We start from the raw sequence: 50,392 nt of genomic DNA on the forward strand, positions 1-50,392 counted from the left end.
TGTATATTGTCATCATCGCAAGACGCATCGATCGACCCGCGCGGAGACATCCGCCGCGGGTTTTTTCATTTTGACATCCGAGACCGGACGGCGGCCGCGCACGCGGCCTCGACCTCGTTGATACGCGTTCACTGAGCGCCGATCAGCGCGCCGTCGTCCGAACCAGTATTGGCAAAATGCGCCGGCCTGCGGCGCGGCCTCGAGCCGCGCTGTTCACGCCGGCGCCGGAGGGTTCCGACATGACGAAATTCAAGAGACGAACGGCCCTGTCAGTCCCCGTCGCAGAGCGCGTCAACGAGGGTTGCGCGCCCGCGACGGCTGCAGACATTCAGAGCCTGGCAAGAAGCAAGACCGAAACGCGGAGCTCGGACGCTGGCACGAGCCCGACAAGCTCATGGGTTATTGCGTGGCGATCTATTTCTCAAAACTCCTCGTCTTCGACAAGGTTCTTGGCCTTGGCTCGACGGATCCGCTGACGGGATTCGCGTCCGTCACCGCCAATCTCGTCGTGTCCTTCTACTTCGCAAAGCGCGGCTTCGAGAATGTTGCAAGGATCATCAGGCGGTGAGCATGCGCGAAGATGAGATCCGGGTCATTGTCGCCGAAACGCTGGCCGAGCAGCAACGGCTGGAGCGCGAGAGTGTCGATGCGATCGTCATGAAGGCGGTCGCGTCGGTTCTCAGCTCATTTGGAATCGAAGAAGATGACCGACGTGAGCTGAGGGCGGATTTTCAGCATCTGAGGAGATGGAGACGGAGCGTCGAACAGGCGCAAAGCTACACCTTCAAGGCGGTCATCACCGTGATCGTCACCGGATTGCTCGGTGCGGCCTGGCTCGGCTTCAAGTTGATGCTCGGCAGGTAGAGCGATGCGTCCATGCTCCGACAACTCTTGGTAACGTCTGATGTACAAATGCCGCATTGTCGATCCGGATGACGAGGACATCGCGGAGACGCTTGCCGATCTCCATCGTGCGACCTTCCTTGGCGGCGCGGCCGTTCCGCGGTTCTCCAGCGGAGCATGGTGGCTAGCATACCGTGGGTCGGAAGCCGTGGCCTTCGCAGGCGTCGTGCCGTCGACACATGTTCGCAGCGCCGGCTACTTCTGCCGGGTCGGGGTCATTAGTCGTCATCGTGGACGGGCGTTGCAGTTGAGGCTGATGAGGGCCATTGAGACGCACGCGCGTCGGATTGGCTGGCGCAACATCGTCTCCGACACCACGGACAACATCGCGTCAGCTAACAACTTCATCAGGGCCGGCTATGAGCTCTATGCGCCCGACGTGCCATGGGCCTGGCCAAGCTCGCTCTACTGGCGGAAATGCTTGCTGAGGACGTAGCCGCCTGGTCGTTTTCCATCAAGCGGAATGGCTGGTCTGTCCTGGAGGAGGTGGTCTGAGCCGGGCGCTGCTCTTGCGGATCGGGCGCGGCCGCGCGTAAAAGTTCCAGGATGCAAGAAAATCGGCGAAGGGAAGCCGATGCCAGGGAGTGCCCGCCGATGCCTATCGTCCCTCAATTGCCGGAGCGTCAACCCGGCGCCAGGAAGCAGGGTGCCGCCCTGGATGGGCTGCTGGTGGTCGACTTCACGCGCGTGGTGGCGGGACCGGCATGCACCCAGACGCTTGGTGATTTCGGTGCCGAGATCATCAAGATCGAGAACCCTGACGGTGGTGACGATACGCGCGCCTACGAGCACGCCGAGATCGGCGGGGAGAGTGCGGCCTATATCAGCCTGAACCGCAACAAGCGGGGCATCGCGCTGGATCTCACCTTGCCGGAGGCGCGCGAGGTGGCGCGAGAGTTGATCCAGAAGGCAGACGTGGTCGTCGAGAACTTTTCAAGCGGCGTCATGAAGAAGTTTGGACTCGACTACGAGTCGGTAGCACCATCGAACCCGCGGCTGGTGTACTGCTCGATCTCGGCCTATGGCCGCAGCGGGCCGTTTGCGTCCCGGCCCGGCTTTGATCCGATCACCCAGGCCGAAAGTGGCTTCATGTCGTTGAACGGCTTTCCCGACGGTCCGCCGGTACGGACTGGACCTCCGATCGTCGATATGGCGACGGGAATGTCAGCCTGTAACGCGATTCTCCTTGCGTTGCTCGCGCGCGACCGGCTTGGCCATGGGCAGCACGTAGAGGTCGCGTTGTTCGACGTCGCCATGGGTATGACGGGCTTTTATGGCATGGCCTATCTGATCAACGGCCAGAACCCAGGGCGGTTCGGCAATTCGCCGAGTGGCTCTCCCACCGTCGGTGTCTACGAGGCATCGGACGGGCCGCTCTACATGGCATGCGCCAACGATCGGCTTTATCGCCGCCTGGTGGTGGAAGTGCTGAACCGGCCGGACCTCATCACCGATCCGCAGTTTGCGAGCCGTAAGGCGCGGTCCGAGAACAAGGAGAAGCTGCGTGCCGCAATTGCGGAGGTCTTCGCAAGCGATAGTCTCGAGAACTGGATGGCCAAGATGAAGCTTGCCAACATTCCAGTTGGCTATCTCCGCACGGTTGAAGAGGGGTTTAGTGCACCGGAGGCGACGGAACGAGGAAGGCTCAATCGCATTCCGCATCCAACGGCGGGCTGGGTCCCGAATATCGAACCACCTGTGACGATGAGCCAGACCCCGGCGATCGACCCCGTAGCCGCACCGCTGCTGGGAGAGCATACCAAGGATGTGTTGAGGCAGGCACTAGGGTATAGTGACAGCAAGCTCGCTGAACTTGCCGGCAAGGGGGTCTTCGGCAGGCAGGCTGACCAGAGCTGAGGGAGCGGGCGCAGAGAACCCCACTGGTTGCAACAGAGACAGGCGATGGGCATACAACTCTACGGGTTCTGGCGGTCGCTTGCATCTTTTCGCGTGCGGGTTGCTTTGAAACTCAAGGGACTGTCGTTCGAAGAGATTGCGGTCGACATCCTGTCCGGCGAGCAGTTCAAGCCGGACTACGATGCCGTCAACACCGAGCGCGTCGTTCCGACCCTGGTTCATGACGACCGCCGGATTTTCCAGTCGCTGGCGATCCTCGAATATCTCGATGATATCGCGCCGGAGCCGCGGCTGCTGCCGATCGATCCTGCCGAGCGTGCCTACGCGCGGGCGCTTGCCTTGATGACGGTTGCCGACTCCCACCCGCTGGTCACGCCACGTGTCCGCAACCATCTCATAGGCCAGTTCGGGGCCGACGACGCGGCGATCCGGACATGGGCCACGCATTGGGCGACGGAAGGACTGGCGACTTACGAGCGCCTGCTGGCCAAGCGTCAACCCGCTCCCTTCACGCTGGGGGCAGGGCCTGGAATCGCGGATATCTGCATCGCGGGTCAGGTCGTCGGCGCGCATTTCCTCAAATTGGATCTGGCACCTTTTCCGACCGTCGCGCAGCTCGCGGATCGCTGTTTTACGCTTCCGGCCTTCGCGACATCGCATCCTTTCGAACAGCCGGGATACCGGTTGACAGCGCGTTAAGCGTTAGGACCTGCCTCGCTTGATTTGCGAGAGTTCCAGTCGCATAACATTGAGAGCGCGAGGGAATGAAATGGTGGCCGGCGGTCAAAAACCAAGCACGGGTCGGAGCTCGGCTGAGCAGGCCTATGTGGCGACGGTCGCAAGAACCAGAGCGCTCGTGCCGCAACTGCGGGAGCGTGCTGCCCGGACCGAAGAGTTGAGGCGTCTGCCTCCCGAAACCGAGCGCGACCTGCACGAATCAGGGCTGTTCAGAATCCTCCAACCCAAGCGGTTCGGCGGAGCGGAGTTCGACTATGTTGCGTTGATCGACTGTGCCGACCTCCTCGGGCAGGCCGATGCCTCGGTCGCCTGGAATTTTGCCAATCTGGCGAGCCATCACTGGATGCTCGGCATGTTCGGGCAGACGGCGCAAGAGCTGGTCTGGAGCAAGGATCCCAACACCCTGATTGCTTCATCCTTCATCTTCCCGGCCGGTCGCGCGAGGAAAGTCGAGGGCGGCTATCGGCTCCATGGAAGTTGGCCGTTCTCGTCGGGAGTAGCGTCCTGTGAATGGAACATGCTGGCCAGCGTCGTTGCATCGGACGACGAGGCCGATGGCATCGAGTATCGCATCTTCCTGCTTCCCAAGAGCGACTACAAGATCCTGGATACGTGGAACGTCGCGGGTCTGCGCGGCACCGGCTCAGGCGATGTCGAGGTCAGGGACGCCTTCGTCGCCGACCACATGAGCGTGTCCGTGAGCGATCTCGCCGGCGGTCCAACGCCGGGAAGCGCGACGAATCCCAATCCCCTTTACACGCTGCCGGTGTTCTCCCTATTTCCCTTCGTGCTGTCCGGAGTGGCGCTGGGGAATGCGCAAGCCTGTCTCGACGACTATGTCGAGGTCGTCCGCCACCGCATCTCGACCTATAACCGCGCCAAGCTCAGCGACTTCCAGAGCACGCAGATCAAGATCGCCGAGGCGTCCGCCAAGATCGACGCGGCGCGACTGATCATGCGTTCGGCCTGCATCGAGGCCATGGACGATGCGCGCCGCGGTCACATTCCTACAATGATGACCAAGACGAAGTACCGGCGCGACGGTGCATTCTCCGTCAACCTTTGCACCGAGGCGGTGTCAATGCTGTTCTCGGCGAGCGGCGCGCGTGGTCTGTTCACGACGGGCGTGCTGCAGCGACAATTCCGCGACGCGCACGCGATCAACTCGCATCTTGCGTTCAGCTTCGATGCCGCGGGAACTAACTACGGCCGGGTGGCGCTTGGCTTGCCGTCCGAGAACCTGACGCTGTGAGACCGGCTGATGAATGACCTTCCCAAGCAGCCGCCTGCTCCCGACCCGGCAAACGAGTTTGCGAGCGATAGCTCGTCGATCGATCCCCGTGACTTCCGCAACGCGCTCGGCACCTTTGCGACGGGGGTGACGATCATCACGGCCGCGGGTCCCGATGGCAAGGCTTACGGCCTGACGTGCAATTCGTTTGCCTCGGTGTCGCTCAACCCTCCACTCGTTCTCTGGAGCCTCGGGGTCTATTCGTCGAGCCTCCCCGTGTTTCAGAATGCCAGCCATTTCGTGGTGAACGTGCTCGGCACGTCCCAGCAGGAGCTCGCCAACAAGTTCGCAAGATCATCCGATGACAAGTTCGCCGGGGTCGACTGGAAGCCGGGACTCGGCAATGCGCCGATCCTTGAGGATTGCGTGGCGAATTTTCAGTGCCGATCTGTCAATCGGTATTATGGCGGCGATCACGTGATCTTTCTCGGCGCAGTCGAGGCCTACTCCTATAACCGGCAGGAGCCGTTGCTGTTTGCGCGCGGCGGCTATGGGCGTTTCACGTCCGACACACCAGCCTCACGTTAATCGGCGGGGAAGGACTCAAGGCGACTTGGCCGACAGCTTGTAGAGCTCCAGAGCGTCCGCATCGGCGCCGCGGGCCGCTTTCGCCAATCTGAAGATCTGACCGGCAAGCGAAGCCATTGGGACCGGTGTAGATGTGGTCTGCGCCACGTCGGCAACCGCATCGAGATCCTTGAGCATCGTTGCGATCGTACCGAGCGGCGGTGAGTGAATGCCCCGTGCCATGCGCGGGACAAAGAGCTGCAGCGGGATGGAATCGGCAAACCCGCCGGCGAGTGCTTCGGGCAAGCGATTTGCATCAATGCCGGCGTTCTCGGCGAGGCGCGTTGCTTCGGCCAGAACGGCCATTGCGCAGCCGACGATCACCTGGTTGCAGAGTTTTGTAGTCTGGCCTGCACCGGTCGGGCCCATGTGGGTGAATCTGCGCGCCATGGCGAGGACATAAGGCCTCACCCGTTCGACATCTGCCGCGTCTCCCCCCGCCATGACCGCAAGCGTGCCTTCCTCCGCACCCTTCGTGCCGCCGGACACAGGCGCATCAATCCAGTTCATGCCATTTGCAGCCTTCAGCCGCGCAGCAATGTCGCGCGCAGCCTCGGGGTGGATCGAGGAGAAATCGACGACGATCTTTCCGGTCCCGGGTTCAGCCGTGAAACCATTCGCACCGAAGACGACTTCCTCCACCGCCGCAGCATCGGTCACGCACATGAAGATGATCGTGGCACGGGCTACGACATCACGCGGCGTCGTTGCGCCCTTCGCGCCTGCCTCGACCAGTGCTGCCGTCTTCCCGCCTGAGCGGTTCCAGACGGTCACGTCGTGACCGGCCCTCAGCAGTCGTCGGCTCATGGGCGCCCCCATAAGCCCGAGGCCGAGATAGCCGAGCTTCTCGGCGGGCTGCGGGTGAGCTCCGGCGGATTCAGCCATAGGTCGTCTCCTTCTGTCGCAGCGCAACGCCAAGCGATGGTCGCCTTAGCACAAAGTCGAGCCCGATCGAGAAATTTGGGGCATTTTGCCCGTCTTGCCTCGTTGTTTGAACCATGAAACATTCGACCCAGGTCGGGTTGGGTGGCGCCTTGAGGCGCCGAGACAGCGGAGCGGCATGATGCGGATGGTTTCGAAGTGGATTCTGGCGTTCGGGGCATTGACGGCGGCCATCGCGAGCAATGGCCAGTCACAGGCGCAGCAAACCATCCGCGTTGGCTGGACCATTCCGGCCGAAGAATCCAAGTACTGGATGATGAAGCGGCCGGCTGAATTCCCCAACCTCGGCAAGACCTACAATATCGAGTGGACGCAGTTTCAGGGCACAGCGCCGATGACGCAGGCGCTTGCCGCAGGCGCGCTGGACTGCGCGACGCAGGCGCCGCTCTCGCTGTCCAACGGCGTCGTGGGCGGCAATCTCAAAGCCTACATCGTGGCCCAGCACGTATTCGAGAAGCCCGGCGGCTTCTCGGTTTACTGGGCCGTGATGGAGGACTCGCCGATCAAGACGATCGCCGATCTCAAGGGCAAGACCGTGGGCATTTCCGTGATCGGGGGCGGCACGCAAGGGCCGTTCAATATGTTGCTCAAGCAGAATGGTATCGATCCGGCAAAGGACATCAAGCTCGTGGAAGTCGGCTTTGCGGTGTCCGAGGACGCGCTGCGGCAGGGGCGGGTCGACGCGGTCAACATGAACCAGCCATTTGCTGCGCGCGCGGAAGCCAAGGGCGGTACGCGCAAGCTGTTCTCGCTGTCGCAGGCCATGCCAAACATCGTGCACATCCTGGAAGCCTGTCGTGCCGACTTCGTCGACAAGAACCCGGAATTGGTGAAGGCCTATGTCCGCGACATCACCTCGGGGATGAAGAAGGCGCTCGCCAACCGCGAAGAGACACTCAAGGTGGTCAACGAGGTGCTGAAGGCGCCGATTCCGGTGCTTGAGACCTATCTGCTCAAGGACAACGACTTTGGCCGCGATCCGGGCGCGGCGCCGAATTTCCCGGCGATCCAGAAGATGCTCGACATCTACGCGGAGACGGGGATGCTGCCGAAGCTGGATGTCGCGCAGTTCAAGCACCCGACCATCGTCGCGCCGATACAATAGGTCGACGCCTGGGCCCTGACGGATCAAGAAGCAGCGGCGCCCCGATCTGCGGGCGTCGGATGAAGTTGATGCACGCATGAAGAAGCTGCGATCACGGGTCACGACCGACGGCCTCGACCGGGCCCCTCATCGCGCGTTCATGCGTGCGATGGGACTCGACGACGCCGCAATCGCGAAGCCGATGGTTGGCGTCGTCAGCATGAAGGGCGAGCAGACGCCCTGCAACATGACGCACGACTTCCAGGTCGACGCCGCCAAGGCAGGGATTGAGGAAGCCGGCGGAACGCCGCGTGAGTTTGCGACGATCTCGGTTTCCGACGGCATCAGCATGAATCACGAGGGAATGAAGTTCTCTTTGTTCTCGCGCGAGCTGATCGCCGACTCGATCGAGGCCGTCGTCCATGGTCTCGCCTATGACGCGCTGATCGGGTTTGGTGGCTGCGACAAGACGCTGCCGGGCGTAATGATGGGGATGATCCGCTGCAACGTGCCGTCCATCTTCATCTATGGCGGCAGCGCGTTGCCCGGCCGCCTGGGCGGACGAACCCTGACCGTGCTTGATTCCTACGAGGCCGTCGGGAGCTTCATGACCGGGGAGATCGATGCTGTGACGCTCGAACGCATCGAGCGGAGCTGCCTGCCGACCATCGGTGCCTGTGCCGGGCAATTCACCGCCAATACGATGGGGATGGTCTCGGAGGCGATGGGCCTGACCATTCCCAACGTATCCATGATTCCGGGCGTCTATATCGAGCGTGCGCAGGTTTCGCGCCGGGCGGGGCGGCTGGTCATGGAGATGCTTGAGCGCGGCGGTCCGCTGCCACGTGACATCGTGACGCGCAAAGCGCTCGAGAATGGTGCAGCGATTGTGGCGGCGACCGGCGGCTCGACCAATGCCGCGCTGCATCTGCCGGCGATGGCCAACGAAGCTGGAATCGCCTTCACCATCGACGATGTCGGTGAGGTTTTCGCAAGAACTCCGCTGATCGGAAACCTGCGTCCCGGCGGCAAATACACCGCCAAGGACGTCTACGACATCGGCGGCGCTGCGGTCGTCATCCGCGAACTGATCCAGAGCGGGCATATCGACGGGAGCTGTCTGACGGTCACCGGCCGCACACTGGCGGAAGAATATGGCGGCGCGAATGCGCCCGATGGCGAGGTCGTTTACTCCGCAGGCAAGCCAATCATGCCGGATGGTGGTGTCGCGGTGCTCAAGGGCAGCCTCTGCCCCGACGGTGCCGTGATCAAGGTTGCCGGGCTGAAGAGCATGTCCTTCGAGGGACCGGCGCGGGTGTTTGAGGATGAGGAAGCCTGTGTCGCGGCGGTCCGGAGCCGCAACTATCAGGCCGGCGAAGTTTTGGTGATCCGCAACGAAGGCCCGGTCGGCGGTCCCGGCATGCGCGAGATGCTCGGCGTCACGGCTCTGATCTACGGCCAGGGTATGGGCGAGAAGGTCGCGCTAATCACCGACGGGCGCTTCTCGGGCGCAACGCGCGGCATGTGCATCGGCTATGTATCGCCTGAAGCGTTCGTCGGCGGCCCACTTGCGCTGGTACGCGACGGCGACAGGATCCGGATTGACGCCGGCAACCGGCGGCTTGATTTGCTGGTCGACGATGAGCAGCTTGCGGCGCGACGACGCGACTGGAAGCCGCGTACGCCACGCCATCACGCCGGCGCGCTTGCAAAATATGCGCGGCTGGTCGGTCAGGCGCCAGGTGGAGCTGTGACACACGAAGGTCCGGCGGAATGGCCGTGGTTCGACTGAACGGCGGTGGTAGCCGCGACAAGACCGCAGCCTAGCAAGCTTCTTGCTATGCTGCCGCCGTTGGTTGAGTGTGTTCAGGGAACCGCGCGGAATGTTGGTGGACGACGCAAAGGATAGAAGGAAGGCCGTGCCTTCGAGATCAAGCGAAACACCAACGGCGACGCGCAAAACGGCGAGCGCGATGATCGAGATCGACCGCGTCTCGCAGATATTTCAGACCTCATCCCGCAAGGATCATCTGGCGCTGTCGGATATCTCGCTGACGATCGAAGATGGCGCCTTCGTATCCATTCTCGGGCCGTCCGGCTGCGGAAAGTCGACACTTCTTTACATCGTCGGTGGCTTCGTCAGCCCCACCAGCGGTTTGGCGAAGATGAAGGGAAAGGCGATCACCGGTCCGGGACCCGATCGCGGACCGGTCTTTCAGGAGTTCGCGCTCTTTCCATGGAAGACCGTGCTCGGCAACGTAATGTATGGACCGCGCCAGCAAGGCGTGCGCGCTGCGGACGCTGAAGCGCAGAGCAAGGCGTTGATCGAGATGGTCGGCCTGAAGGGCTACGAGAACTTCTACCCGAAGGAGCTGTCGGGCGGCATGAAGCAGCGCGTCGCGCTGGCGCGGACGCTCGCCTATCATCCTGAGGTCTTGCTGATGGACGAGCCCTTCGGTGCGCTCGACGCGCATACGAGGACACGCCTGCAAAACGACCTCCTGAACATCTGGGAGCGCGACCGGAAGACCGTGCTGTTCGTGACCCATTCGGTGGAGGAGGCCGTGTTCCTCTCCGACAAGGTCGTGATGATGTCCAAATCGCCGGGACGCATTCGTCAGGTCATCGATATCGATCTGCCGCGACCGCGGCGGCGCACGGAGCTGCTGCTCGATCCGCGATATCAGAAGTACGTCGTCGACATCGAACGCATGTTCGACGACAGCGACGAACCGGCATCAAACCCATGATGTCGGCAGCCACCCTGCTCAAACGCACGGCGCCAGTACTGGCATGTGTCGGCCTGCTCGCCGTGTGGCAGTTTGCTTCGCTTGTACTGAAGAATGACAGCTTTCCGACTGCGATCGAAGCGATCAGGGCCGTCCCTTCGATCCTGACCGACAAGGACGCCCTCATCAACATCCTCGCGTCGCTCCGCCGTATGGCGATCGGCTTTGCTCTCGCCCTCGCCTTTTCCATTCCCCTTGGTCTGATGATGGGCCGTAGCCGGGCGGTAGCGGCCTTCTTCAATCCGCTGCTGATGGTCATCTATCCGGTGCCGAAGGCAGCGTTGATGCCGATCATCATGCTGTGGCTCGGCGTCGGTGACGTCTCGAAGACGCTCGTCATCTTCCTCGGCGTCAGCCTGCCGGTGATTTATCACAGCTTTGAGGGCGCCAAGGCGGTCGAGGAGAAGATGCTCTGGTCCGGTGCTGCCATGGGGCTTTCGGCAGGCCAGCGCCTGGTCCGGATCGTGTTGCCAGCGGCATTACCGGAAATTCTCACCGGTTGTCGCACCGGTCTCGTGCTGGCGCTCATCACCATGATCACCAGCGAGATGATCGCCCGCCAATCGGGCGCGGGCAATATCCTCTTCAATGCCCTGGATATGGGCCAGTACGATACGGTCTTCGCCATGATCATCATCGTCGGCATGATGGGCATTTGTCTCGACGCAGCCTTCGAGCGGATCCGCGCGCGGCTGGTGCGGTGGTCCGAGCCCCAGTTCGACATGCCCCTGAGTTTCTCATGAAGACGAACGCGCTCACCGGAGACGTTCTGCTTGGCCTGGTGCCGATCGCGCTGGTGATCGCGTTGTGGCAAGGTCTCGTGTCGTTCGGGTTTGCGCCGGCGACGCTGTTGCCACCTCCGGGGCTCGTCTTCGCCCGCCTGCTGCAGCAGCTCGTGACCAGCACGTTCCATCATGAGATCGCCGCGACGCTGATCCGGCTGTTCGGCGGGTTCTCGATTGCCGTCATACTGGGCGTGAGCATCGGCATTGCCGCGGCCGCCAATCCAGCCATCAATGCTGTCGTGCGGCCGATCGTTCGGGTGCTTGCACCGCTTCCCAAAGTTGCGCTCTATCCGGCGCTCTTGCTCCTGCTCGGCTTCAAGCATGAATCGAAGATCGTGCTGGTTGCCGCCGACGCACTGTTTCCGATCCTGCTGTCGACGTACTATGGTGCCTCGACGGTCGAGCAAAAGCTGATCTGGTCGGCGATGGCGGCGGGGACGCCGCGGCGCGAGATCCTGTTCAAGGTGGTCCTACCCGCGGCGATGCCATCGATCCTGACGGGCTGCCGGATCGGGCTTGTCATCTCCTGTATCGTGGTGTTCCTGGCCGAGATGATCACATCGACCGACGGACTAGGCCACATGCTGGTCACGGCGGCACGCACATTCCAGGCCGTTGACATGTTCGTGCCGCTGATCACGATTTCGCTGCTGGGACTGATCCTGAACGGTCTGCTGCAAGCGTTGCGCTCATATCTGTTGCGCGGCTTCCCAGAAGCGTAGACTGAACAACAAGAGACCAGGAAACCGGGAGTGAACCATGCTGGCGGATCGCATCGAAGCGAAATGGATCGACGCCTTCTGCGAGATCTTTGAGAAGTGCGCCGTCAAGGCCGGCGATACCGCGGCGATCCTGTCGGAGACCCAGTCGCGCGCGCTGAACGTTCAGCTCGCCGAGCTCGCCCTGCTGCGCATGGGTGCGCGTCCCTTTCATGTCGTGTTGCCGACGCCGCGTAACCGGCACATCGTACCGGTTCGTTCCACCGGCGCCAGTGAGGCGATCCAGGGGCTGGGACCGGTGGTGACGGCGCTTCAGCAGGCGGGCTTTGTGGTCGATTGCACCATCGAGGGCCTGATGCACGCCAAGGAGACGCCCGAAATACTCAAGGCGGGCGCGCGCATCCAGGTGATCTCCAACGAGCATCCGGAGGCGCTCGAGCGCATGCTGCCGGATCCGGCGCTGGAGAAGCGGGTTCGCGCGGCGGCAAAGATGTTACGGGGAACAAAACGCATGCGCGTGACGTCGAAGGCGGGCACAGCGCTGGATGTCGACATGGTCGGCGCCTCCACGGTCGGCGTGTGGGGGTGGACCGACAAGCCGGGGACGCTGGCCCACTGGCCGGGCGGGATTGTCGTGAGTTTTCCCAAAAGTGGGACCATCAATGGCACACTGGTGATGGCGCCCGGTGATATCAACCTGACGTTCAAGCGCTACCTCACCTCGCCCGTGAAGATGACGCTCAAGAACGACTATGTCGTCGAGCTGGAGGGCGAGGGTACGGATGCGGCGATGATGCGGGCCTATCTTGCCGCCTGGGGCGACCGCGAGGCCTATGCGGTGTCCCATGTCGGCTTCGGCATGAACCCGGGTGCACGCTACGAGGCGCTCTCGATGTACGACCAGCGCGACACCAATGGCACCGAGATCCGCGCGGTGTCCGGCAACTTCCTGTTCTCGACCGGCGCCAACGAGTTCGCCGGCCGATACACGGCGGGACATTTCGATCTGCCGATGATGGGAACGACCATCGAGCTCGACGGGGTCGCCGTGGTGCGCGAAGGCGTGCTGCAGGACTTGTTCGGCTAAAGCACCGGCGGCCGCGCCAGGCCAAAGTGCCTGAGCATGTCGACCATCGCCTTGAGGCGCTGCTCGCGATAGGCCTGAACGTCGAGGCCGGAATAATCGAGGAATCCTGCGCCGGTGCGCAGGCCGATCCGGCCCTCATGCATGTTGCGTGCGATTACGTCCGGGGAGCGGTAGCGATCGCTGCCGAGCGCGCCTTCGAGATAGCGGCTGGCATAGTACAGGGTATCTCCGCCACCCCAGTCGATGAATTCGAGCAGGCCCAGCACGGCGTAGCGGAAGCCAAAACCGTAGCGGATCGCCTTGTCGATGTCCTCGGCGCTGGCGACGCCTTCCTCGACCATGCGTGCGGCTTCGTTCATGGCGAGCGCCTGGATGCGCGGCACGATGAAGCCGGGTGTCGCCGCGCACACCACCGGCACCTTGCCAATGCTCTCCAGCAATCCCTTGACCTTCTCGACAACAGCCGGATCTGTCGCAGCCCCCGGCGACACCTCGACCAGCGGGATCAGATAGGCTGGGTTGAGCCAGTGCACGTTGAGAAAGCGCTCGCGATGCTCGATCGCGCTGGAGAGGTCGTCCACCAAAATCGTCGATGTCGTTGACGCGATGATCATGTCCCGGCTGACTTTCCTTGAAGCAGCGCCAAGCACCTCGCGCTTGAGATCGACGATTTCAGGCACACCTTCGAAGACCAGGCCGGCACCTGAAAGAGCCGCGTCATGTGCAGCAGCAGGCACGACTGAGACGCGCGCGAGCACGGTGTCGGCGTTATCAGCGCTCAGCATTCCCAGGCGTGCGAGCGTCGCCAGTGTCGTCCGGACCTCTCCGAGAGCATCCGCTTCGAGCTTGGCAAAATCCTCCGCAGAGCGATCCTTCACGTCGATCATCGTCACGGGATGCCCGGCATAAGCGAACGCGACCGCGATGCCGCGACCCATGCGGCCGGCGCCGAGACATGCAATGTGCGAGCGCATCGTCATTGCCTAAAATCCTTCACGCAGCACCGTCTGAAGCTCGGCCTTCTTCAGGTCTCCCAACCCGAGCGTTGCGAGCGTGCGCCCCCCGCGCAAAAGGTCCTCCCCGCAGATCGCGCCGCCGATGGCGAGAAACGCCTTTGCGAGCGGCGTCGAAACGTCCGCCAGCTCGGCCACCGAGACCAGCAGCGACAGGCCGAGGCGCAAATCCTCCCGCATATAGCGATGTTCCCTCAGCACGAGCTGTTCGCGCCAGTCGCCGGAATCCGTGAGGCGGTCATGCGAGCCGCGGCCATACATCCAGATTTCGCCTTCCTTGGCGTAGTGGTCGGCCAGCGGAAAATGCGGCGCGCCGTAGCCGAGCCGTTCGCGCACTGCAATGCGTTCCGCGTCGAGCGCGTCGGTGACGCGGCGGATCGCGGCCTGCGTGCCTTCCTTGTGGATGTCCCAGCGCTCGAAATGCTCGATCGGGCCGGCGTTCATGACGATCAGGGGCGGATGGATGATACAACCTGCATTCATCAGCGCGCCCGATAGCGCATCTCCGCATGGCTCGATGACGTTCGGAAATGCGCGCCCGATCACCTCCAACGCATGCGGCGCCGTATTAAGCGGAAACACGCCGACCGGCAGCCGCTTGGCGCGGATCGTGATGGCGACCTCGAAGGGTCCATGCTTGCGGGTCAGCCAGGGCAGGGTGCCGGTCTCGGCAAAGCTCGCCTTAGCGAGGTTGCCGGCATCGCGCATCGCCATCGCAAAAATCATCGAACCGAACGTCGCCGGCGGCAGGAACACCACCTGCCCATCCCTGAGATGTGGCGCGAGCGCGCGCGCGATATCGGCCTGTGCAAAGGCCGGGGCAGGGCAGAGGATCAGCTCGGTGCCCGCGACTGCCTCGGCCATATCGGTCGTGACCAGCGCGAGTTTCACGTCGTGCTTTCCGGTGTGATCCTTCACCGAGATGCGCGAACCCGCCGCACGATGGGCCGCGACCTGATCCGCATCCCGCCGCCACAGCCGAACCTCGTGCCCGGCCAGCGCAAAATCCCCCGCGGCCGCAAACGAGCCGTTGCCGCCGCCCAGAACCGCAATCTTCACGAGACTTCTCCTTGCATGCGCGATTGCGCATCGATCTGCTTGACCAGGAAATGCTGCACCTTACCCAGCGCAGTGCGCGGCAGATCGGTGACGAAAACGATGTCGCGCGGCACCTTGAAGCGTGCGAGCTGTGCTTGAAGGTGGCGCTTGAGCTCATCTGCCTCGATCCGGCAGCCCTGTCGCCGGATGACGTAGGCGATGGGTACCTCGTCCCAGCGCGGATCGGCCCGCCCGATCACGGCACATTCGCTGACGTCAGAGTGCTCCAGCAGGACGCGCTCGACCTCGGCTGGATAGATATTCTCCCCACCTGAAATGATCATGTTCTTCTTGCGGTCACGGACCCAGAAGTAACCCTCGCTATCGCACACGCCGATGTCGCCGGTGCGGTACCAGCCGTCCCTCAGCGCGTCACGGGTCGCGCTCTCATTCCCCCAATATTCGAAAAACACGTTTGGACCGCGCACGGCGATTTCGCCCGGTGTGTCGGTTGGAACCTCGACGCCGATATCGTCGATCACCTTGGCCTCGCAGCACAGGCCGGCAAGCCCGGTCGATTCCAGTCGCGACAGGTCCCCACCGAACCTTGTGTAGATTGCGATCGGACAGGTCTCCGTCGAACCGTAGACCTGGAGCACGGGAACGCCGCGGTCGATGAAGCGCTGCATCAGCGGCGGCGGCACGATCGTCGATCCCGTTGCGATCGCCTTCAGCGAGGAAAGGTCGGTCGTCGTCCAGGCGGGGTGATCGCTGATTGCCTGGATCGTTGCAGGCACCAGCACGGTCAGCGTCGGACGGTCGCGTTCGATGCAGGCAAGCGCCGCATCGGGCGTGAAGCGGGCCAGGATCGTGACGGTCGCCCCGACCTGCAGCGCCGGCGTGGTCTGGATGTTGAGGCCGCCGACATGGAAGAACGGCAGCACGGTCAGCACGTGATCTCCCGACGTCAGATCGTGCATGTGCTGGCTCATGACGCCGTTCCAGAACAGCGCCTCCTGCCGCAGCACCGCGCCCTTGGGCCGTCCCGTGGTGCCTGACGTGTAGACGATGAGCAGCGGGCAGGAGAGGTCGATATGCGGATTGCGGCCGCTGCCAGTCCCGCGCGCGAGCAGCGCGTCGAAGGTCTGGCCACGCGGCGGGGTGAAGTCGAACCCCACGACGGCAGCCCCGGGCAGGCTCTGCTCAATCTGCGGAATGATGGTGGCAAAAGCTTGCTCGAGCATGAGCACCTTGATGCTTGCGTCGGATAGAATGAAAATCTGCTCGGCGACCGCGAGCCGCCAATTCAGCGGCACCAGCATGGCGCCCAGGCGCGCGCAGGCATAGAGCAGCACCAGATAATCCGGCCGGTTCAGGCTCAGGATCGCAACGCGATCGCCACGGCCGACGCCAAGTTCCGTCTTCAACGCAGCCGCAGTCTGCTCGATGCGGGCGGCAAGGGCCGCATAGCTCAGGCTCGCGCCTTCAAAGCGGATGGCTGATTTGTCAGGCGCAAACGCCGCGTTGCGATCGATCAGGCTGGAGAGGTCCACGGCTACTCGTCCGTCTCGCCGGGCTCGTACAGCGCCTCGCGGCCGATGCGGTCGAGGCAGAGCTCCGCCGTCCAGGGCAGCATGAGCGATCCGCAACGGCTGTCGCGGTAGATCCGCTCCAGCGGCAGCGATTTCAGCATCGCCTGTCCGCCGCAGGTGCGAATGGCGAGAGCGGCAAGCTCGTTCGCACCCTCCATCACCGAATACTGCGCGGCATAGGCGCGCAGTACCTGCTCCTTGCTTGGATTGGCGCGCGCTTCGGTAATGGCTTGGAACCAGATCGCCTTGATCTGCTCCAGCTTGATCTGCATTTGCGCGACCGCGATCTGCTTGGTCGGGTACATCCGGCGCTTCACCGGTGGCATGCCCGGCACCTCGCCGCGCAGATAGCGCACGGTGAAATCATAAGCCGCCTGCGCCAGGCCCATATAGGTCGGTGACAGCGTCAGAAACATGTGCGGCCAGCGCAGCGCTGCCTGGAAGTAGACGCCGCGCGGCATCAGCGCCGCGTCTTCGCTCACGAACACGTCCTTGAACATGAGCGTGCGCGAGACCGTGCCCCGCATCCCCAGCGGATCCCAATCCCCCACCACAGACACGCCGTCCGACTTGGCTGGAACAGCCAGGTACAGGGTATTTCTGCGTGACGCCTTCTCACCTTCCGCGATCTCCGTGCAGAGCACGCCGTAGTAATCCGCGTGCCCGGACAGCGACGCAAAAATCTTCTTGCCGTTGATGATCCAGCCGCCCTTGACCAGCTTTGCTTCCGTGCCGAAGGCAACGCCGCCCGCCGCCGCAGCTCCGCCCTCCGAGAAGGGCTGGGAGTAGATCGCGCCATCCTCGACGATGCGCTTGTAGTGGATCGCGCGCCGCGCCTCGTGCTCGGCGCGCATGGCCGCGTCCATATCGAGATCGTCGGCCAGCGGTCCCGTCCACAAAGTCGAGCAGACGTGCATGTTCCAGGTCAGCGCGGTCGCGCCGCAATAGCGGCCGATCTCGGCTGCCGCGAGCGCGTAGGTCTGATAGCCCGCACCGAGTCCGCCATGCTTCTTGGGAATCGCGATGCCGAGCAGGCCGACGCGGTGCAGGTCTTGATAATTCTCCGTCGGAAACGTTGCATCGCGGTCATAGGCCGCCGCACGCGCTGCGAACTCGGACTGGCCGATCTCGCGAGCGCGCGCGATGATTGCCGCCTGCTCGTCGCCGAGGCGAAACGCGGACGGATCGAAGATCGGCGCATCCAGCTTAGTCTTGTCGGAAGAATTCATGCCTTTGCTGACCTGCATCGTCATGGGGAAGGGGCCACGACGGAGTTGAGGAAGCCGCCCAAGGCTTCATTGAATGCGTCGGGGCGTTCGAGATTGGCAAGGTGGCCGACACCGGCAAGCTCGACATAGCGGGAACCGGGGACATAGGTCGCTGTCTTCGCCATCATTGGTGCCGGGGCGTTGTTGTCCTTGGACCCGGACAGGAAAAGCGTCGGCACGGAAATGTCCTTCAGCGCGCCGCGCTGGTCGAACCCGATCAGCGCCAACATCATCGCGCGATAGCTTGCCGCGGGAACGTTCGCCATGCAATCGCGCGCGAGCGCCATGCCATCGGCATCGGGATCGTCACCGACCAGCTCCTTAACCAGCGACGGTGCGAGCGAGGCCATCGTCTCGCCGCGAACGAGCGGGCCGAGCCGCGCCGCGATGAAGGACTTTTGCCAGTCGCCATCGGCCTTGCCGAAGGCGGGGCTCGTCTGCGCCAGCACCACTGCATGCGCATCACGCTTGTGCCGGGTCAGCCATTGCTGGACAATCATGCCGCCGATCGAATGTCCCACGAGGATGGGCTTCGTCGCCCCGGTCTGCTGCAGGAATTCCTGCAGCGCATCCGCCAGGGCAGCAATGCTGACGTTGGGAAGCGGCGCCGATCCGCCATAGCCGGGCATGTCCCACGCCATGGCGCGAAAACGGTTGCCGAAAGCGCTGAGCTGGTTGCGCCAGGCCCGCGCCGCCCCACCAATTCCATGCAGGAACAGCAGCGGCTGCGCCTTGGGGTCGCCTGCTGCCTCATAGGCGAACAGTCCTGCTTTCATCGTTGTTGGCGTCGGATCCGGCACGCGGTGTCCTCTTGCTAGGGACGTCGATGCTAACAGCCCTTTCGGGGATGAAAAGGGGGATAATTTTATACTTAAAGCAATTTCCGGGCCGCGCTTTCTGCGTCGCACCCGCAGCGCCGAGCCCGGGCTTCATTGCAAAAATTTGAAGTTTAAAATATATCCGGAGCGGTCGATCCACCTGTTGCCTCCAGGGAGCCCCGGTAATGTCAGGACTGCCGCATTCTGCACATGCGCTGGTGACCGGTGGTGGGCGCGGCATCGGCCGTGCGATAGCTGCGGCGCTTGTGGGCGCAGGTGCGACCGTCACTGTGCTTGGGCGCAATGCCGCCGTGCTCGACGAAGCCGTGAAAGCCGGCGCTGCGCATTTTGCCGAAGTGGCCGACGTCTCCGACGAAGCCGCACTCAAGGCTGCAATCGCGCGGGCGTCTGCACGGCAACCGATCGACATCCTGATCGCGAATGCAGGCAGCGCGGAATCGGCGCCCTTTGCAAAGTCCGATGATGCATTGTTTACGCGCATGATGGACGTGAATTTCATGGGCGTCGTCCACGCGATCCGCGCGGTGCTGCCCGACATGCGCGATCGCCCGCACGGCCGCATCGTCGCTGTCGCGTCGACGGCCGGGTTGAAGGGCTATTCCTATGTCAGCGCCTATAGTGCGGCCAAGCATGCCGTCATCGGGCTCGTGCGCTCGCTGGCGCTGGAACTCGCAACGACTGGGGTCACCGTGAACGCCGTGTGCCCCGGCTTCACCGACACGGACCTCGTCGCCGGTAGCATCGACAACATCATGAAGAAAACCGGGCGCTCCCGCGAGCAGGCGATTGCCGAGCTCGCCAAACACAATCCGCAGGGGCGGTTGGTGTCGCCCCAGGAGGTGGCCAATGCGGTGCTCTGGCTGTGCGGCGAGGGCGCCGGTTCGATCACAGGGCAGGCGATTGTAGTCGCGGGCGGCGAAATCTAGCGCGGCATCAAACGCCGCCAGCAAACGAGACAAGAACAGGGAGATCCCATGAGCAGACCCGCAAATCCGGTCACGTTGCCGCTGGCGGACTATTCGCCAAAGCACTTTTTGCTGGCGGTGGTCGATCATGTCGCAACGGTCACGCTGAACCGGCCCGAGCGCAAGAATCCCCTCACGTTCGAGAGCTATCGCGAGCTGACCGATTTCTTCCGCGCCTGCGCCTTTGATGAAGAGGTGAAGGCGATCGTCGTCACCGGTGCCGGCGGCAATTTCTCGTCCGGCGGCGATGTGTTCGAGATCATCGGCCCGCTCGTGAAGATGGACACCAAGGGGCTGACGGCGTTCACGCGGATGACCGGCGACCTCGTCAAGGCCATGCGCGCCTGTCCGCAGCCGATCATCGCCGCGGTCGAGGGCATCTGCGCCGGTGCCGGCGCCATCGTCGCGATGGCATCCGACATGCGCCTTGCGACTGGCGGTGCCAAGGTCGCGTTCCTGTTCAACAAGGTGGGTCTTGCCGGCTGCGACATGGGCGCCTGCGCCATCCTGCCGCGCATCATCGGCCAGTCGCGCGCCTCCGAGCTGCTCTACACCGGCCGCTTCATGACGGCGGAGGAGGGCGAGCGCTGGGGCTTCTTCAGCCGCATCGTCACCCCGGACCAGGTGCAGCCGCAGGCGCAACTTCTGGCAAAGCAGGTCGCGGAAGGCCCGACCTTCGCCAACACCATGACCAAGCGGATGCTGGCGATGGAATGGGCGATGTCGATCGAGGAGGCCATTGAGGCCGAAGCGGTAGCGCAGGCGCTTTGCATGACCACGGCCGATTTCGAGCGCGCGTTTAATGCCTTCGCCAACAAGGTTAAGCCGGTCTTCCAGGGCAACTAAAGCGTGATGCCTCGGTCCGGGTCGAGGGTTAAGGCTAAGCCAAAGAGCCCGGCCGGACGCGATGACGGGGCGACAAACCCGCTTGCGGCGGGCTCGCCGCCCGTGCGACCTTACGGCCATTGCCTGGCGTGTATTGAGTGGAGTTTGGGCGATGAAGGCGATTATCGTTGGTGGCGGCATCGGAGGTCTCACCACGGCGTTGATGCTGCGGGCACGCGGCATCGGCTGCGAGATTTTTGAGCAGTCGGACACCATCCGCGAGTTGGGTGTCGGCATCAACACGTTGCCGCATGCCATGCGCGAGCTTGCCGGGCTCGGCCTGTTGCAAAAGCTCGACGACGTCGCGATCCGCACCGATCAGCTCTACTATCTCAATCGTCATGGTCAGGAAGTTTGGCGTGAGGCACGCGGCATCGACGCCGGCCACGACGTGCCGCAATTCTCGATCCACCGCGGGCGGCTTCAGGGCGTGATCCACCGCGCCGTCGAGGAGCGCCTTGGGCCCGACGTGATCCGCACCGGTTGTCGGCTCGGCGCCTTCACCCAGGACGAGGGCGGCGTCACCGCCTATTTCTTCGATCGCGCCGGCAGCCACGTCCATACAGCGCGCGGCGACATTCTCATCGGTGCCGACGGCATTCATTCGCGTGTGCGCGATACCCTGTTCCCCAATGAAGGGCCGCCGTGCTGGAACGGCCTGATGCTGTGGCGCGGCGCGCGCGACTGGCCGGTGTTTTTGACCGGCAAGTCGATGATTGTGGCCGGTGGCCTCAACGCCAAGGTGGTGATCTATCCGATCGCGGAAGGATCAAGCCCCGCAAGCCGCCTCACCAATTGGGCGGTGCTGGTGAAGATCGGCGAGGGCAATGCGCCGCCGCCGCGCAAGGAAGACTGGTCACGCCCGGGTCGGCGCGACGAGTTGATGCCGCATGTCGCGCGCTTCTCGGTGCCTTATGTCGACGTGAAGAGCCTGATCTCGGCAACGCCGGAATTCTACGAATACCCGACCTGCGACCGCGATCCGCTGCCGTACTGGTCGAGCGGCCGCGTCACGCTGCTCGGCGATGCCGCGCATCCGATGTACCCGGTCGGCTCGAACGGCGCCTCCCAGGCGATCCTGGACGCGCGCTGCCTCGCGGATCTTCTGGCCCGTGCCGAGCACCCGCGCCAGGCGCTGATGGAATACGAGAAGAAGCGGCTGCCGATGACGGCCGAGATCGTCCGCTCCAACCGCCGCGGCGGGCCGGAAGGCGTCATCGACGCCGTCGAGCAGCTAGCGCCCGACGGCTTCGACAACATCGACAAGGTCTTGAGCTATTCCCAGCGCGAAGCGATCGTGAAGGGCTATGCGACCAAGGCCGGCTTTGCGGCGGTGCCGGGGTTGGCCGCCGTTCGCGCTTGACGCCTAGCCGGGCGGTGGCGGCAGGAAGTGGATGTTGAACTCCGCTGCCATCGCGACCACGTCCTCCGGCTTCTGCTCCTTCATGTTGTGAAGGCCCCAGAACAGCTCGAACAGCTTTCGGCTCGGCGACACCCAGAACAGCACCTTTGCGGTCTGCTCCGATTTGTTGAAGATGCCGTGCGGCACGCCCATGCCGAGCCGGATCAGATCGCCCGCGCTTGCCTGCGCCTCGGAATTGCCGAGCACGAAGTCGAGCTTCCCCTCGAGCATATAGAGATACTCATCCTGGTCGGGATGGATGTGCGGCGGCACGAAGGTGCCGGGCGGCAGCGTCGCGTGCCAGGAGAAGCTGTTCTCGGCATAGCTTTTCGGCACATAGGTCTGGCCGAGGATATTCCAGGAAATGCCCTGGATACCCTCGTTGGCCCGCGTGATGCCGGTGATCTCACTTTTCGTCATACTCATCCTCCCTGTCACTTACGCCGCGGCTTAATTCACCGCCTTGCAGTCCTTGGCGTAGCGGTCGCCATTATTCTCGAACACCTTCTGCACGATCTCGGTCTGGAATTTTCCGTCCGGACGCTTGGCAACCTTGGTCAGATAGAAGTCCTGAATCGGATAGCCATTGGTGTTGAACTTGAAGGAGCCGCGCAGCGAGGTGAAGTCGGCCTTCCTGAGCGCGGCGGAAACCGCCTCCTTGTTGGAGAGGTCGCCCTTCAGCGCCTTGACCGCGCTGTCGATCAGCAGCGCCGTATCATAGGCCTGCATTGCGTAGGTGCCGGGCACGCTGTTGTAGGCGGCTTCATAGGCCGCGACGAACTTCTTGTTCTGCGGGTTGTCCAGGTTCGGCGCCCAATTGGCGCCGCCGAACATGCCGACGGCGGCGTCCTGCTGCGCCGGCAGCGTGGACTCGTCGACCGTGAAAGCCGAGAGCACCGGAATGGTGTCGGCGAGGCCGGCCTGCCGGTACTGCTTGACGAGATTGACGCCGAGGCCGCCCGGCATGAACGTGAAGAGCGCATCGGGCTTCTGCGACGCGATCTTGGAAAGCTCCGGCTGGAAGTCCAGCGTGTTGAGCGGCATGTAGGATTCTTCGACGATCTCGCCCTTGTAATCGAGCTTGAAGCCCGCGACCGAATCCTTGCCGGCCTGATAGTTCGGCACCATCAAATACATGCGCTTGTAACCGCGATCCTGGGCGACCTTGCCGAGGACCGCGTGGACCTGATCGTTCTGATAGGACGTCACATAGAAGAACGGGCTGCAGTCCTTGCCGGCAAAGGTCGACGGGCCGGCATTGGGGCTGATCAGGAAGGTCTTGTTCTCGGTGATCGGACGGTGGATCGCCTGCAGGATGTTGGAGAAGATCGGCCCCACCACGAAGTCGACCTTGTCGCGTTCCAGCAGGCCCTTCACCTTGGTGACGGCCGCATCCGGCTTCAACTCGTCATCGACCACGACCACTTCGACATCGCGGCCGCCCATCTTGCTGCCGAGATCCTTGACGGCGAGCGCAAAGCCGTCGCGCACCTGCCCGCCCAGGGCAGCTGCAGGACCCGACAGGGTCACGATCACGCCGAGCTTGAGCTTCTCCTGCGCGAGGGCGGCGTCCGACACGGTGCCGAGCAGCAGAGCCAAGCCTGCGAACGTCAATTGCTTCTTCATGATCACTTCCCCGATACGCTCGGCTCTTGCGAGCAGCCCTGCAAATTTCCGGGCGGAGCTTATTCTGACGACGGTGTCGGCGGCAAGCAAAGCCGATGAGGTCGATTGGGCTCACGCCTCTGGTGCACTGCGCGCCTATGCAAGCGGCGCGCCAATTGCTTGAAGCCTAAAGAAATTCGACGAAGGGCGTATTCCCCTTGAGGTTTGCGCTTGCGAACGGGGCGGATTTACTTGAAGCTCAAAACGATGGACCGCGACCAGTGACCGCACCTCCGATGCTCGATTCCGAGACCAAGGCCGTCGAAACCCCTGAGGACCACGCCGAAGAGCTCCGGCTCTGGCTGCGGCTGTTGACCTGCACCACGCTGATCGAAGGCGAGGTGCGCGGCCGGCTGCGGGAGCGGTTCGACGTCACCTTGCCCCGCTTCGACCTGATGGCGCAGCTCGACAAGGCACCCGACGGCATGACGCTGTCAGACGTTTCCAAGCGCATGATGGTGTCGAACGGCAATGTCACCGGCCTGGTCGAACGGCTCGTTGAGTCCGGCCACCTCGATCGCCGGACGTCCGACACCGACAGGCGGGTGCAGGTGATCCGCCTGACCAAGCTCGGACGTGCCGAGTTCCGCAAGATGGCGGCCGAGCACGAGACCTGGATCGCCGATATTTTTGCCGACCTCTCGCCGAAGGACGTGCGCGAGCTGATGCGCCTTTTGGCCAAGACCAAGTCCTCCGCGCAGAAATCCGCCGGTCGCCGCAAGGCTTGAAGCCCGCAGGCGGGCGCTGTCTCCAAAACTCCCGGTGCAACAACAAAAAGCAGGGACTGCCCAAAATCCGCTATTGCGGAAAATTGTTTTAAGCCTAAAATGATTTTCGAAAGTGCTGCCGGGTGCTCTCCCAACCGAAAAGGAGCGTGCGATGGCCAACGCCGCCAAAGCTCATGATCCGGGTTCGCAAGATCTAGGCTCATACGACAACCGGGCCGGGACGGCTCACGTCGATCCGTTCGCGCAGGCGCATCTGCCGCCGCGCGAACTCTGGCCGGACTTCATTTTTACGCGGCCGGAGCTGCAATATCCGGCGCGCCTGAACTGCGTCAGCTATTTCCTCGACCGCTGGGTCGAGCAGGGCCATGGCGACGCGCCATGCGTCATCAGCCCGTCCGTCAGCTACACCTATAAAGAGCTGCAACAGCTCGTAAACCGCATCGCCAACGTGCTGGTCGGCAAGCTCGGCCTCGTCACCGGCGGGCGCGTGCTGCTGCGCTCGGCCAACAACCCGATGATGGTCGCGGCGTATTTGGCCATCATCAAGGCCGGCGGCATCGTCGTGGCGACCATGCCGCTGCTGCGTGCGAAGGAATTGTCCTATCCGATCCAGAAGGCGGAGATTTCGCTGGCGCTGTGCGACGGCAAGCTCGCCGAGGAAATGGAGAAAGCAAGACTCGCGGCGCCCGGCCTCAAGCACGTCGTCTATTGGGGCACGGACGCGGCCGACTCGCTCGAAAACCTCGCCGCGGATGCGAGCCCGGAATTCACAGCGGTCGATACCGCCTCCGACGACATCTGCCTGATCGCCTTCACCTCGGGCACGACGGGCGATCCCAAGGGCACCATGCATTTCCATCGCGACATGCTCGCGGTGTGCGACGGCTATGCGCGCAATATTTTGCGTGCGAAGCAGGACGATCGCTTCATCGGCTCGGCGCCGCTCGCCTTCACCTTCGGCTTCGGCGGCGTGCTGTTTCCGATGCATATCGGCGCGTCCTTCGTGGTGCTGGAGAACACGACGCCGGACAATTTTCTTGCCGCCATCGAGCAGTACAAGACGACCGTCTGCTTCACCGCGCCGACCGCCTATCGCGCGATCCTCGGCAAGCTCGCGGGCCGCGACATCTCCTCGCTGCGCAAATGCGTCTCCGCCGGCGAGACGCTGCCAAAACCGACCTACGATGCCTGGCTGAAAGCGACCGGTATCAAGCTGATGGACGGCATCGGCTCGACCGAGCTGCTGCACATCTTCATCAGCGCGACCGAGGACGAGATCCGCCCGGGCGCGACGGGCAAGCCGGTGCCGGGCTATGAGGCCAAGATCGTGGACGACAATGGCAACGACGTTCCGCCGGGCACGATGGGCAAGCTTGCGGTGCGCGGTCCGACAGGTTGCCGTTATCTCGCCGACGAGCGGCAGCGCAAATATGTCCAGAACGGCTGGAACGTCACCGGCGACACCTATGTCATGGATAGCGATGGCTACTTCTGGTACCAGTCGCGCTCCGACGACATGATCGTGTCGGCCGGCTACAACATCGCGGGCACCGACGTGGAAGCCGCGCTGATGACGCATCCCGCCGTCGTCGAATGCGGCGTCGTCGCCGCCCCGGACGAAGCGCGCGGCATGATCGTGAAGGCCTATGTCATTCCGGCGCCGGGCGTTACGGCAGATACAAAACTCGTCACCGAGTTGCAGGAGCACGTCAAGCGCGAGATCGCGCCTTACAAATATCCGCGCGCGATTGAATTCGTCACGCAATTGCCGAAGACCGAGACGGGCAAGCTGAAGCGCTTTGCGCTGCGCCAGATGGCGCAGACAGCAGCGGGATAACGATGGAGCGCACCGTGCAGATCCTGCAGCCGTCCGGCTGGCCGATGCCAAAGGGCTACGCCAACGGCGTCGCGGCCGGTGGCCGCATCGTCGTGACCGGCGGCGTGATCGGCTGGGATGCCGAGGAGCGTCTTGCCGACGGCTTTCTCGCGCAGGTGCGCCAGACGCTCGAGAACATCGTGGCCATTCTGGCCGAAGGCGGCGCGCGGCCGGAGCATCTGGTGCGGTTGACCTGGTACGTCGTCGACATGGACGAGTACCTTGCCAATTCAAAGGAGCTCGGCCGCATCTATCGCGAGATCATTGGCGCGCACTATCCGGCCATGGCGCTCGTGCAGGTCGTGCGCCTGGTCGAGACCGCCGCGCGCGTCGAGATCGAGGCGACCGCGGTGATCCCGCGCTAGCCGACGCTCATCAGCCCGCTTTGGCGAGGCGGTCGTCTTCCGGCGAGTTCAGATAGACGCCGGTGATCGTGTCGACCCAGCACAGATGGTCGTGCACCTTCTTCACGCCTTCGACGTTCTCGGCGGCGACGATGGCCGCCTGGCGGCTGCGTTCCTCGGTGATCACGCCGGAGAGGTGGACGATGCCGTCGCGGACGATGACGTTGAGCCCGTAGGGGCACCAGTCGGTCTTCTCCATCGTATCGATGATGCGGTTGCGGATGTGATCGTCATCGGCGGTCGGGTCCGGCACCTGGCGGGCGAGGCTCGCAACCGCCTGCAGCAGGCTGGCGCGCGAGACGATGCCGACGACCTTGTCGCCGCGCACCACCGGCAGGCGCTTGATGTTCTTCTGCTCCATGAGGTCGGCGATCTCGGCGAGCGCGGTGTCCTCGTTGATCGTCACCGGCGTCGTCGTCATGACCTCACCGACCTTGCGGCCGTGCTCGCCGACGAAATCGTTGGCCGACGTGCCGGGGCCGAGAATGAAGCGCAGCCAGTTCCGCCGCTTGCGCTGCGTGCCGATCTCGCTGCGGCGAAGGAAGTCGCCCTCGGAGACGATGCCGACCAGCTTGCCCTGGCCGTCGATCACCGGAAGCCCGCTGACGTGACGCTGCAGCATCAGGTTTGCGGCGTCGACGATTGACGTCTCGGGGGTGACCGAAATGACCGAACGGGTCATGATTTGGTGGGCGCGCATGGGGAACTCCGCAAGAGGTTCGGACGAGTGATGGTAAAACCATAGTCCGGGCACGGCTGGCGGAGTTGACTCAAGTCAAGGGCGGGACGACCATTTGGCCGCGGTTGGGAGCTGGATCCGGGCTTGACTCAGCTCAATGTTCCCAGGGCCGCCACGCCTATCCTGATTTGAGATTCCGAGACGATGGGAGAGTGCCGTGAGCGAGCCTGCCAAAGCATCCGAGACATCCGATATCATGGCTGCCGTGCCGATGGCGCCCGATGCGGTTGCGCGGATCGCCGACGCAAACCGTCGGGCGCTGAATACGATCCTGGGCGCGCAACGCCTCCTGTTCGAGGAAACCGCCTTTGCCGCCGGCGAGATCCTGGATCGCGCGCAGACCGAGACGCATCTGTTCGCCGAGTTCATCTCAAAACTCGCAGCCTCGCATTCGGTCAGGGACTGGACCGCGATGTGCCGGGATTGCAGCCAGCACCAGCTCGATTTCCTGCGCCGCGACAGCGATCGGCTGTTCAAGCATGGGGAACGCTTGGTGGAGGCGACGTCCCGCCTGGTCGATAGCTCACGCTGACTGTGACTGTCATGGCTGCCATGCAGACTTCGACGATCGCACGCGCCGAGGCGTCGCCCGTTGTCGAGCCGCCGATCAATCAGCCCGCGAGTGCGTGTGCGCCTGCAGCGGCAGTGCCGCCTGAAAGGCCGATGCCGGAGCCCTATCCCGTCGACCGCACGCTTCATGCCCTGCTGGCGCGCTTCAACGGCGGGATCTCGCCGGTCGCGCTGTCGCTCGCTTATCTCGACTGGGCGTCGCATCTTGCGACCGCGCCGCAGCGCCAGATCGAGCTGGTCCATGACGCCGTGCGCGATGCCGGCCGGCTGGTCGAGGCCGCGACCCATATGTCCGCGGACAGCAAGCCCTGGTCCGTCACCAGGCCGCAGGCCCAGGACCGGCGTTTTGCAAAACCCGCATGGGAGCGCGCGCCGTTCAATCTGCTGGCGCAGGGCTTTCTGCTTGGTGAGGAATGGTGGCGCAAGGCGACCACCGGCGTCCGCGGTGTTTCACCCGCCAACGAGGCGATCGTCGAGTTCTCGATCCGCCAGGTGCTCGACATGCTGGCACCGTCGAACTTTGCGGTCACCAATCCGGACGTGCTGCAAAAGGCGCTTCAGAGCGGCGGCGCGAATTTCGTCGCCGGCTGGCAGAACTGGCGTAACGACCTGATGCAGGTGATCGCCGCCGGCAAGCAGGGCGGCGCCCGGAATGCCGCCGTCGGCAAGACCGTGGCGACGTCACCCGGCAAAATCGTCTATCGCAATGAGCTGATCGAACTGATCCAGTACAGCCCGACCACCGACAAGGTGCGGCCGGAGCCGGTCCTGATCGTACCGGCCTGGATCATGAAATACTACATCCTCGATCTGTCGCCGCAGAATTCGCTGGTGAAGCATCTCACCGGCGAGGGCTTTACCGTGTTCGCGATCTCCTGGCGCAATCCGACCGCTGACGATCGCAACGTCGCGTTCGACGATTATCGCCGGCTCGGCGTCAAGGCTGCGCTCGACACCATCGGCTGCATCCTGCCGCGCCGAAAAATCCACGCGCTGGGTTATTGCCTCGGCGGCACGCTGCTGTCGATCGCCGCGGCCGCCATGGCGCGTGACGGCGACAACCGGCTGAAGACGATCACGCTGCTGGCCGCGCAGACGGATTTCACCGAAGCGGGCGAGCTGACGCTGTTCATCAACGAGAGCCAGGTCGCCTTCCTCGAGGACATCATGTGGGAGCGCGGCTATCTCGATACCACGCAGATGGCGGGCGCCTTTCAGCTCCTGCGCTCGAACGATCTGATCTGGTCGCGCCTGTCGCACGACTATTTGTTGGGCGAACGTGCGCCGCCGAGCGACCTGATGGCCTGGAACGCGGATGCGACGCGCCTGCCGTATCGGATGCACTCGGAGTATCTGCGCCAACTCTTCCTCGACAACGATCTGGCGGAAGGCCGGTATCACGTCGAGGGGCGCAACATATCGCTGTCGGACATCCATGCGCCGATGTTCGTGGTCGGCACGCTCCGCGATCACGTCGCGCCCTGGAAGTCCGTCTACAAGATCCATTACCAGGTCGATGCCGACGTGACGTTCGTGTTGACCAGCGGCGGCCACAATGGCGGCATCGTGGCGCCGCCGACCGAGGCCGGGCACAGCTATCAGATCATGACCAAGGGCGCCGACACGCCCTATGTCGGTCGCGACGAATGGCTGAAGCTCGCGCCACATGCCGAAGGCTCGTGGTGGCCCGAATGGACGGGATGGCTGGCCGCGCGCTCCGGCGAATGGTGCGACCCGCCGCACATGGGTTTTGGCAATGTCGACACGCTGCCGGATGCGCCGGGCGAATACGTGCACACGTGACGTGCGATGGTGCTGATCGGCTCGGTTCACCTCGCCCCGCTTGCGGGGAGAGGTCGGAATTCAAGCTCTGCTTGAATTCCGGGTGAGGGGGACTCTCCGCGAGTCTCTCTGTCACCGTCCCCGTGGAGACTCCCCCTCACCCCACCCTCTCCCCGCAAGCGGGGCGAGGGAGAGCACCTTCTGCGCGTCCCCGACCTCAAGTTCCTCAAAATGAGTTGCGTACCTCAAATAACCTCTGCTAGCCTTCAAGGCCATGAAGGAGCCGGATACCAGCAGCCCTCTCACGCTGAAGGACATCGCGCGGCAGGCTGGGGTCAGTCTGGCGACGGTGGACCGCGTGCTGCACAACCGACCGGGCGTCCGGCCGGACACGGTGCGCCGTGTCCGGGAGGCGATCGAGCGCAACTCCTTCCAGCCGCATGTGGCCGCCGCCGAACTCGCCCGCGGCCGTGCCCGCCGCTTCGCCTTCGTGATGCCGGTCGGCGCCAACCCGTTCATGCTGCAGATCGAGGCCTATATCGGCGAGATGGCGGGCTGGCTCTCCGCCCGGCGCCTCACGGTCGAGATGATCAAGACCGACGTGTTCGATCCGTCCGTGCTGGCGGCCTCGCTGGAGCAACTGACCGGCGGCGACTATGACGGCGTCGCCGTCGTCGCGCTGGACCATCCGAGCGTGCGCGCCGCCATCAACGATCTCGTCGATAGCGGCACCAAGGTCGTGACGCTGGTTTCCGACGTGCCGTCCTCGCGCCGCCACCACTATATCGGCATCGACAACATCGCCGCCGGCCGCACCGCCGGCGCGCTGGTCGGCCGTCTCGTGGGTCTCCGCCCCGGCAAGATCGCGATCATCGCGGGCACGCAGAGCCTGCGCGACCATGCCGAGCGTATTTTTGGCTTCAACCAGGTGATGGCGTCGGAGTTTTCGCAGCTCGAAATCCTGCCCTTGGTCGAGGGGCGCGACGAGGACGACCGCTCGGAGCAGCTCATCTCGGGGCTGCTCGGCAAGCATCCTGACATCGTCGGCCTCTACAATGTCGGCGCCGGTACGCAAGGTGTCGCCAAGGCGCTGACCGAGGCCGGCCGCGAGAAGCAGATCGTGTTCATCGCCCACGATCTCACGGCGATGACGCGCAAGCTGTTGCTGCAAGGCACGCTTGACGTCGCGATCTCGCAAAACCCCGGCCATGAGGCGCGCGCTGCGGTGCGCGTGCTGCTGTCGCTGGCGCGCAACGAACCGATCTTGATCGAACAGGAGAAGATCCGCATCGACATCTTGATGCGGGACAATCTGCCGTAGCCGCAAGGCGCGGTGCCAGGTGTTTCGAAGTTACCTTCGCGGGAAGCGTGACGTCAGTTTGCGCAACCGAAAACAAGGAAGGGGAGGACGGACTTGTATCTCGGATTGGACATCGGCACGTCCGGTGTGAAAGCGGTACTCGTGAACGAGGCTGGCGCTGTTGTCGCGACCGCCGCGCGCGAGCTTGCGCTGTCGCATCCGCAGCCGTTGTGGTCCGAGCAGGATCCGGACGCCTGGGTCGCGGCGTCAGTCGGCGCCGTCGACGATCTCGCAGCACACCATCCGCGCGAGGTCGCCGCCGTGCGCGGCATCGGGCTCTCCGGCCAGATGCACGGCGCGACACTGCTCGGCGAAGACGGCCGTCCGCTGCGTCCCGCGATCCTCTGGAACGACGGCCGCTCCCATGCCGAATGCGAGCGGCTCGAGCGGCGTTGCCCGTCGCTGCGTTCGATCGCCGGCAATCTGGCGATGCCCGGCTTCACCGCGCCAAAGCTGCTCTGGGTCTCCAGGCACGAGCCCGAGATTTTCGATCGTGTAGACAAGGTGCTGCTGCCGAAAGCCTATGTCCGCTACCGCCTCACCGGCGAGATGGTCGAGGACATGTCCGATGCCGCAGGCTCCCTCTGGCTCGATGTCGGCCAGCGCCGCTGGTCGGCGCTGCTGCTGCATGCCACCGGGCTTGATCTGCGCCACATGCCGCGGCTGGTCGAGGGCAGCGAGGTGAGCGCGGTGCTCGCGTCCGAATATGCAAACCGCTGGGGCATGGCGAAGAACGTGGTCGTGGCCGGCGGAGCCGGCGATAACGCGGCGAGCGCGATCGGGCTCGGCGCGATCGCGCCGGGCGACGCCTTCCTGTCGCTCGGCACGTCAGGCGTCATCTTCCGCGTCACCGACAATTTTGCGCCCGCCCCTAGCTCGGCCGTGCACGCGTTCTGCCATGCGCTGCCCGGTCTCTGGCACCAGATGGGCGTGATGCTGTCGGCCGCCGCGTCGCTGGCCTGGCTCTCGGGCGTGATGGCAACGCCCACGGCCGCGCTGCTCGCCCCGCTCGGCGACACCGTCGCCGGACCATCTCAGGTCAAGTTTCTTCCTTATCTCGACGGCGAGCGCACGCCGCATAACGATGCCACCGCGAGCGGCGCCTTCGTCGGCCTGCGCGGCGCCACCGGGCGCGACGCCATGGTACAGGCTGTGCTCGAAGGTGTTGCCTATGCCGCGCGCGACAATCTCGCTGCGCTCGGCAGTGCCAGCTCGGCGATTACAGAAGTCGATCTCGTCGGCGGCGGCTCGCGCTCGGCGTTGTGGGCGCAGATCTGCGCCGACGTGCTTGGCATTCCCGTGCACCGCGTCGAGGAGGGCGAAGTCGGCGCAGCCCTTGGGGCTGCGCGGCTCGGCCGGCTCGCTGCCACGGGCGAAAATCCCGCGCAGGTCTGCACGCGCCCGCGCCGGCTTGCGACATTCACACCCGACCCATCGCACACTGCGGCCTATGACGAGGCCTACCGGCAGTGGCGAAAACTCTATCCCGCGCTGAAGGAGTTCTCCCAGTGAACGCGTTACCAAAATTCTTCGGCGCAGCCGATCCGGTCGCCTATGGCGGCACGGCCTCCAAAAATCCGCTGGCCTTCCGCTGGTACGACAAGGACCGCATTATCAACGGCAAGCGGCTCGAGGATCACTTGCGCTTCGCGGTCTGCTACTGGCATTCGTTCTGCTGGCCCGGCGGCGATCCCTTCGGCGGCGAGACGTTTATGCGTCCCTGGCATCACGGCACCGATGCGATGGCGATGGCGCGCGCCAAGGCCGACATCGCCTTCGAGCTGTTCCGCCTGTTGGATGTGCCCTTCTTCACCTTCCATGACGTCGATGCGGCGCCGGAAGGCGCGACGCTCGCCGAATCCGTCGCCAACCTCAACGCGATCGGCGACATCTTCGAGAAGAAGATGGCCTCGTCAAAGGTGCGGTTGCTCTGGGGCACCGCGAACCTGTTCACGCATCGCCGCTACATGGCGGGTGCGGCGACCAATCCCGATCCTGACATTTTCACCTATGCCGCCGGCCAGGTCCGCGCCGCGCTCGAGGTGACGAACCGGCTCGGCGGGCAGAACTACGTGCTGTGGGGCGGCCGCGAAGGCTACGAGACCTTGCTCAACACCGATCTCAAGCGCGAGCTCGACCAGCTCGGCCGCTTCGTCTCCCTCGTCGTCGAGCACAAGCACAAGATCGGCTTCAAGGGCCCGCTCTTGATCGAGCCCAAGCCGAAGGAGCCGACCAAGCATCAATATGATTTCGACGTCGCCACCTGCTACGGCTTCTTGCAACGCTATGACCTGCTCGATGACGTCAAGCTCAACATCGAGCAGAACCACGCCATCCTGGCCGGTCACTCGTTCCAGCACGAGGTGGCATTGGCACAGGCGCTCGGCGTGTTCGGCTCGCTCGACATCAATCGCGGTGACGATCTGCTGGGCTGGGACACCGACCAGTTCGCCATGAACGTGCCGGAGCTGGCGCTGGTGTTTCACGATATGCTGAAGGCGGGCGGTTTCACTACCGGCGGTCTCAATTTCGATGCGAAGATCAGGCGTCAATCGATCGACCCGGACGATCTGATCCATGCCCATGTCGGTTCGATGGATGCCTGCGCCCGCGGGCTGCTGGCCGCGGCCGACATGCTCGACGCCGAGGCGCTGACCAGGCCGGTCGCTGACCGCTATGCCGGTTGGGCCGGAGCCGAGGGCCAGGCGATCATGGCAGGGCAGCGCTCGCTCGCCGATCTCGCCGATCGCGCGCTGGCCTCCGGCTTCGATCCGCAGCCGCGGTCTGGCCGTCAGGAATATCTCGAATCCATCGTCAACCGGTACGTCTGAGCGAGGCCGAGAATGACAACTACCCAAGCAAGCGGCCAGCCGGTTCTGCAACTGACCGGGATCGGCAAGGAGTTCGGCGCGATCCGCGCACTGCACGGCGTCGACATGCATGTGATGCCCGGCGAAGTCGTCGGCCTGATGGGCGACAACGGCGCGGGCAAGTCCACGCTGGTGAAGATCATCGCCGGCAATTTCCGCCCGACCCACGGCGAGATCCGTTTCGACGGCAACGCCGTCCATTTCCATCGTCCGATCGACGCCCGCGCCGTCGGCATCGAGGTCGTCTATCAGGACCTCGCGCTGGCCGACAATCTGACCGCCGCGGCCAACGTCTTCCTCGGCCGCGAGCTCAAGCGCAAATACGGCCCGATCTCATTGCTCGATCACAAGGCGATGGCCTCGCGCGCGCTGGAGCTGTTCGGCGAGCTGCGCTCGGAAACGCGGCCGCATGATCTGGTCAAGCAGATGTCCGGCGGCCAGCGCCAGGCGGTGGCGATCGCGCGCACGCGCCTGTCCAACGCAAAGCTCGTGATGATGGACGAGCCGACCGCCGCGATCTCCGTGCGCCAGGTCGAGCAGGTGCTGAGCCTGATTCACCGGCTGAAGGAGCAGGGCGTCGCCGTGATGCTGATCTCCCACCGCATGCCCGACGTGTTCGCGGTCTGCGACCGTGTCGTCGTGATGCGGCGCGGAGAGAAGCGCGCAGACAAGCCGATCGCGAATACCAGTCCCGAGGAAGTCACTGCCCTCATCACCGGCGCGAAGGAGGCGGCGTGATGTCCGTTCCCATGGAAACCCCGATCTCCTTCACCAATGTCGGCCGCACCAAATGGTGGCAGCGTGGCATCTTTGCCTCGCAGACCGGCTACGTGCTGGCGGCGCTCGTGGTGCTGATGATCATCATGCATTTTGCCAGCCCCTATTTCTTCACGCAGGGCAACATGCAGAACGTGGCCAAGAACTTTTCCTTCATCGCCATTGCCACGCTCGGAATCACCTTCGTCATCATCACCGGCGGTATCGATCTCTCGGTCGGCTCGATGATGTGTTTTTCCGCGATGATCACCTCCATGGTCATGGTTGAGCTGTCGGCGCCGGGATCGCCGTTCGTCCACATGGCCGCCGACGGCAAGACCGTTCTCGCCAATGTGCCTGGATTGATCCTCGTGATCTCGGTGCTTGCGGGGCTCGGCGCCGCGTTGGTCGTCGGGCTCGTCAACGGCTTCTGCATTGCGATGCTCGGGCTGTCGCCCTTCGTCACCACGCTCGGTATGCTCTCGATCGTGCGCGGTCTCGCTTATGTCGTCTCGAACGGGCGCGGCAGTTTTCCGGGCGGGCCCGATGCCGATTATTTCTACGCGCTGACCTCGGGCGACGTGCTCGGCGTGCCCGCGCCCTTCATCTATCTGGTGATCCTCGCCGCCGTGATGGCGGTCGTGCTGCATCACTCGAGCTTTGGCCGCCACGTCTTTGCGCTCGGCGGCAACGAGAAGGCCGCCGAATTGACCGGCATCTCGGTCGTGCGCGTGAAGATCGAGGTCTACGTGATCTGCGCGCTCGCCGCGGGGCTTCAGGGCATCATCATCTCCGGCTGGCTGGGTTCGGCGCCGGCGAACATGGCGACGTCCTACGAGCTCAACGTGATCGCGGCCGCCGTCATCGGCGGCGCCAATCTCGCCGGCGGCATCGGCGGTCCGCTCGGGGCCATCGTCGGCTGCGTGCTGCTCGAGGTGATCCGCAACGGCCTCGTGCTCGCGCAGGTCAACTCCTACTGGCAGCAGACGCTGGTGGGCGTGATCATCATCCTGGCCGTGCTGGTGGACCGCATCCGGTCGCGCATGACTTAAGAGCATGATCCGGACCCGGAGGGCCGCGTTAGCGCAAAGTGTGAAGCGGTTTTCCGAAAAGATCATGCTCCAACAAAGACCTGAAGCGCATCGCGCTTCAGAAGGGTTACTCCGGACGGACAACGAAAGATCGTCTATCCGCCGGCCGGAGCATCACATCACAAAAGGATAGGCAACAATGTGTGGAGGGATAGAATGAAGAAGCTTCTGTTGGCCGGCATCACCATCGCAATGATGGCGACCCCGGCATTTGCCCAGACTTACAAGTTCGCGGTCGTGCCCAAGGCGATGAACAATCCGTTCTTCGACGTGGCGCGTGACGGCTGCCTGAAGCGAGCCAAGGAACTCGGCAACGTCGAGTGCATCTACAAGGGGCCGATCGAGCACGAGCCGGCGACGCAGGCGCAGATCATCCAGGACTTCATCACCCAGAAGGTGGATGGGCTCGCGATCTCAGTGGCCGACGTCGCGGCGATGACCAAGTCGATCGACGCAGCGACGGCGGCCGGCATTCCCGTCATCACGTTCGACGCGGACGCGCCGGGCTCCAAGCGGCTCTCCTATATCGGCACCAACAACAAGGACTTCGGCCTCGCGCTCGGCAAGCAGTTGCGCGAGCTCCGGCCCGACGGCGGCAAGTACGCCATGGTCTCCGGCGGCCCCGGTGCGAAGAACCTTGCGGAACGTGTCGATGGTGTCCGCGAAGCGCTCAAGGGCTCGAAGTGGGTCGAGGTCCAGGGTTCGCCGACCTTCTGCAACGACGATTCCGCGCTCGCGGTTCAGCAGATGTCGGACCTGCGCACCGCAACGCCGGACCTCGCCGCGATCGTCCCGGTCGGCGGCTGGCCGATGTTCGCGCCTGAGGGCTACAAGGCCTTCGTGAACAAGAACAAGAAGGATATCGACGCCGGCAAGTTCACGCTCGTCGTCGCCGATACGCTGAAGATGCAGCTCGAGCTGCTGCGCGACGGCTACTCCAACGCGCTCACCGGCCAGCGCCCGTTCGAAATGGGCGAGAAGTCGATGGACACGTTGCTCGCGATCAAGAAGGGCCAGAAGGTTCCGGAAACGATCTATACCGGTCTCGACCTCGTGACGAAGGACAACGTCGCGAAACTGTTGAAGTAGCGACGTCAAAGCAGGGACGTCACCCAGCCCCGACGTTCCTGCCGTGGCAACCCTCTCCCCTTGTGGGAGAGGGTGGCTTCGCGTAGCGAAGCCGGGTGAGGGGTCTCTCTCCGCGAGTCCATGCCGCTGTGAATCGTGGAGACGACCCCTCATCCGGTGCTTCTCTCGGGGGGGGATAGATAATCTCTCCAAGATTGTAGGATATTGAAGAAAATATTTCCAAAAGGTCATCAGCGCGGCTTGTTGTAGCGTGTAGCGCTACACGATACAGTTCTCCACTGTCGATTCGAGCCTGTTGGAGGACTTGTCCTGATGGTCGCGCACGAAGATGCCCCGCACCCCGGAACACGTATCAAGACGGAAGTCATTCCGGCCGGAATGTCAGTTACGAAGGCCGCTCAGCTAATGGGCGTGGGCCGCCCGGCGCTGTCGAACCTGCTCAATGGCAATGCCGCTTTGTCCGCTGATATGGCAGCGCGCTTAGAGAAAGCATTCAACTATCCCCGCAAGGACTTGATGGCCATGCAGGCGAGGTACGAAGAGGCGCAAGCGAAGCAGATCGCCTCTCCCACTGAAGCCAAGGCATACGTACCACCTTTCCTATCGATCAAGGCCAACGACGTCGAGGGTTGGGCCACGCACAACATACCGGCGCGTAGCCGCTTGGCGGTCTTCTTGCGTACATTGATACACTCGACAGGCATCCGGCTCACAAGGGTAGATTTTCCGGGCAACGACGATGCTGAACGCCCGGGGTGGGATGGACTCTCGGAAGCGAGCGAAGGAGCGCCTTGGGTCCCTGTGGGACGTTCCGGCTGGGAGTTCGGCGTAAACGAGGACCCCCGGGCCAAGGCTGAGGGAGATTTCGATAAGAGCGTCAAAGCTCATGGCAAGGACGAGCGAGACGAAATCACGTTCATTTTCGTCACACCTCGCCGCTGGGCTGGAAAGGCCGCTTGGGTTAAGGCGAAGCAGGCGAAAGGCCTCTGGAAGGAGGTTCGCGCCTACGACGCCAGCGACCTTGAGCAATGGCTAGAGCAGTCCCTTCCCGGACAGGCTTGGTTCGCCAACGAGACGAAGCGGGTCTCCGCGCAGCACGTTCGTTCGCTCGACAAGTGCTGGACCGATTGGGCCGATGTTTCGACTCCCCCTCTAACGGGCGCGCTGTTTACCTCGGCCATCGAGGCGACCAAGCGCACGATGCTTTCGCGCCTGACTAAGCCACCCGTGGGACCGATCCTGATCGCTGCTGACTCGACCGACGAGGCGCTCGCATTTCTCGCCCAACTGCTTAGCGAGCGTGGCGGCGAAGAGCTCGCTTTATATCGCGACCGCGTTCTAGTGTTCGACAAGCCCGGTGTTCTCCCGCGCTTGGCAGCAGGAGCGCAGGCCTTCATTCCGGTTGTGTTTACACGAGACGTCGAACGCGAACTGGCCCCTTATGCCAACGCAATGCACTGCATTGTGGTCTATCCGCGCAACGCTGTGACTACCAAGCCTGATATTGTTCTCGAACCGGCGAATTACGACACGTTCAACAAGGCACTCGAAGCCATGGGCAAGGACCGCGATGAGACCTCGCGCCTCGCGAATGCTTCGGGACGGTCTCTGACCGTTTTGCGGCGTCAACTTTCGACGGTGCCTGCGGTGCAGACGCCAGAATGGGCGGCGGACCGACCGACAGCGTCGAAGCTCGTGCCCTTCCTATTCGTCGGTGCATGGAACATCAAGAATGAGACGGATAGGGAGGGCTTATCGCTCTTGGCCGGAGGCAGGCCCTACGAAGACCTCGAAAAAGAATGCCAAATCCTAGCTCAATTGAACGACGCGCCGATTTGGTCGCTAGGCACCTATAGAGGCGTAATATCGAAAATCGATCTGCTGTACGCCGTCGCTCAAGCAGTAACACCTGAGGACTTGAGTCGCTATTTCTCCATGGCGCGGATGGTCCTTGGGGAAGACGATCCGGCGCTCGATCTGGAAGAGGATCAACGCTGGGCTGCATCCATCCACGGAAAGGTACGTGAATTTTCCTCCGCTTTCCGCGCAGGCATCTCGGAGACTTTGGTTTTGCTGGCCGTACATGGCAGGCACTTGTTCAAGAGCCACCTTGGCGTTGACACCGAGTTCGAGGTGGTCCGCGTTGTTCGCGATCTACTCCCGACGCCGCTGACCACGCGGATACTGGAAGCCAACGACAGAGACCTTCCTACCTACGCAGAAGCAGCTCCTGACGAGTTCCTTACGATCATTGAGCGCGATCTCCGGTCTGCGGAGCCTGCGGTGTTTGGTCTTCTACGTCCCGTGGATGCAGGTGTGTTCGGACATAGTCCTACCCGCACGGGTCTGCTGTGGGCGTTGGAGGGCCTGTCGTGGAGCCCCGTGACGTTGCCTCGTGCCGCCAACATCCTCGCCCAGCTCTCCCAGATTGAGATCAACGATAATTGGGTCAATAAGCCGGTGCATTCATTGGAATCAGTATTCCGAGCTTGGATGCCGCAGACAGCCGCAAACGCGCGAGAGCGAGTGGAGTTGATGAAGAAGCTGGCGCAAAAATTCCCGGACGTCGCGTGGAAAATTTGTGTCGCGCAGTTCAGCAGGCACGGCCGCGTTGGTGACTACAGTCACAAGCCGCGTTGGCGTCCAGACGGGTATGGGTTCGGCGAACCATTCCCGACGCGGGGACCGATCAATGAGTTTGTACGCGAGATGATCGAGATGGCGCTGAGCTGGGAAAATCATTCGCTCGGAATGCTGTGCGACTTGGTGGATCGTCTTCCGGGTCTGACCGAGGCCGACCAGAACCGCGTATGGGCGCTGATCCAAGCTTGGGCCAAAAACAGAGCTAGTGATGACGATAAGGCCGCCATGCGCGAAAAAATTCGGGTCGCGACCCTATCGCGACGTGCTGCGGTTCGCGCGAAGAAGGGCGGCGCTCCGTTGAACTTCGCTGTAGCGGGCAAGGCCGCGTACAAGGCGCTGGAACCGAGTGACCTCCTAAACAAGCATGCCTGGCTCTTTCGCAACACTTGGATCGAAGAATCTGCCGACGAGATCGAGGATATTGAAAGAGTCGACTACACCGCCCGTGAAGAGCGAATCCAGAACTTGAGAGCCGAGGCATTACGTGAAGTTCTAGAGCAGCGTGGGCTCGCCGCATTTCTGGAACTTGCCGAACGTGGAAATGCCGCATGGGTAATCGGAGTGGTCGCAGCTAGTGCCGTGCTGAGCCAACAAGAACTTCAAGAATTGCTCCTGCTCGCCCTCGGTCCGATCCTTGCTGGTAAGCAAGAGGCTCACGCCTACCGGAATGTTATCGGCGGCGCGCTGCGCACCTTTGTAGGAAATGGCGATAAACTAGAAGCGGTCATTACAGGCGTCGCGGGAGGATTGTCCGAAGACGAAATCGTTCCGCTGCTTGTTCTTGCGCCGTACGGTAGGAAGACTTGGGAGCTAGTTGAGAGGTTAAATGAAATAGCTCAGGCCAAGTATTGGAGCAGCGTTGCACCTTACTGGATTCACAACTCTGATTCAGAAAACAACCAAAGCGTTGAGCTGCTGTTGAAGGCGAACCGGCCGCGAGCCGCATTCTCATGCATTCAGTTGGAGCCGCACAAGCTTGATGCTCAGGTCCTTTTCAACCTCATGTCGGCGATGGCGCAGGGCGGCGAAGACCAACCGGGCCACTACTTGCTCGAGCACTATCACGTTGAAGAAGCATTCAAACACCTGAACGACAGCTCGACGCTGAGGCTCGACCAGAAGGCTGGTTTGGAATTTGCCTACATCGACGTGCTGGCACGCTCGTGGGATAGCCGGGATGGCTATGGCATTCCCAATCTCGAACGGTACGTTGAGGCGCACCCTGAACTCTTCGCTCAGGCAGTTTCTTGGGCCTACAAGCGGAAGGACGGTGCGCCTGATCCAGCCGAGACGGAGGTCTCGCCAGATCGCATCAAGACTATGGCTGAGCGGGGTTATAAGCTATTGGACGCACTTGAGCGAACTCCGGGCCATAACGACCTCGGTGAATTGCAGACAGATCGCCTTGCAAAGTGGATCGCGACCGTCCGTCAACAGTGTGCGGAAGCAGGCAGAGCAAAGGTTGCCGACATCTGCATTGGCAAAGTGCTGTCGCACGCGGCGGTCGGCAAGGACGGCGTGTGGCCGTGTGAGCCGGTGCGCGATGTCATGGAGGACATCCAATCCGAGCCGATGATGAATGGCACACACACCGGAGTGTACAATTCACGCGGCGTTCACTTTCGTGGTGAAGGCGGTGATCAGGAACGCGATCTGGCAGAGAAATACCGGAGGTGGGGAGTCGCACTTCAGATTTCGCACCCCTTCGTGTCCTCGCGGCTTTTGATGGCGCTGGCCAATACCTATGATCACGAAGCCAGCCGGGAAGATACAGCGGCGGGGATTAGGCGTCGCATGCGATAGAGAAATCACCATGGCCGAAGGCGATCCCATCCGCATTATTCCTCACCGTGGCGTAGACGATGACTGCGGGAGCTTTGAGGTGTGGTTCGCAGACGGACGGAAGTCAGTCCGGTTCTTTTGGGACAACCTTGTCTCGCGACGACTGAACCCCAACACCGGCAAACGATCAGACGCAATCGAGAAAGCCACGGCGCTGGCGAGGGCCGAGATAGACAAGCTGGACAACCCGGACGCATGAGTTACCCGAGTGACATCGAATTCTGGCTTCCGCCCGAGGTGCGTCCGCTAGTCGACGCCCGGATCGCGGTTCGCGATTATTATCGCCGCAAGGGTCTGAATCTAGAATTCTCGTTCGACGGCAACTTGGTCGGTGATTTAGGCGAGGCTTGCGCCGTCGAGGAATACGGCATGAAACTCGTCTATACTCGTTCGACGGCGGGGTTCGACGGCCGCACGCCGGACGGAAAGCAGACTATTCAGGTTAAGGCCAAGGGCCCCTCCACCAAGACAATCGCATTCAGCTACTCGGAAGTACACGCCGATCACCTACTCGTCCTTGAACTGGATTTTGATCGCGGCACGGGCCGCGCTGTCTACAACGGTCCGGAACGCTATGTGCGAGAGTTCCTGCCCAAAGAACCGTGGAAGGGTCAGAAGCAAGTCCGCCTTTCGCAACTTCGACAGGCAGCGGCACGGGTTCGCGATGACGAGCGTCTTCCGATGGTTGGGCCCGCCGGGTCTATGACAGGCTGACGTGTTGCTGGTCCCAAACCGGCTCCACGCCAACAAGATTTCTGTTTTTTGCACCGGCCATACACTCAGATGTGGACCGCTTGGGTATTGCTAGGCTATTTCCTGTGTTGACTTTCCCACAAGGGAAGAAGGACGACAGCCCGCAAGGTGAAAAAGATGAAAAAGGCGCGGCTTGCCAACAACCTCGACGTCACCAGAATCGGCCTCGGCTCAGCACCGCTCGGCGGCCTGTTCTCGGCCGTCAGCGATGCCGACGCAGAAGCCACCATCGAACGTGCCTGGTCACTCGGCGTCCGCTTCTTCGACACCGCGCCGCTCTATGGCTTCGGCCTCGCCGAGCGTCGTCTCGGCGCCTTCCTGCGCCAGCAGAAGCGCGACACCTTCGCGATCTCGACCAAGGTCGGCCGCCTGCTGCGCCCGGATGCCTCCTCAGTGGAGGACGATCACTACAAGGGCGCGCCGGCACTGCGGCCGCAATTCGATTTCAGCTATGACGGCGTGATGCGCTCGGTGGAAGAGAGCCTCGAGCGTCTCGGGCTCGACCGCGTCGACGTACTCCTCGTGCACGATCCCGACGATCATTATGACGCGGCCGTCAGCGGCGCCTTCCGCGCGCTGATAAAACTGCGCGACGACGGCACGGTGAAGGCGATCGGCTCCGGCATGAACCAGTCGGAAATGCTCACGCGTTTCGCGGAAGCCGTGCCGGTCGATTGCTTCCTGCTTGCCGGCCGCTACACGCTGCTCGACCAGGGCGCGCTATCAGCGCTGTTTCCGATCTGCCGCGCCAAGAACATCGGCATTCTGCTCGGCGGCATCTACAACAGCGGCATCCTGGCCGATCCGCACACCAGCGCAAAGTTCAACTATCAGGACGCCGACGCCGCGCTGGTCGCGCGCGCCTTGGAGCTGGAGGCGCTGTGCCAGAAGCACGGCACCGAGCTCAAGGCCGCGGCGGTGCAGTTTTGCATGGCGCATCCGGCGGTGACCGTCGCCGTGCAGGGTGCGCGCACGGCGGCTGAAGTCTCGGAGAACATCGCAATGGCGGAGCTGCCGGTGCCGCAAGCGTTCTGGCAGGAGCTGCGCGCGCGCAGGCTTGTGGATGCGAACGCGCCGCTGCCGGGCGGAGCCTGACATGATCATCGACGGCCATCAGCATTTTTGGGATCCCGCGCGCGCCGACTATCCCTGGATGGAAGCTCCCGAGCTCGCGCCGATCCGCCGCGCCTTTGCACCCGCCGATCTCGCACCATTGCTGCGCGCCGAGGGCATCGATGCCAGCATTTTGGTGCAATGCCGCTCGTCGATCGCCGAGACCGAAGAGTTCTTGCGCCTCGCCGATGCCACGCCCTTCGTCGTCGGCGTCGTCGGTTGGGCGGATCTCACGGATGCGGCCCTCGACGAAACGCTCGGCCAGCTCCGCGATTCACCCGGCGGCGCAAAGCTGGTCGGCATCCGTCACCAGGTGCACGACGAGGCCGATCCCGACTGGCTGCTGCGCGAGGACGTGCAGCGCGGCCTCACGGCCGTGTTCGCGCACGATCTCGCCTATGACCTGCTGGTCCGCACGCGCGAATTGCCGGCCGCGATCGCGACCGCGCAGGCCTTTCCGCAAGCACGCTTCGTGCTCGACCACGTCGCAAAGCCGCCGATTGCGACCGGTTTCAGCAAGGAATGGGCCGATCGGCTCGCAGCTTTGGCTGCTTGCGGCAATGTCTGGTGCAAGATCTCGGGGTTGGCCACCGAAGCGACGTGGGACGATTGGGACGCCGAGCGCCTGTTCCCGTACGTCGCGCACGCTGCAACATGCTTTGGCGAGGACCGCCTGATCTACGGTTCCGACTGGCCGGTATGCCTGCTCGCCGGCAGCTACGCCGAGATCAAGGCCGCGCTCGACACCTGCCTGACCAAACTCGGCGGAAAGGCGCGCGAAAAAGCGTTCGGCGGCAATGCGCAGCAGGCTTATCGCTTGCCGGCAGCGTGACGCATTTTTTGCGCCGTCTCGGCTTCCACATCGGCATGAAGCCGCCGATCCCCGCCTACTGTGCATGGGGTTGTTTTCTTCGACATGTGGAGCCAACCCGACCGTCATGCCCGGACATCCGCGTTCTTCGTGCCACAGGAAGGCCGTGGATGGCCGGGACAAGCCCGGCCATGACGATGCGGATAAAGCGTCACGCGCTCGCCGGCACCTGATCCAGGAAGCCCGTAATGCTCTTGATGCGGCCGTCGCTGAGCACGGCGAAGTCGGTGCCCTTGATCGGGCTGTCGACGCCATCGGGCCCTAATCCCCACGAGAAGCGCACGTGGTCGCCAAAGCCGTTGGGCTCGCCGATCAGCTTGAAGCGGAAGTCGGGGAAGCGCTGCTGCACGCCTGCGATCAGCGCATCGACGCCGGCGTGGCCGTCGCCCTTCATCAGCGGATCGACATAGCTCGCATCCGCGGTCCAGCCGCGGCTCAGCATGTCGCGCCGGCGGCTCTCGGTGCGCTCGTTCCAGAGGTCGATGTAGTTTTTGGCGATGGTCGTGATGTCGGTCATGTCGTGCTCCTTCGATTGCGGCCGGATGGTCTCGGCTGACGTCACTATCGAAGGTTCACGCGCGCTGATCGATTACCTCGGAGGTCATCAGCGCGCGTGACGTTTTCGTGAAGCTTACTTCGCCGCGACGACCATGATCTCGACGGTGTATTGCGGCGCCGCGAGCTTGGCTTCGACAGTGGCGCGCGCCGGCGTATTGCCGGGCGACACCCAGCCGTCCCACACCGCATTCATTTCCTGGAAGGTCTTCATGTCGGTGATGTAGATCGTCGCCGAGAGAAGTTTCGACTTGTCGGTGCCGGCCTTGGCGAGATGGCCGTCGATGGTCTTGAGGATATCCTGGGTCTGCTTCGTCACGCTCTCGCCGGCGGCGTTGCTGGCGACGACACCGGCCAGATAGACGGTGTTGCCGTGGACGACGACCTGGCTCATGCGCGGGCCGGTTTCGAAACGCTGGATGCTCATAGGGATCTCCTGATTGAATGGCGGCCCTGTCTAGCGCAGCACTTCGCCCTCCGCCACCCCGTCCGCGCGCAGATGTGGGCTACGGAAATTTGCTGAAAAACGCCCAGATCGTCTCGGCGCCGTCGATGTCGCCGTTCTGCGGCCCGAGCAGGCTTGCGGCGAGCTTCGGGAAATGCGCGTCGGGAAAATGTCCGGGCATGCGGTGGCCGCCATTGTTGATGCGGTACAGCACCACGTCGCGGCCCGTCGGGCATTGCGACTCGATCCGCGTCACCGTGGATTGATCGGCGGGATTGCGGTCGGGAAGGTCGGTGATCGCGGCATCGCGCGCCTCGCAGCCATTGAGCTTGCGCCAGAACGCGAGCGTCTTCTCGGATGACCAGAAGCCGTCCGCGGCAAAATAGCTGGTGCTGCGGCCGCCCTCGTAGGGGATCAAGGGATCGACGGTGCCGTTCATCAGCAGCATCGGCAGCGGGCGCGACGGATGGCAGTTCGCCGCCGATTCATCCGTGAGGTTCATGACCACGCTCGCGGCCGCCGCGAACAAATCGGCCCGCGCGCAGACCAGCGTCATCGTCATGGCGCCGCCATTGGAGATGCCGGTGACATAAACCCGCTTCGGATCCGCGATGCCGTCGGCCACGAGCTTTTCGACCAGCTTGACGATGAACGCGACGTCGTCGGTGCCTTCGGGCGGACCGTTGCCGGCGCGGCGCGCGTTGGGGCGGGAATCGGCCCAGGCATTGTTCAGCCCGTCCGGATAGGCCACGGCAAACCCATCGCGCTTTGCGAACAGCGGCCACGCGGTGCGCGTCACCATATCCGCCCCGCGCTGCGTCTTGCCATGCAGCGCGATCACCAGCGGTGCGGGCTTTGAGGCCGGCGGCTGCACGATGTAGGCCCGCGCCACGCCGTTGACGTCGATCGTGTCGGCGTGCGCAAGCGAGACGGTGAAGGCCGTCGCCGCAATCGTCGCGATGCGCAACAGCCGCATCATACTCAGACCGCCTTCGCCGCCGCGCGGCCGGCGTTGCGCCCCGAGAACAGGCAGCCGCCGAGGAACGTGCCTTCGAGCGAGCGATAGCCATGCACGCCGCCGCCGCCGAAGCCGGCGGCCTCGCCGACTGCGTAGAGCCCGGGAATGAGCTGGCCGCTCTGCCCGAACACGCGGGAGTCGAGATCGGTCTCGAAACCGCCGAGCGTCTTGCGCGTCAAAATGTTGAGCTTGACCGCGATCAGCGGCCCGTGCGCGGGATCGAGGATACGGTGCGGGGAGGCGGTGCGGATCAGCTTGTCGCCGATATAGCGGCGCGCATTGTGGATGTTCATCACCTGCGCGTCCTTGACGTAAGGATTTGCGATCTCGCGATCACGCGCCTCGATCTGGGCTTTGATGTGATCGAGCTTCAACAGATCGCTGCCGGCGAGCTTGTTCATGGCGGCCACGAGGTCGTCGAGCTTGTCACGCACGATGAAGTCGACGCCGTGCTGCTTGAAGGCTTCCACCGGCGCCGGCGCGCCCTTGTTGGTGGCGCGCTTCACCGTCATGCGCCAGCTCTTGCCCGTCAGGTCCGGATTCTGCTCGGAGCCGGACAGCGCAAACTCCTTCTTGATGATGCTCTGCGTCAGGATGAACCAGGAATAATCGTAGCCCGTCGACATGATGTATTTGAGCTGGCCGAGCGTGTCGGAGCCGGGAAACAGCGGCACCGGCAGCCGTGCGCCCGTGGCGTCGAACCACATCGATGAGGGGCCGGGCAGGATGCGGATGCCGTGGCGTGGCCAGATCGGTGACCAGTTCTGGATGCCCTCGACGTAGTGCCACATGCGGTCGCGGTTGATCAGCCGCGCGCCTGCGCTTTCCGTGATGCCGATCATGCGGCCGTCAACATGCTCGGGTACGCCTGAAATCATGAACTTTGGCGGCGTGCCGAGGCGCTGCGGCCAGTTCTGCCGCACCAGGTCATGATTGCCGCCGATGCCGCCGGAGGCGACGATCACGGCCTGCGCCTTCAATGCGAAGCTGCCGACTTCCTTGCGCGAGGAGCTCTTGCCACGCTCGATCGGATCGGGCTCGAGGATCGTGCCACTTACGCCATCGACCGTGCCGTTGGTGATCGAGAGCGCGTCGACGCGATGGCGGCACTTGAAGATCAACTTTCCACTTTTCGCCGCCTCACGCGCGCGGCGTTCGAACGGTTCGACGATGCCGGGGCCGGTGCCCCAGGTGACGTGGAAGCGCGGTACCGAATTGCCGTGGCCCATCGCGTCATAACCGCCGCGCTCGGCCCAGCCGACCACCGGAAAGATGCGATGCCCCATCGCACGCAGCCAGGATCGCTTCTCGCCGGCGGCAAAGCCGACATAGGCCTCGGCCCATTTGCGCGGCCAGTGATCCTCCTCGCGATCGAAGCCGGCGGTGCCGAGCCAGTCCTGCATCGCGAGGTCGAAGGAGTCCTTGATGCCGAGCCGGCGCTGCTCCGGCGAATCGACCAGAAACAGTCCGCCGAACGACCAGAACGCCTGCCCGCCGATCGACTGCTCGCCTTCCTGGTCGACCACGATCACGCGCTTGCCGGCATCGGCAATCTCGGTTGCGGCAACCAGCCCAGCCAGTCCCGCGCCGACGACGATGACGTCAGCCTGCTCAGCCATGATGTCCTCCCCCTGTAGTTCCACGGATAGAAACCCGTGGTGTCGGCCAAGATCAAGGCCGTGGCGCGTAAGACTTCGTTAACTTGTTCCACTTTGGGACCAGGACGGACCAAGTGCAGCGCGCGCGCAACACTGGATTTGAATTTGTTTTGAGCGAGCCCGCGCGCCTAGACAAAATCGCAGTTACGACCGACGCTAGCCTCCGTCTTGCATCACTTGACACACTCAGATTCGGTTCGACTTTGGGGCGGCGGGATATGAAGGTTCTGACGGGGCTACTCGCGGCAATTCTTCTGTTCGCGGGTGTGGGGGCCAGTCACGCAGTGGTTCGCATCGCCGATGACCGCGGCGGCCGGATCGGAACCTATGTCGACAAATATCAGGACCTGCGCAACTCCGGCGAGACCGTGATCATCGACGGCCTCTGCGCATCGGCCTGCACCATCGTGCTCGGTGCCATCCCCTCTGACCGCATCTGCGTAACCTCGAGCGCGACGCTCGGCTTCCACGCCGCCTGGGATTTCGGTGCCAACGGCCGCGCGGTGACCAATCCCGAAGCCACCCACATGCTGTATTCGATGTATCCCTCGCAGGTGAAGCGCTGGATCGCGCACCGCGGCGGACTAACCCCGCGCATGCTCTTCCTGAAGGGCAAGCAGCTCCAGTCCATGTACAAGCCCTGCTACCTGGACGCGCAGGCCTCGACCAACAAGCCGTCGCGCCGACCTCTCCCACAGACGGAAGCGGTGGAGTCCGCCAGGGGCCAGGCGCTTCACTGACGTCGACGTGATTTGAGCCTTTAACCGGCTTTTTGGCCTGCCTGCGGCGCTTGCCCGCGGGCGGGCCAAAGCTTATCTGGAGGTCATGGAACCGGGTCGCTTTCGCACCCGTCATTGTCATGGCTCAACCCTTGTCCCAAGCGCATCCGATATCCGAGCAAGAGCAGGCCTCCGGCAGGGCATCGTCGTTGCCGGTGATGGTCGCCTCTGGGGTTGCGGGCCTGGTGCTGGTCGCAACACTTGCGCTGTGGTTCCACTACGGCACCCAGGTGTTCTTTGAAATGATCAGGACCGGCCTTTCGGCCTGCTTCTGACCCGCGCAACAGGAAGTATTTACCGACATGAGCCGGACCGCCCGCCCGCTGGTGATCGCAACCGCCTTCGCCGCAAGCCTCGTCGTCGGGTTGCTCCTGATGTTCTGGGCCATGGGCGGCGTGAGCAAGGTGGCGCAGCCGGCCGCGATCGGCGGGCCCTTCCAGCTCACCGACCAGAACGGCAAGACCGTCACCGACAAGGACTTGAAGGGCAAGCCGACCCTGATCTTCTTCGGCTATACCCATTGCCCCGACGTCTGCCCGACCTCGCTGTTCGAGATCTCCGAGGTGATGCGGGCGCTCGGCAAGGATGCGGGCCGCGTCAATGCGGTCTTCATGTCGGTTGATCCCGAGCGCGACACACCGGCGATCATGAAGGACTATCTGTCGAGTTTCGATCCGCATCTGGAAGGCCTCTCCGGCGATCCGGCCGAGGTGGAGAAGGTGATCAAGTCCTACCGGGTCTATGCCAAGAAGATCCCGGGCAAGGACGGCGACTACACCATGGATCACACCGCGCTGATCTATCTGATGGACCGCGAGGGCCGGTTCGTCTCGCCCTTCAACCTGAAGCGGACCCCCGAGGACGCCGCTGCGGATCTGAAGCGGTATCTCTGACGCCTGAGGACGGGGCCGAAACGGCGCTCGCGTTCCCGGCCGGATGGTCTATAAGGCCATCCAATTCCAACGAAATCCCGTTAATCTTTGCCGATGGCCCCTTCGCAGGTGAAATCGTCCCGAATCCTCCGTTTCCTGGCCACGCTCGCGGCTGGTGCTTGCCTGCTCGCGGCCGTCCCGAGCGCCCAGGCGCAGCAGACCACCCCGCCCAAGGCTGGGGCAAAACCGGCCGAGGCGGTCACCCCGACCGCGCCGCAGGCGGCCCCCCAGGCCGTACCCGGCTTCTGGGACCCGCGCCGGCGGCCGGAGCGGCCGGACCTGTCGCGCCTGACGGTGATCCGCTTCCTGACCGAGACCGACTATCCGCCGTTCAACTACACCGGCGCCGATGGCAACCCGGCCGGCTTCAACGTCGATCTTGCGCGCGCGCTCTGCGAGGAGATCAAGGTGACCTGCACCGTGCAGATGCGCCGCTTCGAGACGCTGATGGATGCGCTCGCCTCGAACCGGGGCGATGCCATCATCGCCTCCATGGCGGTCAGTCCGCAGCTCCGCGCGCGCGCCGATTTCACCGATCCCTATTACCGCGTGCCGGCGCGCTTCGTGTCGCGCAAGGACGCCGTGATGCCGGAAATCCGGCCCGAATATCTCGAGGGCAAGAAGGTCGGCGTGATCGCGGGCTCGGCGCATGAAGCCTACCTCAAGGCGATGTTCACCGACGCCGAGCTGCATCCCTATCCCAACGACGATGCGATGCGCACGGGCCTGCGCCGCGGCGAGGTCGATTTCATCTTCGGCGACGCGATCTCGCTCGCGTTCTGGATCAACGGCACGGATTCCGGCGATTGCTGTGCCTTCTCCGGCGGCCCCTTCGTCGAGAGCCGCTTCTTCGGCGAAGGCATCGGCATCGCCGTGCGCAAGGGCAACGACCTGCTGCGCCAGGCCCTGAACTGGGCGTTGTTCCGGGTCTGGGAAAAAGGCCGCTACACGGATCTGTGGCTGCGCTATTTCTCGGTGAGCCCGTTTTAGATTTCTTCGCCTCTCCCCGCGTGCGGGGAGAGGCCGGATTGCATCGAAGATGCCATCCGGGTGAGGGGGACTCTCCGCGAGTCCGACTCTCACCGTATT

48 protein-coding genes and 1 pseudogene are annotated in these 50,392 nt (G+C 63.3%); 36 read left to right on the forward strand and 13 right to left on the reverse strand.

The window, feature by feature from the left end; translation table 11 throughout:
* Window positions 1-346: 346 nt before the first annotated feature.
* The 7 genes and pseudogenes from C2U70_RS32765 to C2U70_RS00845 form a co-directional block, all read left to right on the forward strand.
* Window positions 347-568 (forward strand): annotated as a pseudogene (locus tag C2U70_RS32765) (hypothetical protein); the annotation flags it as partial.
* A gap of 2 nt (window positions 569-570) precedes the next feature.
* Window positions 571-864 (forward strand): hypothetical protein, encoded by a 294-nt coding sequence (locus tag C2U70_RS00820; protein WP_433960655.1) that lies wholly within the window; start codon window positions 571-573, stop codon window positions 862-864.
* 40 nt (window positions 865-904) lie between these two features.
* A complete protein-coding gene (locus C2U70_RS00825; RefSeq protein WP_140975966.1) occupies window positions 905-1,339 on the forward strand; it encodes a GNAT family N-acetyltransferase in 435 nt (144 codons plus the stop codon).
* Between the two features lie 158 nt (window positions 1,340-1,497).
* Window positions 1,498-2,760, forward strand: a complete 1,263-nt coding sequence (locus C2U70_RS00830) for a CaiB/BaiF CoA transferase family protein (protein ID WP_140975967.1) — start codon at window positions 1,498-1,500, stop codon at window positions 2,758-2,760.
* 45 nt (window positions 2,761-2,805) lie between these two features.
* Window positions 2,806-3,459: a maleylacetoacetate isomerase gene (gene maiA / locus C2U70_RS00835; protein WP_140975968.1), complete on the forward strand. Its 654-nt coding sequence runs from the start codon at window positions 2,806-2,808 to the stop codon at window positions 3,457-3,459.
* A 70-nt stretch (window positions 3,460-3,529) separates the two neighbouring features.
* On the forward strand, window positions 3,530-4,750 hold the full coding sequence (locus tag C2U70_RS00840) for an acyl-CoA dehydrogenase family protein (RefSeq protein WP_186293983.1): 1,221 nt from the start codon (window positions 3,530-3,532) through the stop codon (window positions 4,748-4,750).
* A gap of 9 nt (window positions 4,751-4,759) precedes the next feature.
* Window positions 4,760-5,317, forward strand: a complete 558-nt coding sequence (locus C2U70_RS00845; protein ID WP_140975970.1) for a flavin reductase family protein — start codon at window positions 4,760-4,762, stop codon at window positions 5,315-5,317.
* Window positions 5,318-5,332: 15 nt separating this feature from the next.
* On the opposite strand, the gene C2U70_RS00850 is transcribed toward C2U70_RS00845, so the two are convergent.
* Window positions 5,333-6,241 carry an NAD(P)-dependent oxidoreductase gene (locus C2U70_RS00850; protein ID WP_186293984.1) on the reverse strand — a complete coding sequence of 303 codons (909 nt, stop codon included), beginning with the start codon at window positions 6,239-6,241 and terminating at the stop codon, window positions 5,333-5,335.
* Window positions 6,242-6,419: 178 nt separating this feature from the next.
* Between C2U70_RS00850 and C2U70_RS00855 the strand changes: the two genes are divergently transcribed.
* From C2U70_RS00855 to C2U70_RS00880, 6 genes are all read left to right on the forward strand, one after another.
* The gene (locus C2U70_RS00855; protein ID WP_433960656.1) at window positions 6,420-7,403 is read left to right on the forward strand and encodes an ABC transporter substrate-binding protein; all 984 of its coding nucleotides are present in this window, start codon (window positions 6,420-6,422) and stop codon (window positions 7,401-7,403) included.
* A 76-nt stretch (window positions 7,404-7,479) separates the two neighbouring features.
* Window positions 7,480-9,174, forward strand: a complete 1,695-nt coding sequence (gene ilvD, locus C2U70_RS00860; RefSeq protein WP_140975973.1) for a dihydroxy-acid dehydratase — start codon at window positions 7,480-7,482, stop codon at window positions 9,172-9,174.
* A 181-nt stretch (window positions 9,175-9,355) separates the two neighbouring features.
* On the forward strand, window positions 9,356-10,132 hold the full coding sequence (locus C2U70_RS00865; RefSeq protein ID WP_186293986.1) for an ABC transporter ATP-binding protein: 777 nt from the start codon (window positions 9,356-9,358) through the stop codon (window positions 10,130-10,132).
* Window positions 10,129-10,914 carry an ABC transporter permease gene (locus tag C2U70_RS00870; protein WP_140975975.1) on the forward strand — a complete coding sequence of 262 codons (786 nt, stop codon included), beginning with the start codon at window positions 10,129-10,131 and terminating at the stop codon, window positions 10,912-10,914. The genes C2U70_RS00865 and C2U70_RS00870 overlap by 4 nt, the downstream gene beginning before the upstream one ends.
* Window positions 10,911-11,678 carry an ABC transporter permease gene (locus C2U70_RS00875; RefSeq protein ID WP_140975976.1) on the forward strand — a complete coding sequence of 256 codons (768 nt, stop codon included), beginning with the start codon at window positions 10,911-10,913 and terminating at the stop codon, window positions 11,676-11,678. The genes C2U70_RS00870 and C2U70_RS00875 overlap by 4 nt, the downstream gene beginning before the upstream one ends.
* 37 nt (window positions 11,679-11,715) lie before the next feature.
* Window positions 11,716-12,762 (forward strand): peptidase M29, encoded by a 1,047-nt coding sequence (locus C2U70_RS00880; RefSeq protein ID WP_140975977.1) that lies wholly within the window; start codon window positions 11,716-11,718, stop codon window positions 12,760-12,762.
* Here C2U70_RS00880 and C2U70_RS00885 read toward each other — a convergent pair.
* From C2U70_RS00885 to C2U70_RS00905, 5 genes are read right to left on the reverse strand one after another with little or no spacing between them, the layout of a single operon-like run.
* Window positions 12,759-13,742 carry a 3-hydroxybutyryl-CoA dehydrogenase gene (locus C2U70_RS00885; RefSeq protein ID WP_140975978.1) on the reverse strand — a complete coding sequence of 328 codons (984 nt, stop codon included), beginning with the start codon at window positions 13,740-13,742 and terminating at the stop codon, window positions 12,759-12,761. The two genes, C2U70_RS00880 and C2U70_RS00885, sit on opposite strands and share 4 nt — an antisense overlap.
* 3 nt (window positions 13,743-13,745) lie before the next feature.
* On the reverse strand, window positions 13,746-14,834 hold the full coding sequence (locus C2U70_RS00890; protein WP_140975979.1) for an NAD/NADP-dependent octopine/nopaline dehydrogenase family protein: 1,089 nt from the start codon (window positions 14,832-14,834) through the stop codon (window positions 13,746-13,748).
* On the reverse strand, window positions 14,831-16,366 hold the full coding sequence (locus C2U70_RS00895) for an AMP-binding protein (protein WP_140975980.1): 1,536 nt from the start codon (window positions 16,364-16,366) through the stop codon (window positions 14,831-14,833). The genes C2U70_RS00890 and C2U70_RS00895 overlap by 4 nt, the downstream gene beginning before the upstream one ends.
* Before the next feature lie 2 nt (window positions 16,367-16,368).
* The gene (locus C2U70_RS00900; RefSeq protein ID WP_140975981.1) at window positions 16,369-17,658 is read right to left on the reverse strand and encodes an acyl-CoA dehydrogenase family protein; all 1,290 of its coding nucleotides are present in this window, start codon (window positions 17,656-17,658) and stop codon (window positions 16,369-16,371) included.
* Window positions 17,655-18,449, reverse strand: a complete 795-nt coding sequence (locus tag C2U70_RS00905) for an alpha/beta fold hydrolase (protein ID WP_140976009.1) — start codon at window positions 18,447-18,449, stop codon at window positions 17,655-17,657. The genes C2U70_RS00900 and C2U70_RS00905 overlap by 4 nt, the downstream gene beginning before the upstream one ends.
* A gap of 227 nt (window positions 18,450-18,676) precedes the next feature.
* On the opposite strand from C2U70_RS00905, the gene C2U70_RS00910 reads away from it, so the two are divergent.
* The 3 genes from C2U70_RS00910 to C2U70_RS00920 all read left to right on the forward strand — a co-directional run bounded on the left by C2U70_RS00910 (window position 18,677) and on the right by C2U70_RS00920 (window position 21,725).
* On the forward strand, window positions 18,677-19,438 hold the full coding sequence (locus tag C2U70_RS00910) for an SDR family NAD(P)-dependent oxidoreductase (RefSeq protein WP_140975982.1): 762 nt from the start codon (window positions 18,677-18,679) through the stop codon (window positions 19,436-19,438).
* 48 nt (window positions 19,439-19,486) lie between these two features.
* Window positions 19,487-20,323, forward strand: coding sequence for an enoyl-CoA hydratase family protein (locus C2U70_RS00915; protein ID WP_140975983.1), 837 nt, complete (start codon window positions 19,487-19,489; stop codon window positions 20,321-20,323).
* A 151-nt stretch (window positions 20,324-20,474) separates the two neighbouring features.
* Window positions 20,475-21,725 carry a flavin-dependent oxidoreductase gene (locus C2U70_RS00920; RefSeq protein ID WP_140975984.1) on the forward strand — a complete coding sequence of 417 codons (1,251 nt, stop codon included), beginning with the start codon at window positions 20,475-20,477 and terminating at the stop codon, window positions 21,723-21,725.
* A gap of 3 nt (window positions 21,726-21,728) precedes the next feature.
* Here the strand turns inward: C2U70_RS00920 and C2U70_RS00925 are convergent, their stop codons facing one another.
* Together C2U70_RS00925 and C2U70_RS00930 are read right to left on the reverse strand one after the other, a co-directional pair.
* Entirely contained in the window at window positions 21,729-22,184 is a 456-nt protein-coding gene (locus C2U70_RS00925) for a cupin domain-containing protein (RefSeq protein ID WP_140975985.1), read from the reverse strand.
* Between the two features lie 30 nt (window positions 22,185-22,214).
* On the reverse strand, window positions 22,215-23,390 hold the full coding sequence (locus C2U70_RS00930) for an ABC transporter substrate-binding protein (protein ID WP_140975986.1): 1,176 nt from the start codon (window positions 23,388-23,390) through the stop codon (window positions 22,215-22,217).
* A gap of 275 nt (window positions 23,391-23,665) precedes the next feature.
* Between C2U70_RS00930 and C2U70_RS00935 the strand changes: the two genes are divergently transcribed.
* The 3 genes from C2U70_RS00935 (at window position 23,666) to C2U70_RS00945 (ending at window position 26,398) form a co-directional block, all read left to right on the forward strand.
* Window positions 23,666-24,157, forward strand: a complete 492-nt coding sequence (locus tag C2U70_RS00935) for a MarR family winged helix-turn-helix transcriptional regulator (RefSeq protein ID WP_140976010.1) — start codon at window positions 23,666-23,668, stop codon at window positions 24,155-24,157.
* A gap of 151 nt (window positions 24,158-24,308) precedes the next feature.
* The gene (locus C2U70_RS00940; RefSeq protein ID WP_140975987.1) at window positions 24,309-25,994 is read left to right on the forward strand and encodes a benzoate-CoA ligase family protein; all 1,686 of its coding nucleotides are present in this window, start codon (window positions 24,309-24,311) and stop codon (window positions 25,992-25,994) included.
* Between the two features lie 2 nt (window positions 25,995-25,996).
* Complete coding sequence (locus C2U70_RS00945; RefSeq protein ID WP_140975988.1) at window positions 25,997-26,398, forward strand: RidA family protein; 402 nt, start codon at window positions 25,997-25,999, stop codon at window positions 26,396-26,398.
* A gap of 10 nt (window positions 26,399-26,408) precedes the next feature.
* Here the strand turns inward: C2U70_RS00945 and C2U70_RS00950 are convergent, their stop codons facing one another.
* Complete coding sequence (locus tag C2U70_RS00950) at window positions 26,409-27,137, reverse strand: CBS domain-containing protein (protein ID WP_140975989.1); 729 nt, start codon at window positions 27,135-27,137, stop codon at window positions 26,409-26,411.
* A gap of 196 nt (window positions 27,138-27,333) precedes the next feature.
* Here C2U70_RS00950 and C2U70_RS00955 point away from each other — a divergent pair, with 196 nt between their 5' ends.
* From C2U70_RS00955 to C2U70_RS01015, 13 genes are all read left to right on the forward strand, one after another.
* Complete coding sequence (locus C2U70_RS00955; RefSeq protein WP_246666632.1) at window positions 27,334-27,708, forward strand: hypothetical protein; 375 nt, start codon at window positions 27,334-27,336, stop codon at window positions 27,706-27,708.
* A gap of 11 nt (window positions 27,709-27,719) precedes the next feature.
* Entirely contained in the window at window positions 27,720-29,549 is a 1,830-nt protein-coding gene (locus C2U70_RS00960; protein WP_186293987.1) for a PHA/PHB synthase family protein, read from the forward strand.
* Between the two features lie 253 nt (window positions 29,550-29,802).
* Window positions 29,803-30,849, forward strand: coding sequence for a LacI family DNA-binding transcriptional regulator (locus C2U70_RS00965; protein WP_140975990.1), 1,047 nt, complete (start codon window positions 29,803-29,805; stop codon window positions 30,847-30,849).
* Window positions 30,850-30,942: 93 nt separating this feature from the next.
* A complete protein-coding gene (xylB, locus tag C2U70_RS00970; protein WP_140975991.1) occupies window positions 30,943-32,400 on the forward strand; it encodes a xylulokinase in 1,458 nt (485 codons plus the stop codon).
* The gene (gene xylA, locus C2U70_RS00975; RefSeq protein ID WP_140975992.1) at window positions 32,397-33,719 is read left to right on the forward strand and encodes a xylose isomerase; all 1,323 of its coding nucleotides are present in this window, start codon (window positions 32,397-32,399) and stop codon (window positions 33,717-33,719) included. The genes xylB and xylA overlap by 4 nt, the downstream gene beginning before the upstream one ends.
* 12 nt (window positions 33,720-33,731) lie before the next feature.
* Entirely contained in the window at window positions 33,732-34,496 is a 765-nt protein-coding gene (locus C2U70_RS00980; RefSeq protein ID WP_140975993.1) for an ATP-binding cassette domain-containing protein, read from the forward strand.
* On the forward strand, window positions 34,496-35,566 hold the full coding sequence (locus tag C2U70_RS00985) for an ABC transporter permease (RefSeq protein ID WP_186293988.1): 1,071 nt from the start codon (window positions 34,496-34,498) through the stop codon (window positions 35,564-35,566). Before C2U70_RS00980 ends, C2U70_RS00985 begins: the two co-directional genes overlap by 1 nt.
* A 195-nt stretch (window positions 35,567-35,761) precedes the next feature.
* Entirely contained in the window at window positions 35,762-36,694 is a 933-nt protein-coding gene (locus C2U70_RS00990; protein WP_140975995.1) for a sugar-binding protein, read from the forward strand.
* A 312-nt stretch (window positions 36,695-37,006) separates the two neighbouring features.
* Window positions 37,007-41,140 carry a HigA family addiction module antitoxin gene (locus C2U70_RS00995; protein ID WP_140975996.1) on the forward strand — a complete coding sequence of 1,378 codons (4,134 nt, stop codon included), beginning with the start codon at window positions 37,007-37,009 and terminating at the stop codon, window positions 41,138-41,140.
* 10 nt (window positions 41,141-41,150) lie between these two features.
* Entirely contained in the window at window positions 41,151-41,378 is a 228-nt protein-coding gene (locus C2U70_RS01000) for a hypothetical protein (protein WP_140975997.1), read from the forward strand.
* Complete coding sequence (locus C2U70_RS01005; RefSeq protein ID WP_140975998.1) at window positions 41,375-41,893, forward strand: DUF6998 domain-containing protein; 519 nt, start codon at window positions 41,375-41,377, stop codon at window positions 41,891-41,893. The genes C2U70_RS01000 and C2U70_RS01005 overlap by 4 nt, the downstream gene beginning before the upstream one ends.
* A gap of 156 nt (window positions 41,894-42,049) precedes the next feature.
* Entirely contained in the window at window positions 42,050-43,027 is a 978-nt protein-coding gene (locus tag C2U70_RS01010; RefSeq protein ID WP_140975999.1) for an aldo/keto reductase, read from the forward strand.
* 1 nt (window position 43,028) lies between these two features.
* A complete protein-coding gene (locus C2U70_RS01015; RefSeq protein ID WP_140976000.1) occupies window positions 43,029-43,877 on the forward strand; it encodes an amidohydrolase family protein in 849 nt (282 codons plus the stop codon).
* A gap of 190 nt (window positions 43,878-44,067) precedes the next feature.
* Here the strand turns inward: C2U70_RS01015 and C2U70_RS01020 are convergent, their stop codons facing one another.
* From C2U70_RS01020 to C2U70_RS01035, 4 genes are all read right to left on the reverse strand, one after another.
* A complete protein-coding gene (locus C2U70_RS01020) occupies window positions 44,068-44,433 on the reverse strand; it encodes a nuclear transport factor 2 family protein (protein WP_140976001.1) in 366 nt (121 codons plus the stop codon).
* A gap of 114 nt (window positions 44,434-44,547) precedes the next feature.
* Window positions 44,548-44,898, reverse strand: a complete 351-nt coding sequence (locus tag C2U70_RS01025) for a RidA family protein (RefSeq protein WP_140976002.1) — start codon at window positions 44,896-44,898, stop codon at window positions 44,548-44,550.
* 79 nt (window positions 44,899-44,977) lie between these two features.
* Window positions 44,978-45,895, reverse strand: coding sequence for an alpha/beta hydrolase family esterase (locus tag C2U70_RS01030; protein WP_140976003.1), 918 nt, complete (start codon window positions 45,893-45,895; stop codon window positions 44,978-44,980).
* A gap of 2 nt (window positions 45,896-45,897) precedes the next feature.
* Window positions 45,898-47,553 carry an FAD-binding dehydrogenase gene (locus C2U70_RS01035; RefSeq protein ID WP_140976004.1) on the reverse strand — a complete coding sequence of 552 codons (1,656 nt, stop codon included), beginning with the start codon at window positions 47,551-47,553 and terminating at the stop codon, window positions 45,898-45,900.
* Window positions 47,554-47,810: 257 nt separating this feature from the next.
* On the opposite strand from C2U70_RS01035, the gene C2U70_RS01040 reads away from it, so the two are divergent.
* The 4 genes from C2U70_RS01040 (at window position 47,811) to C2U70_RS01055 (ending at window position 50,293) form a co-directional block, all read left to right on the forward strand.
* Window positions 47,811-48,332, forward strand: coding sequence for a hypothetical protein (locus tag C2U70_RS01040; protein ID WP_186293989.1), 522 nt, complete (start codon window positions 47,811-47,813; stop codon window positions 48,330-48,332).
* Between the two features lie 131 nt (window positions 48,333-48,463).
* Window positions 48,464-48,646 carry a hypothetical protein gene (locus C2U70_RS01045; RefSeq protein WP_349629563.1) on the forward strand — a complete coding sequence of 61 codons (183 nt, stop codon included), beginning with the start codon at window positions 48,464-48,466 and terminating at the stop codon, window positions 48,644-48,646.
* A 27-nt stretch (window positions 48,647-48,673) separates the two neighbouring features.
* Complete coding sequence (locus C2U70_RS01050; protein WP_140976007.1) at window positions 48,674-49,264, forward strand: SCO family protein; 591 nt, start codon at window positions 48,674-48,676, stop codon at window positions 49,262-49,264.
* 93 nt (window positions 49,265-49,357) lie between these two features.
* Complete coding sequence (locus tag C2U70_RS01055; RefSeq protein ID WP_140976008.1) at window positions 49,358-50,293, forward strand: transporter substrate-binding domain-containing protein; 936 nt, start codon at window positions 49,358-49,360, stop codon at window positions 50,291-50,293.
* Window positions 50,294-50,392 lie beyond the last annotated feature (99 nt).

Origin of the sequence: Bradyrhizobium guangdongense (genome assembly GCF_006483445.1) — a bacterium.
Taxonomy (GTDB): Bacteria; Pseudomonadota; Alphaproteobacteria; order Rhizobiales; family Xanthobacteraceae; genus Bradyrhizobium; species Bradyrhizobium guangdongense_A.

Excerpts from the sequence above, each read along its gene's own strand:
- C2U70_RS00820 (WP_433960655.1), top strand. The coding sequence starts at position 571 with ATGCGCGAAGATGAGATCCGGGTCATTGTCGCCGAAACGCTGGCCGAG.
- C2U70_RS00825 (WP_140975966.1), top strand. The coding sequence starts at position 905 with ATGTACAAATGCCGCATTGTCGATCCGGATGACGAGGACATCGCGGAG.
- C2U70_RS00830 (WP_140975967.1), top strand. The coding sequence starts at position 1,498 with ATGCCTATCGTCCCTCAATTGCCGGAGCGTCAACCCGGCGCCAGGAAG.
- maiA (WP_140975968.1), top strand. The coding sequence starts at position 2,806 with ATGGGCATACAACTCTACGGGTTCTGGCGGTCGCTTGCATCTTTTCGC.
- C2U70_RS00840 (WP_186293983.1), top strand. The coding sequence starts at position 3,530 with ATGGTGGCCGGCGGTCAAAAACCAAGCACGGGTCGGAGCTCGGCTGAG.
- C2U70_RS00845 (WP_140975970.1), top strand. The coding sequence starts at position 4,760 with ATGAATGACCTTCCCAAGCAGCCGCCTGCTCCCGACCCGGCAAACGAG.
- C2U70_RS00850 (WP_186293984.1), bottom strand. The coding sequence starts at position 6,241 with ATGGCTGAATCCGCCGGAGCTCACCCGCAGCCCGCCGAGAAGCTCGGC.
- C2U70_RS00855 (WP_433960656.1), top strand. The coding sequence starts at position 6,420 with ATGCGGATGGTTTCGAAGTGGATTCTGGCGTTCGGGGCATTGACGGCG.
- ilvD (WP_140975973.1), top strand. The coding sequence starts at position 7,480 with ATGAAGAAGCTGCGATCACGGGTCACGACCGACGGCCTCGACCGGGCC.
- C2U70_RS00865 (WP_186293986.1), top strand. The coding sequence starts at position 9,356 with ATGATCGAGATCGACCGCGTCTCGCAGATATTTCAGACCTCATCCCGC.
- C2U70_RS00870 (WP_140975975.1), top strand. The coding sequence starts at position 10,129 with ATGATGTCGGCAGCCACCCTGCTCAAACGCACGGCGCCAGTACTGGCA.
- C2U70_RS00875 (WP_140975976.1), top strand. The coding sequence starts at position 10,911 with ATGAAGACGAACGCGCTCACCGGAGACGTTCTGCTTGGCCTGGTGCCG.
- C2U70_RS00880 (WP_140975977.1), top strand. The coding sequence starts at position 11,716 with ATGCTGGCGGATCGCATCGAAGCGAAATGGATCGACGCCTTCTGCGAG.
- C2U70_RS00885 (WP_140975978.1), bottom strand. The coding sequence starts at position 13,742 with ATGACGATGCGCTCGCACATTGCATGTCTCGGCGCCGGCCGCATGGGT.
- C2U70_RS00900 (WP_140975981.1), bottom strand. The coding sequence starts at position 17,658 with ATGACGATGCAGGTCAGCAAAGGCATGAATTCTTCCGACAAGACTAAG.
- C2U70_RS00905 (WP_140976009.1), bottom strand. The coding sequence starts at position 18,449 with ATGAAAGCAGGACTGTTCGCCTATGAGGCAGCAGGCGACCCCAAGGCG.
- C2U70_RS00910 (WP_140975982.1), top strand. The coding sequence starts at position 18,677 with ATGTCAGGACTGCCGCATTCTGCACATGCGCTGGTGACCGGTGGTGGG.
- C2U70_RS00915 (WP_140975983.1), top strand. The coding sequence starts at position 19,487 with ATGAGCAGACCCGCAAATCCGGTCACGTTGCCGCTGGCGGACTATTCG.
- C2U70_RS00920 (WP_140975984.1), top strand. The coding sequence starts at position 20,475 with ATGAAGGCGATTATCGTTGGTGGCGGCATCGGAGGTCTCACCACGGCG.
- C2U70_RS00925 (WP_140975985.1), bottom strand. The coding sequence starts at position 22,184 with ATGACGAAAAGTGAGATCACCGGCATCACGCGGGCCAACGAGGGTATC.
- C2U70_RS00930 (WP_140975986.1), bottom strand. The coding sequence starts at position 23,390 with ATGAAGAAGCAATTGACGTTCGCAGGCTTGGCTCTGCTGCTCGGCACC.
- C2U70_RS00935 (WP_140976010.1), top strand. The coding sequence starts at position 23,666 with ATGCTCGATTCCGAGACCAAGGCCGTCGAAACCCCTGAGGACCACGCC.
- C2U70_RS00940 (WP_140975987.1), top strand. The coding sequence starts at position 24,309 with ATGGCCAACGCCGCCAAAGCTCATGATCCGGGTTCGCAAGATCTAGGC.
- C2U70_RS00945 (WP_140975988.1), top strand. The coding sequence starts at position 25,997 with ATGGAGCGCACCGTGCAGATCCTGCAGCCGTCCGGCTGGCCGATGCCA.
- C2U70_RS00950 (WP_140975989.1), bottom strand. The coding sequence starts at position 27,137 with ATGCGCGCCCACCAAATCATGACCCGTTCGGTCATTTCGGTCACCCCC.
- C2U70_RS00960 (WP_186293987.1), top strand. The coding sequence starts at position 27,720 with ATGGCTGCCATGCAGACTTCGACGATCGCACGCGCCGAGGCGTCGCCC.
- C2U70_RS00965 (WP_140975990.1), top strand. The coding sequence starts at position 29,803 with ATGAAGGAGCCGGATACCAGCAGCCCTCTCACGCTGAAGGACATCGCG.
- C2U70_RS00980 (WP_140975993.1), top strand. The coding sequence starts at position 33,732 with ATGACAACTACCCAAGCAAGCGGCCAGCCGGTTCTGCAACTGACCGGG.
- C2U70_RS00985 (WP_186293988.1), top strand. The coding sequence starts at position 34,496 with ATGTCCGTTCCCATGGAAACCCCGATCTCCTTCACCAATGTCGGCCGC.
- C2U70_RS00990 (WP_140975995.1), top strand. The coding sequence starts at position 35,762 with ATGAAGAAGCTTCTGTTGGCCGGCATCACCATCGCAATGATGGCGACC.
- C2U70_RS00995 (WP_140975996.1), top strand. The coding sequence starts at position 37,007 with ATGGTCGCGCACGAAGATGCCCCGCACCCCGGAACACGTATCAAGACG.
- C2U70_RS01000 (WP_140975997.1), top strand. The coding sequence starts at position 41,151 with ATGGCCGAAGGCGATCCCATCCGCATTATTCCTCACCGTGGCGTAGAC.
- C2U70_RS01005 (WP_140975998.1), top strand. The coding sequence starts at position 41,375 with ATGAGTTACCCGAGTGACATCGAATTCTGGCTTCCGCCCGAGGTGCGT.
- C2U70_RS01010 (WP_140975999.1), top strand. The coding sequence starts at position 42,050 with ATGAAAAAGGCGCGGCTTGCCAACAACCTCGACGTCACCAGAATCGGC.
- C2U70_RS01015 (WP_140976000.1), top strand. The coding sequence starts at position 43,029 with ATGATCATCGACGGCCATCAGCATTTTTGGGATCCCGCGCGCGCCGAC.
- C2U70_RS01020 (WP_140976001.1), bottom strand. The coding sequence starts at position 44,433 with ATGACCGACATCACGACCATCGCCAAAAACTACATCGACCTCTGGAAC.
- C2U70_RS01025 (WP_140976002.1), bottom strand. The coding sequence starts at position 44,898 with ATGAGCATCCAGCGTTTCGAAACCGGCCCGCGCATGAGCCAGGTCGTC.
- C2U70_RS01030 (WP_140976003.1), bottom strand. The coding sequence starts at position 45,895 with ATGATGCGGCTGTTGCGCATCGCGACGATTGCGGCGACGGCCTTCACC.
- C2U70_RS01035 (WP_140976004.1), bottom strand. The coding sequence starts at position 47,553 with ATGGCTGAGCAGGCTGACGTCATCGTCGTCGGCGCGGGACTGGCTGGG.
- C2U70_RS01040 (WP_186293989.1), top strand. The coding sequence starts at position 47,811 with ATGAAGGTTCTGACGGGGCTACTCGCGGCAATTCTTCTGTTCGCGGGT.
- C2U70_RS01050 (WP_140976007.1), top strand. The coding sequence starts at position 48,674 with ATGAGCCGGACCGCCCGCCCGCTGGTGATCGCAACCGCCTTCGCCGCA.
- C2U70_RS01055 (WP_140976008.1), top strand. The coding sequence starts at position 49,358 with ATGGCCCCTTCGCAGGTGAAATCGTCCCGAATCCTCCGTTTCCTGGCC.